A 57,671-nucleotide genomic window follows, 5' to 3' on the forward strand; every position below is an offset into this window, starting at 1 on the left:
CCGACGTTTCCGTCGTTGCGAGCCGCCCATTATAGCCGGCTTTTCCGCTTCGTCAACACCTTTTTCAAGGTCGTTTCGCCGTAGCGATCCGTGGTTGACTCTGCTGCTTCAGCGGTCTGCCCGAAGGCCTTTCCGTTGAAGCGAGCCGCCTATTATGACGGACTTTTCCAGTCCGTCAACACCTTCGTTCGATTGGATCGTCCGGCGGTGTTGGCGTGCTGTTTTCGCGTCGTTTTCCGAAGAAAGCGTTGCGTTGCAGCGAGGGAGCGAATTGTAGAGATCCTGCAGGATTCGTCAACATCTTTTTTCAATTTGATGACATCGATCGTGCAGCAGGTCGCACGTCAGGGCGACAGTCTCCGGCACCCGGCCCTGCGCGCGTTGCGCGCAGGGCCGGGCAACCGTTATGTATGCAGTGTTCAAGCATGGGACAACAACGATGGATGTGGTGGCTCGGCGCGCATGGTGGCGCGATCTTTCTCTCCCGGCCGTGGTGGCCGGTTTCATCACGGTGCTGGTTGGCTTCGCCAGTTCAGCGGTGATCGTGTTCCAGGCCGCGCAGGCGGTGGGTGCGGACCAGCAGCAGATCGCCTCATGGATGTGGGCGCTGGGACTGGGCATGGGCATCACCTGCATAGGCCTGTCCCTGCGTTACCGGGTTCCGGTCGTCACTGCCTGGTCTACGCCAGGTGCGGCCATGCTGGTGGTGGGTGCGGGAGGCGTCAGCCTCCCCGAAGCCATTGGTGCCTTCCTGCTCGCCGCGGTGCTGGGAACGGTGCTTGGCTTTTCCGGCGTCTTCGCCAGGCTGATGCAACGTGTCCCGCTGGCACTGGCCGCCGGCATGCTGGCCGGCGTACTGCTGCGTTTCGGACTGGATGTGTTCGTCTCCATGGGCTCACAGTTCGGCCTTGCCCTGGCGATGTTCGTGACCTGGCTGGTGGGCCGGCGCTGGCTGCCGCGCTATGCGGTGATCGCCACGCTGCTGGTGGGCATCGCAGTGGCATTGGCGCAGGGACAACTGCTCCTGCACGACGTGCACCTGCAACTGGCCATGCCGGTGTGGACCAGTCCGCAGCTGAGCTGGGCGGCAGTGGCCAGCGTGGCGCTGCCCCTGTTCGTGGTCACCATGGCCTCGCAGAACATCCCCGGCGTAGCGGTCATGCGCGCGTCCGGCTACCAGGCGCCGATCTCCCCCATCATCAGCTGGATCGGCGTGGCCAACAGCATGCTTGCACCTTTCGGCGCCTTTGCGCTGAACCTTGCTGCGATCACCGCAGCGATCTGCATGGGGCGCGAGGCGCACGAAGATCCCGCCCGCCGCTATACCGCGGCAATGGCGGCTGGTGGGTTCTATGTACTGGTCGGACTGTTCGGCGCGACCGTTGCCGCGCTGTTTGCCGCCTTCCCCAAGGAGTTGATCGCATGCCTGGCGGGCATCGCGCTGTTCGGCACCATTGGAAACAGCCTGGCCAGTGCACTGGCAGTAGAACGCGACAGGGAGGCGGCGCTGGTGACGTTCCTGGTCACCGCGTCGGGGCTTTCGCTGTGGGGGATCGGCTCTGCGTTCTGGGGGCTGGTCGCCGGTGGGGTGACCTTGCTGGTGCTGCGCCCGCGGGCGGCAGCGTAGCCCGGCAGCGCCGAGCCATGCTCGGCGGCTCCCGGTTGCAGGATCGTGATCCCTGACAGATCCCGGCCCACCTTCGTTACAGGGGTTGCACCGACAGGGTCTGTTGCAGCATGTGGCGACCGCCGGCCGGGATGGTGACCACGTCCGGGCCGGCGTTGGCCGCTTCCAGGCAGACATAGTCACGCCAGCCATCGCCGACATCGGCCATGCCGGCAGCCGCCTCGGCACCCGGATTCCATGCCACCAGTGCACGGCTGCCCTGGGTTTCCAGCGTGATGCGGCGCTTCAGTACGGGATCGCGCAGCACGTAGCGGCCCCCGGCACCGGTATAGATGCGGTCACTGCGGCCCGGGTCGCGGGGATCACGCAGGTTCCAGGGCCCCTGCTGCCGGCGGGACTGGGCGTAGTTCTCATATTTGTCCAGGTACTCCAGTCCATCCACGCCGTCCACATCCACGCGGCCGGCATCACCGACACGGAAGTAGTTGTGCAGCGCCTGGGTGATCGTGGCGGGCACAGTGCCGGTGTTTTCAGTGATGAGCTGCTGCTGCAACGTCGCACCTACCGTGACCACCATCTGCAGGCGCAGCGCCAGGTTGTCCAGCACGGGCGGGGCCAGGGTCAGCTCGATGTTTCCATCAACCAGCTTTCGCGCCTGTTTCAGTTCCCACGGCAGGGTGCGCACGAAGCCATGCGACGGAACGTCATTGCCTTGCCCCTGGCGGCCGAAGTAGGGCCAGCACACCGGACTGCCGCCGCGGATCGGCGTGGGCAGGTCGGCACGCCGCGGCGACAGCCACATCACGTCCTGCCCGCCCCTGGGCACGTAGGACAGCAATTGCCCGCCGAACACGCTGATGGCGGCGGTTGCCTGGGGAGTTTCGACCAGCCAGGCATCAAGTCCCTGGAACTGGCCACTGGTCACGCCTTGGATCTGCTGCACTGTGGACGTACTCCGCACCGCCGGCGACCGGGCCAGCTGTTGATGGTTGGAAGGAAGGGTGAAGCGGGTGCTGGCAGCCGCAGGAACAGGGTCTGCCTGCAGCGCCTGCAGGATGCGGCGTCCGGCTCGCCCGTCCGCCCTGGCCCAGCCCAACCGTTGCTGCTCGGCCTGGATGGCGCGCCGACTGGCAGTACCGATCATGCCGTCGACCTGGCCGATGGCATGGCCACGCGCGACCAGCAGCGATTGCAGTTGGCGGCGCTCGTAGCGGCCGAGGCCGGGATCGTCGGTCGGCCATGCGGTTGCCAGGCCATCGCCTCCGCGCAGCAGGTCGGCCAGCGTGGCGATGGCCAGCGCATAGCTTTCGGCGGCGTTGTAGCTGTAGATCGCGTCGTAATTGCGGAACACCAGCAGTGCCGGGCCCTTGTTGCCAGCCGGCAACAGCAACGCCGCACGTGCATCGGCGGCCACTCCGGCAGGGGTGATGGCGTTGCCCTGCAGCGTGGTCACGCCCAGCGCGCGCCAGTCGGCCAACGGCCTGCGCTGGGTCCGGCCGGCCTTGGCGGGGTTGAAACCTGCGGGCACCCGTACTTCGATGCCCCACGGCTCGCCGCTACGCCAGCCGGCGCGCTTTAGATAGTTCGCCGTCGATGCCAGCGCGTCGGGGATGCTGGCCACCAGGTCACGGCGGCCATCACCGTCTCCATCCACCGCGATGCGTGCATAGGTGCTGGGCATGAACTGGGTGTGCCCGAACGCACCGGCCCAGGATCCGGTCAGGCCTTCGGCACGCAGGTCGCCCTGGTCGATCAGTTTCAGCAGGGCCAGCAGTTCGCTGCGGAAAAACGGCTGCCGCCGCCCGGCACAGGACAAGGTGGCCAGCGACTGCAACAGCGGGCGTTTACCGAATACCCGTCCGTAGTCGCTTTCCACGCCCCAGACCGCGACGATGGTGGCCGGGTCCACGCCATATTCGCTGGAAAGACGATCGAGCAGCGCGCGGTGCCGGGCCAGCATGGCCTGCCCGTCCTCCACCCGCTGCGTATCGACCAGTGCAGCCAGGTAGTCCCAGATGGGCGTGGTGAACTCAGGCTGGGCATCGAGCAGCGGCAACACGCCTGGATCAGGCTGCAGCCCAACGGTGAGGGCAGCAAAGCGATCGGCGGAGATGCCCTGCCTGGCAGCCGCTGCCTGCAGGGTGGCCAGGCAGCCGGCAAATCCAGGATCCGGCGTGGCCTGCGCCATCCCGGGCTGCGCAGGCAATGCAGGACTGGCCAGCAGGGAAGCCAGCAACAACAGGAACCGCTTTGTCATGGACATCCTTCGCCTCGCGCCGCCATGGCCCGATCATAGCGGCAGCATCGCTCAGCGGCGACGCAGCAACCGCAGGCCGAACGCCGGTTCCGGCGCGATCGTGTCCCAGCGCGCCATGACCTGCAGGCCAGCCGCGTCAAGCAATCGCTGGAAACTGGCTTCGGTGTATTTGTGGCTGTATTCAACCTGGATGGCGTCACCCGGCGCGAAGTGGAAACGGTGGTCCTCGATGCTGACGTCCTGCGCGCGATCACTGACCAGTTGGGTTTCGATGCGCAGGTTCGCAACGCTGTAGCGGGCGCGGTGGTGGAAACCCTGCAGGTCGAAATCGCTGCCAATCTCGTTGTTGAGCCGTCGCAGCAGGTTGATGGTGAATGCGGCGGTGATGCCGGCGGCGTCGTTGTACGCCGCTTCAAGGGTGGCCGTGTCCTTGTGCAGGTCGATGCCGACCAGCGCCAGCCCGTGCTCGCCCATCGTCTGGCGCATGGCACGCAGCAGTGCCACGGCTTCGTCATGGTCGAAGTTGCCCAGCGTGGAACCCGGGAAGAACAGCAGGCGGCGTGCGGCTTCGTTCTCCGGCTCCGGCACGTCCACCGGCTGGGTGAAGTCGGCACAGACCGGCAGCATCTCCACGTCAGGCAACGCCGGAGCAAGGTGGTCGATGCTGGCCAGCAGCGCCGCCCGTGAAATTTCTATCGGGGTATAGGCCACCGGCTCGTCCAGGGCATCCAGCAGCAACGCGGTCTTGCGTCCGCTGCCGCTGCCGAGTTCCACCACGTGTACCTGCGCACCCACCGCCGTTGCCACCTCTGGCAGGCAGCGATCCAGCAGGGCCAGCTCGGTGCGCGTGGGGTAGTACTCGGGCGTGCGGGTGATCTGTTCGAACAACGCCGACCCCGCACCATCGTAGAAGTACTTCGAAGGCAACCGGCGTGGCTGGCTGGACAAGCCGGCGACGGCGTCGGCCAGCACGCGCGCGCGGCTGGGCGTCAGGTCGGTCAGCGCCTGTCGCGCTGCATGAACGGTACTCACGGAACGATGCTCATTGGATATCCCGGGCCAGGCGCACGCCGGAAAACTGCCAGCGCGCGGAGGGGTCGAAGAAGTTGCGGTAGCTGGCACGCACGTGGCCACGCGGTGTCGCGCAACTGCCACCACGCAATATCCACTGCCCGCACATGAACTTTCCGTTGTACTCGCCGAGGCTGCCCGGAAAGGTCCTGAAGCCCGGATACGGGCCGTAGGCACTGCTGGTCCATTCCCATACTTCGCCATGCAATCGCGGGGAACCGCTGCTGCCCTGCCCCGCCTGCGGGTGCAGCCGGCCATCATCGGCAGGACTGCCATCCTCGGCATCGGCACTGGCCGCAGCCTCCCATTCGAACTCGGTGGGCAGTCGCGCACCTGCCCAACGGGCGTACGCATCGGCTTCGAAATAGCTGATGTGGCATACCGGCGCATGCGGGTCCAGCACGCGCCAGCCGCCGAGCGTGTATTCGCGTTGCAGGGCGTCATCCCAGTACAGCGGATGCTGCCACTGCCCTGCCTGGCACAGTGCCCAGCCTTCGCTCATCCACAGCTGGACCTGCCGGTAACCCCCATCCGCGATGAAGGCAGCGTACTCCGCATTGCTCACCGGCCGGCTGGCCAACGCGTGGGCTGGCACCAGCACGCGATGGCGCGGCGATTCGTTGTCATAGGCGAAGCCGGCATCATCGGGCCACGCGGGGGCGCCGATCCAGGCGATGTGTTCACCGCTCTCGATCCACTGCAACGGCCCGGCAGTGCCGGTCGCAGGTATCGGCAGGTCATCCCGGTAGGCCGGCTGCAGCGGGTTGCTCCACAGCGCGTGCTTGATGTCGGTCAACAGCAGTTCCTGATGCTGTTGTTCATGCTGCAGGCCAAGCTGCAGATGGTCCAGGATCGCATCATCCAGCGCGCCGCCCCGCAGCAGGGCCAGTACGCTGCTGTCGATGCGCCTGCGGTAGGCCTGCACCTGGTCCAGGCTCGGACGGGAAAGCAGGCCGCGCTGCGGGCGCGCATGGGCGGGCCCGATGGTCTCGTAGTAGCTGTTGAACAGGAAGTGCCAGTCGGGCTGAACCGGTTGGTAGGCCGCATCCGCGCCCAGCACGAAGCGCTCGAAGAACCAGGTGGTATGGGCGAGATGCCATTTGGCCGGACTGGCATCGGGCATGCTCTGCACCATCGCATCTTCGGCACTGAGCGGCGCGGCCAACGCCACGCTGCGCTGGCGCACCTCGGCGTACTGGTCAGCCAGCGCGGACTGGCGGGAGACGGCAGCGGTAATGGCAAGCATGCGATTCACCTACGTTAGCTTCGGGCAGCGGCGGTGAGGGCGGTGTCACGAGGTGGCGACGCCCCGAGCGCGTCGAGGTAGAACCATTGGCCTCCGATGCGCTGGAAGCGGCTGTGTTCGGTCATTTTTACTGCACTCCCGCCGCCGATGCGGTAACGGGCGGTGAACCGGACGTCGGCCTTGTCACCCTCTTCGCGGTGCGAGTGGACGGTCAGTCCGAGCCATTGCGTGCGTTGTCCCGGCACATCGTCCAGCGAGAGTTCCACCGGGCGTGTTTCCGGGTGCCAGCTGGCCAACAGATAGTCGGTCCGCTGCAGGACATAGGCACTGTAGCGCGACCGCATCAGGCTGGCAGCGTCAGGGGCGGCGGCGCCTGCATGGTAACGGCCACAGCAATCGGCATAGGGCCTGCCGGGATCGCAGGGACAGGGCGTTGGCGAGTTCTTGCTCATGCACGCATTTTTGCACGGGTGGGCAGGGGCCGCAGGCTGGGCGGCAGCCATGGCGTGGCGCTGCCGGAGTATCCTGTCGCCCCCCATGCAGGTGCGTCTCCGTGCTTGAACTGGTTCCCCCCGAACTCTGGTGGCTGGTCGCCATCGCCTTCATCGCAGGCCTGGTCGACGCGGCCGTGGGCGGCGGCGGCCTGGTGCAGTTGCCCGGCCTGTTCACGGTACTGCCGCAGCACACGCCCGCCCTGCTGTTCGGCACCAACAAATTCAGCTCGGCCTTCGGCACCGCAGCATCGGCATGGCGCTACGCACGCAATGTCCGCTTCCCATGGCGGCCCGTGCTGTTCGCCGCCGCGACTGCCTTCGTGTTTTCATTCCTGGGGGCGACGGCGGTCAGCCTGCTGCCGAAGGATGCGGTGCGCCCGCTGGTGCTGGTGCTGCTGGTGGCGATGCTCGGCTATACGTTGTGGAAGAAGGATTTCGGTGCGTTGCATCGGCCGCGCGAGGTGGGGCGGCGCGAACTGCTGATCGCACTGGCCATCGGTGCGGCAATCGGCTTCTACGACGGCTTCTTCGGGCCGGGCACCGGCAGCTTCCTGATCTTCCTGTTCGTGCGCTTCTTCGGCCTGGACTTCCTGCGCGCCTCGGCCGCATCGAAGGTGGTCAACCTGTCGACGAACGTAGCGGCGCTGTCCTTCTTCGTGCCGACCGGGAATGTGCTGCTGGTCTTCGCGGTGCCGATGGCGGTGGCCAACATCGTGGGGTCGGTGGTAGGCACGCGGCTGGCGTTGCGTGGCGGCACCCCACTCATCCGCAAGCTGTTCGTGGCGCTGGTGGTGGTGCTGATCGCACGGATGGGGTGGGATACGTTCGCGTGATGCCCCGCGCACGGCGCACACGGCTTCGGTAGCGCCGGGCCATGCTCGGCGGATTTTCGCGACCTGCCCTGGTCCGCCGGGCATGGCCCGGCGCTACCGGTGCCACGGCGCGGTCAGGCCTCGGCTTCTTCCGGTTTGACGGCCTGCTGGCGGCTGCGTTCGGGCAGCTTGAGGCGCCGGCCTTCCTCGTCGTACTCGATCAGCAGCACGCCGGAATCGTGGCGGCCGCTGATCTCGACGAAGCAGGCGCCGCCGATGAACGGCTCCAGCGTCATCACCGACTTCAGCGGCGTGGCGACCACCATCTGGAAGCCGAAGTTGTCGAAAATGTTCATCGCCAACGCAGTGAACTCGTTGTCGGCCTTGTCGAACGCTTCGTCCAGCACCACCGCGGCGTAACTGGGCAGCTGCCCGTCGGCGCCGCCAAGCTGGTAGCGCAACGCGGCGGCCAGGCAGGTCGTCGCCAGCTTCTGCCGCTGCCCACCGGACTTGCCCGCACCACTGCGGTAGATCTCCACCTGCTGGCGCGTGGCCGCGTCCAGTTCCACGCCAATGAATTCCACGTGCATCCGCACATCGAGGACCAGCTCACGCCAACGCTTGTCCTCGCCTTCCGGTGAACCCAGCCGGGTGACCAGCTGGCGCAGGACGGCGAACTGGGCTTCGGCCAGCTCGCGCTGCTCGGTTTGCTGTTGCGACAGCACGTCGCGCAGCTGCTGGTGGAACTCCAGCACTTCAGGCAGGCGGCGGTCGCTGAGTTCGATGGTCAGCAGGGTGCCGCGGTTGAACGGCACCTGTTCCAGGCTGGCGTTGACCTCGTCCAGGCGCTGGCCTATCGACTTGCGCGCTTCGGCGCTGTGCCGCTGCAATGCAAGCAGGTTGTTCTTGCTCTGGTTCTGCAGCAGGTCGAAGAAGCGTTCTTCGTGCTGCGGCAGGCCGTCGCGCTCCAGCCGCTCCAGCCGTGCGAGGAAATCCTCGGCCGATGCCACCGACACGGTGAAGTCGCCCGATTCCTCCGGCCAGGCCTGCACGAAGCGACGGAAGCAGCCCAGCAGTTGGTTCTCGACGCGGTTGACGTCCTGTTGCGACGACGACAGCGATTCGTTGAGTGCATTGCTGACCTGGCGCATGTGCGCCTCCAGCGTTTCCAGGCTCAGCGTGCCGAACGCATCCAGGCGCTCCTGCAAGCCGGCTTCCTGGGTGGTCCCGAGTGCCGGAAGCACCAGGGCACGGCTTTGCTGGCGGGCGCGATCAAGGCGGTCGCGCTCCTTCACCAACTGCCCTCGCTCTACGCGCGTGTCTTCATAGGTGCGCCGTGCCTGCTCGATATCCGCCCGTGCAGCGTCGATCTGCTGCGCCAGCTTTTCCAGGTCGGCATTGCCTTCGCGCAGGTCGCGCAGGCTGGCTTCGATGTCGGCCAGCCGTTGCTGCGGCGTGGCCAGGTCGATTTCATTCCAGCTGATGCCAGCCAGCTGGTGGCAGGCCAGTCGGCGGTCGTTGTCATGGTCGCGCTGCGCGCGCAGGCGGGCGACGTCTTCATCACAGCTGGCGATACGCTGGGCCAGCTGCTGTGCTTCTTTCTCGTACACCGCCAGCTTGTCGCGGTTGTTGAAGCCCAGGAGCCAGCGACGACGGTCGGTGACCGCGGTGCGGTCATCCTTCTCGAAACGATCGCCGGGATGCTTGACCTGGCCTTCGCGGGTGATGCCGCGGTCCACGTTGCGCAGCTGCCGCGCATCGACGCATTCGTAATCAAAGCGCTTGCCGAGTTCGCGCCGCAGCCAGCCCTCGAACGCGTGGTCGCGCAGTTCCAGCTTGTGCAGCAGCGAACGTGGCGATGGATCGCGGGCGAATGCCTCATCATTGCGGCGCACGCGGTAATAAGTGAACCGCATGCCCAGGTGGGTGCGGTTCACCCAGTCGGCGACTTCGTTGTAGTGCCTGTCATCGACCAGCAGCGATTGTGCGAAGCCGGACAGCACGCGTTCGATGGAGCCCTGCCAGGCGATCTCGTCCTGGCGGACCTGGATCAGCTCGCCGACGAAGGGCAGCGCGGCTTCAGGCAGTCCGGTTTCTTCGACCAGCCGCGCGCGCAGTTTCTGCAGCGGCGCGGGGATGCTGGAGGTATTGCGCTGCATCGCATCCAGTTCGGCCCGTACGTCGCCGAAACGGCGCTCGTCATCGCGCCTTCCCCCCAGCCGCTCGCTGATCGCATCGTCCAGGGCCGAGGAGGCCCGCTTGCGGTCCAGCAGCTCGGTCGACGCGCGCTCCACCAGCTCGGCGAAGCCCTGCGCGTCATCCGGCAACACCTGCTGCAGCTGCTGGGCGGCATCATGTGCCTGCCCACGCTTGGCCTGGCGGCGGTCGCGCTCGGCCTCGGCACGGCCCTGTTCGCGCTCCAGTTCCTCGATGCGCTCTCCGCCCTGCTGCCGCCGCAGCAGTTCCAGCTCGCCCAGCCGCGCCTGGTGGTTGTCCAGCGTGGCCCGCCGCTGCGATTCTTCGCCCAGCAAGCCGCGGTCCCGCGTATCCAGTTCGCGCAGGCGTGCGTCGATCAGCTGTTGCCGACGCGACTCGCGGAAGCTGTCGAGGCCGAGCTTGAGCGTTTCGTCATCGCCACGGCGGCGGTTCATGCCCTTCAGTTCGTTGTAGTGGCCGCGTGCGGGCAGCAGCGTTTCCACCTGCCTGCGCGCGGTGACCACGGCCTGGTGCGCACCATCCAGTTCGGCGAAATCATTGACCAGGCGCTCGGCTGCGTCGAAGGTCTTCGGCGTATCAAGCATGAAGTCGCGCAGGAAGACATTGAGGTCGCCCAGGTTCTTCGCCGACTGGGTCTTGTGCAGCAGCCGCAGCGCCATCTCGTTGTCGATGCCGAGCAGGTGCCGGAAGCGTTCGGCATAGCCGGCGAAGCTGTCGAAATGATGGACGTCGGCCAGCTTCTGCTTCAGCTTGCGCAGGTCCAGGTCAAAGCCGCCGAGGTCCTTGACGATGTCGAAGGGCCGTTCGGCAACCATGTAGTGCTTGCGCACGTCACCGGCGGTGGCGCCATTGCCGGCGATCCAGAACAGCCGCACCAGGCTGACCACGCGACCGTCGCCATTGCGGTACTCCAGCACCAGCGCGGTCCACGTGGCACCCTTGCGCAGGTACTGCGTAGCGATCTCTCCGGTGCCGCGGTCCTGCTGGTCGGCCCAGGCGCCGCGCACATACGACACCAGGTTGCGGTCGCGTCCGCTTCGCTCGGCTTCACGTGCCGCCGCATTGAAGTCGACGATGGCCGGCGGTACCAGCAGCGCGGACATGGCATCGAGCAGGGTGGACTTGCCCGAGCCGGACCGGCCCACGAACAGGAAGCCCTTCTCGGCGATCGGCACCTCGGTCAGGCCATTGAACGTGCCCCAGTTATGCACCTGCAGGCGACGCATGCGGAACTGCTGCAGGCGCGGGTCCGGCAGGCCTTCGGTGAACAGGGCGGGGGTATGCTTGGAGAGGGCCATGCGGGGGTTCCGTTCGATCAGGCTTCGGCGGCCGGGGTTTCGCGCAGCTGGCGGTAGACCGCCGACAGCGCCGATACGTCCTCGGCCGAGAACAGCAGCTTCAACGCCGGGGAGACTTCGTGGCGATCTTCCTGCCCGGCCAGGCGGGTCAGGATGTGGTTGTCCTTCATCTTCTGCACTGCCGAGGCAACACGGCGATTGAAGCCGGCGCGGTCGGTGGACAGGTTCTTCTCATACACCGCCAGCGCCTCGGCCATCTCGGCATCGGCCACCACCGCGCGGTTGCCGCGCGCATCGGCCTCGCCCAGCTGCTGGCGCAGGTACAGCAGCAGCACCGAGTCGATGAAGGTCAGCGGGGAGGTCCGCAGCAGCACCGGCGTATCCAGGTCCTCGGTGTCGGCCTGGCGGGTGAACGCCACGCCACTTTCCCGGTCCAGCACCAGCTCAAGGAACAGGTCGGACAGTGCCGAGCGCAGGGTCGCCTCGTTGCGCAGCAGCGCCGGCCACAGCCTGGCATGGCGCTGCTGGTCGATGCTGGGGCCGATCAGCAGCTGGCACAGCGCGCGGCGTGCATCTGCCGACAGGCGGCCGGTGTCGCCGAGGTACAGCACATCGTTGTTACGGCGCGGCAGCGGCGTGACCACCACCGGCTCGGCGTCATGCACCTCGTCGCCATCATCCAGGCGGGACGACTCGATGGGATCTTCATGCCAGCTCATGGCGTTTCTCCTGGGTGAACCAAACCATCGGAATGCGCGCGCGGCGCCATTGCCCATCGCCGCCACGCCAATGCGCCAGCTCCTGTTCGCCTTCCACTACCGTGCCGAAGCGCGTGCCCAGCGACAGGTAGCCGATCACGCTGCCCAGCCCCTGCGGTGCATCGCGTTGCGACAGCGCCTGGGCGATGCTCAGCTTCGGCTGCATGCCCAGCAGGTCATGCAGGTCACGGCGCAGGCTGCGGAAGTCGATCTCCGAGGACGCTACCAGGTCACCGACGCTTTCCAGGCTGATCGCCGCCGCATCATTGCGCAGCACGCTGCCATCGACCTGCGCGCTGCGCGGGTCGTGCAGCTTCCATTGCGACCACGAGCGCAGCCGGCTGGTGGTCAATTGCAGGTCGCGGCCAATCGAACGCTGGGCGGGGAAATCATCGCGCAGGGCCAGTGCCTCGGCCTGTGCCTGCTTGAGCAGCTGGTTGAGGCGGCGTTGTTCCAGGTAGCCGCGGCTCTGCACGAAGCCGCGCAGGCTGCGCGCGAAGTGCTGCAGGACATCGTGTACCTGGCCGCCACGCTCCAGCATGGTGCCGGTGAAGCCGCGCAGGAAGGCGCGTTCGTTGCGATCCAGCCGGCGTGCGAAGCCCCGTGCCAGCACCGTTTCCAGCGCCGCATCCAGCTGGGCGCTCTGCTCGGCGTCGTTCAACAGGCGCCAGAAGGCCTGGAAGCTGCGGCCGGCGTCGCTGTCACCGATGACATCCACCCCTTCGAACAGCTTGGACAGCACGTCGCCACGTTCGCCCTCGTCGTCGATGATGCGTTCGCGGAATTCACGGTTGAGCTTCTCGAAGTCGTCGCGGACGCGGCGGAAGTCCTCGGTCAGCTCGTCGGCCAGGCCGATGATCTGGCGGGCACGCTCCAGCGCGCGCTTGCCATCCAGCGCGGCCACCCTGCCCTCGCCGACGCGGGCGATCTCCGCATCGATGCGGTCGCGCTCGTCGCGCAACGCCGACAGGCGCGCGTCCGGATCGGCTTCGGTCTGCGCGGCCAGCTGCGACAACTGGTTGATGACCAGTGCCAGGCGGCTCTCGGTGGCGGCAACGCGGCTCTGCTCCAGGCTGTCGGCAAAGCGGATCGCCTGCAGCGCCTGGGTGGACAGTTCGTATTGTTCCTGGTCGGCGCCCTCGGGCAGGCGCCGCTCCAGCCAGCCCTGCGCCAGCCAGTGGGCGACATAGGCCTGGGCGGTACGCGGCAGCTCGCGCGACAGTTCCTCGCCATTGAGCTGGTCCAACGCGCGTTGCAGGCGCTCATGCAGGACGGCGGCGGCCAGGGTGCGCTCGCCATCCATCAACAGGCCCTGCAGCAGGCCGATGATCTCCGGCGCGTGGTCGGCGGCGAGCAGCTTCCATTGCGGTTGCTCGCGCAGATGGCGGTAACGGGTGATGCGTTCGCGGTGCTTCATGCAGCGACGGAATCCGGAATGAAGCGGCGTGGCGCGCGGCCACGCGGCAGGAAACGCGCCGGCCACCAGGACCGGCACCGGGCGTACGAGGCGATCAGCGCTTGCCGCCGACTTCGATGAAGCGCAGGAACTCGGCGCGGGTGCGGGCATCTTCGCGGAAGCTGCCGAGCATCTTCGAGGTGACCATGCTGACACCGCGCTTGTGGATGCCACGGGTGGTCATGCACTCATGCGCACCTTCCACCACCACGCCGACGCCAATCGGCTGCAGCACGTCCTGGATGCACTGGGCAATCTGCGCGGTCATCTTTTCCTGCACCTGGAAGCGGCGCGCATAGGCTTCCACCACGCGGGCCAGCTTGCTGATGCCCACCACCTTGCCAGCCGGCAGGTAGCCGACGTGGACGCGGCCGATGATCGGCGCCATGTGGTGCTCACAGTGGCTTTCATACTCGATGTCGCGCAGCACGATCAGTTCGTCGTAGCCGGCAACCTCTTCGAAGGTGCGCTCCATGTAGGCGCGCGGGTCATCGCGGTAGCCGCTGAACCAGTCGCCATAAGCCTCGGCCACGCGGCGCGGGGTATCCAGCAGGCCTTCGCGGGCGGGGTCTTCGCCGGCCCAGCGCAGCAGCGTGCGCACGGCCTCTTCGGCCTGCGTCTGGGTGACATCGCCCTGCGGCGCATTGGAATTCTTGTCGTGCTTGCTCATTGCGTGCTGCATCCCGGGTGGGCCGAGCATGGTAGCCGACCGGAGGGGGGATCGTCCCCCTGCCGGGTCCGTGGTGTTCATGGCGCGGTCCAGGCACCGGCCGCGCGTGGCCCGGTGCCATCGGGCAGGGGGTATTGATAGGAGACAAATTAGTAGTATCCTATCTATCTGCCATGAATGACTCCCTCGACGAACGTACCCGGCTGCAGATGCAGCTCAGCTCCGGCCTGCTCTATGCAGGACGGCAATGGCAGCGCCTGGCCGATACCACGCTGGGCAGCTACGGCATCTCCACCGCCTGCACCATGCCGCTGCTGATGATCGGCCGCGCCGGTGGCGGCATCCGCCAGGTCACGCTGGCCCAGCAGCTGGGCATGGAAGGCCCGTCGCTGGTACGCCTGCTGGACAAGTTGTCCGCCAGCGGGCTGGTACGCCGCGAATGCGACGCCAGCGACCGCCGCGCCAACCTGTTGTGGCTGACCGATGAGGGCCAGGCCCTGGTCAGTGAGCTGGAACAGCGTTTGATCGGCCTGCGCCAGGACGTCTTCGGCGAACTTTCGCTGGACGAACTGCGCGCCGTGTTGAAGGTGTGGCAGCTGCTGGCGAGCGCCGCCGACCGTATTACGTAAGTGCATTGCCCCGTGGGCATTGCCGCTGTCGTGCAGACGCCAGCGGCCTTCGCCCGTTGATGTCGTTCCCGGTTCCGCCCTCCCCCGCCCTGAAACCAGATACCTGCCAATGCCCGGTGAATTCAGTCTCCATGGTGTGTTCATCCCGACCCTGCTCGGGCTGATGCTGCTGGCCTACGTGGTCAACACCGGCGTGCGCGTGCTGCTGCAACGCACCGGCGCCTATCGGCTGGTGTGGCATCCGGCCCTCTTCAACCTGGCCCTGTACGGAATCGTGCTCGGCCTGTTGTTCCACCTCCTGCGTTGGATGCAATCGTGAACAAACTGGTCAAGAAAGCCCTTCCGCCCGTGTTGACCGTGCTGGCGGTGATCGTCGCGCTGCTGGTATTGCGCCAGCTGTGGGTCTATTACATGGACGAGCCGTGGACGCGCGATGCGCATGTCGGCGCCGACGTGGTGCAGGTCGCGCCGGATGTATCCGGCCTGGTGGAAGCGGTGGAAGTCACTGACAACCAGGCAGTGAAGAAAGGCGCACTGCTGTTCGTCGTCGACCGGGCGCGCTACCGCATCGCGCTGGAACAGGCGCAGGCCGCGCTGGCCGAGCGCCAGGCGACGGTGGCCCAGCTGCGCCGCGAGATCAGCCGCGACCGCAGCCTGCAGGACCTGGTCGCCGCCGAGGATGCCGAGGTGCGCCGTGCCCGGCTGCAGGCCGCGCAGGCCACGGTGGCGACCGCGCAGGCGGCGGTGGACCTTGCCGCACTCAACCTGGCGCGTACCGAAGTGCGTGCGCCGGCCGATGGCCAGATCAACGATCGCACCGTGCGCGTGGGCGACTACGTGGTCGCTGGCAAGGCGGTACTGGCGCTGCTGGACACCGCCTCGTTCCGCGTGGACGGCTACTTCGAGGAAACCCGCCTGCGTGGCGTGGCGCCCGGCCAACGCGTGGACATCCGCCTGATGGGCGAGGACGTGGCACTGCAGGGCCATGTGGAAAGCATCGCCGCCGGCATCGAGGACCGCTACCGCACCGATGGCAGCAGCCTGCTGCCGAACGTGACCCCGGCCTTCGACTGGGTACGGCTGGCACAGCGCATCCCGGTGCGCATCGCCATCGACGAAATCCCTCCGGGCGTGCAGCTGATTTCCGGGCGCACCGCCACGGTGACGGTGGACGTGGCCGGACATGCGCAGGAACAGGCCGGCACCACGCCGGCACGGGCGGGACTGTGAACGCCCTGCGCCCTGCCACCCGGCTGCCCCGGCTCGGCCTGGTGATCGCCCTGGCCAGCCTGGCCGCGTGCCGCACGGTCGGCCCGGACTATGCACTGCCCGACAGCTCGGCCTTCAAGCGACCCGAAGCCAACGCCGCGTTCCTCGACACCGGCAGCAGCGCGCTGGCTGCGGACACTGGACTGCCCGCGCGCTGGTGGTCGCTGTACCGGGATCCGACGTTGGATGGACTGGTGGAGCAGGCGCTGCGCGACAACGTGGAACTGAAGGCCGCAGACGCACACCTGCGACGCGCCGCCGCGATGTATGAACAGGCCATGGACGCCGGTGGCTTCGAGTACGAGGCCGACGCCGGCGTCAGCCGCGCCCAGCTGTCGGCGGAATCGTTCCTGCTGGAACACGAGCTGCCGCCGATCAACCTGGCCGACGGCAAGTTCGCGGTGAGTTACCAGTTCGATCTGTTCGGCAAGCTCAGGCGTGGCGCCGAAGCGGCGCGCGCGGACGAGCAGTCCGTCGCTGCCGCGCGCGACCTGGCGCGCATCACCGTGGTGGCCGAGGTCGCCGACAACTATCTGGAAATATGCCACGCCAACCATGAGCTGCACGTGGCCACGCATTCACTGCAACTGCAGCAGCGGGGGCGTGAAGTGACCCAGCGTTTGATCGCCGCCGGCCGTGGCACCGCACCGGAACTGGCACGCGCCAACGCGCAGGTGGCAATCCTGGAAGCGGCATTGCCGCCTTTGCAGGCCAAGCGACAGGCGGCTGCGTACTCACTGGCAGCGCTGCTGGGACAGACGCCGGGCCAGCTGCCAGCCGGCGTGGTCGACTGCGCGCACGCGCCAGTGCTGGCCCAGCCGCTGCCGATCGGCGATGGGCGTGCACTGCTGGCCCGGCGCCCGGATATCCGCCAGTCCGAGCGCAAGCTCGCCGCCGCCACCGCGCGGATCGGCGTGGCCACCGCCGAACTGTATCCGGATATCCACTTCGGCGCGTCGATCGGCGCGGCCGGCCTGCTGGCCGACTTCGGTGAACCGCTGACCCGGCAGTGGTCGTTCGGCCCGCTGATTTCCTGGACGCTGCCTTCGTCAGGCACGCGGGCGCGCATCAGTGCCACCGAGGCCGGCGCCGATGCGGCGCTGGCCGAGTTCGACCACACCGTGCTGCAGGCGCTGCGCGAAACCCAGACGGCACTGGACCGTTATGCGCAGGACCTGCGCCGGCTGCAGTCGTTGCAGGTGGCGCAGCAGCAGGCCGCGCTGGCTGCCGAGCAGAACCGCCGCCTGTACCAGGGCGGGCGCACGCCCTACCTGTCCAGCCTGGACGCCGACCGCAGCCTGGCCAGTGCCGATGCCACCCTGGCCGAGGCACAGGCACAGGTGTCCCGCGACCAGATCCATCTGTTCCTGGCGCTGGGTGGTGGCTGGGATGCCGAAGCCCCCCGCGCTGCCCCCACGGCAGCGAGGTAGGTTCCGATGCGCGTGCTGCTGGACCGCCAAGGCTGGATGTTTTCGATCAAGACCTACCTGGCCTCGATCACCGCGCTGTACATCGGACTGGCGGGCAACCTGTCGCGGCCATACTGGGCCATGGCCACGGTATACATCGTCAGCCAACCGCTGCTCGGGCCAACGCGGGCCAAGGGCGTGTATCGCATAGTGGGCACGCTGCTGGCGGGCGCGGCGACGCTGGTGATGCTGCCGCACCTGGTCGGAACCCCGCTGCTGCTCAGCGCCGCGATGTCGCTGTGGCTCTCCGGCTGCCTGTTCCTCGCGCTGCTCAACCGGGGCCCACGCGGTTATGCGTTCCTGCTCGCCGGTTACACCACGGCCTTCATCGGCTTCCCTGCGGTGACCTCGCCGGAGGTGATCTTCGACACCGTGGTGGCGCGCAGCGAAGAGATCATCCTCGGAACGGTGGTGGCAGTGCTGTTCGCCGCGCTGGTGTTCCCGGCGTCGGTGCGACCGATGCTGACCGGCCGCATCGGCAACTGGATGGGCGATGCCGCACAGTGGTGCCGGCAGATCCTGGACGGTGGCCGCGCGGTGGCGCCGCGAAACCGGCTTGCGGCCGATCTGGTGCAGTTCGACGCGCTGATCGAATTCCTGCGTCGCGACGACCCGCGCCACGCCGGCTCGGCCGTGTCGATGGAGCGCCTGCGCGAACGCATGCTGCTGTTGCTGCCGGTACTGTCCTCGATCGCCGATCGACTGGGTGCACTGCGCAGCCACGACGATGGCCTGCCGGCAGGCCTGCAGCCGCTGGTGGACGACATCCGCCACTGGCTGGAAGCACCCGACGCCCTGCCCGACGCCAATGCGTACAGCCAGCTCCGCTCCCGCATCAGCGCGCTCAAGCCCCGGATGGACGAGGACCTGCAGCGCCTGCAGCTGGCCACCCTGTTGCTGCGCCTGGAAGAGCTGGTGGACCTGTGGCAGGACTGCCGCACCCTGCACCACGCCATTGAACAGGGCACCGCTCCCCTGGACACGGCGCACTACCGCATCACCGCGCGTGCCGTCGCCGAAGCCCGCCATGTGGACTACGGCATGGCGCTGTTCTCCGCGCTGAGCGCGGGAATCGCGTTGATGAGCTATTGCGTGCTGTGGATCGGCCTGGGCTGGGAAGGGGGTGGCAACGGCGCGATGATGGCGGCCGTGGCCGCGGCGTTCTTCGCCGCGCAGGACGATCCCGCGCCCAGCATGATGTCCTTCCTGTTCTGGGCGGTGGTGGCCAGCTTCGTCGCCGGCATCTACCTGTTCGGCATCTTCCCGGCGGTGCATGACTTCGGCCTGCTGGTGCTGCTGCTGGCGGTGGTGTTCCTGCCATTGGGTGTACTGCTGCACAACCCGAAGACGATGTTGTTCGCGCTGCCATTGACGGTGAACCTGGTCGCGCTGCTGAGCGTGCAGAACACCTACAGCGCCAACATCCAGAACTTCGTCAATTCAGCCGTGGCGATGTTCATCGGAATCGGATTCGCGGTGGTGATGACCCGGTTGTTCCGCTCGGTGGGTGCCGAATGGACCGCGCGACGGCTGGTACGGCAGGGCTGGAACACGCTGGCCGAAGCCGCAGAAGGCCGCGGCCAGCAGGACCGCGAGCGCTTCGCCGCGCGCATGCTGGACCTGCTCGGGCTGCTGGCGCCACGGTTGGCGGCAACGCCGGAAGGCAGCGATATCGCTTCGGTCGACATGCTGACCGAAGCGCGCGTGGGCCTGAACATCCTGCAGTTGCGGCGCGCCCGGCTGGGACTGCCGGAGCGCAGCCGCGAGGCGGTGGAGCGCATCCTGGCCGACGTATCGGCGCATTACCGCCGGCAGGTGGCCGCACGCCACCCGTTGCCCGGTGAAGACGCACTGCGTGAGCGCCTGGATGCTTCACTGGCACGGGTAGGCGGGGTGGCGGCCTGCAAGGCACGCGATGAAGCCCTGATGGGGCTGGTCGGCCTGCGCTTCGCCCTGTTCCCGGACGCGGACATCGAACCCGGGTGGTAGCGTTGATCGGCCCGTTGCCCGGCCAGTCATCCCGCCGAAAGCACCGACGCGCTACCCTGCGCGTCCGCGCTTGCTGCGCACCTTCAACAGGACCGCTCCAATGAGCTACGACATGATGGTTTTCGATCCCGGCGTGGCACCGCGCGATGCTGCCGCTTTCATTGCCTGGTATGAAAAACAGACGGATTGGAACGAGGATCACGACCACGATGACCCGAAGGTCAGCACGCCCGCCCTGCAGGCCTGGTTCGCCGACATCGCCGAGCACTTCCCGCCGATGGACGGCCCGCTGTCCGACGACGAGGACGACCGCGCGGAAGTGACCGACTACAGCATTGCCCAGCACGTCATCTACGGCTCGTTCGACGATGCGGTGGCCGAACGTGCCCATGAAATGTTCCAGGTGCTGGCGCACCAGCATGGCCTGGGCTTCTTCGATGCCAGCAGCGACGAAGCGGCCATCGTGTACCCGGACGGCACGGTGCTGGTGCTGGAGTAAGGCGCCCGGTAGAGCGGGTCCATGACCCGCTGCTTCTGGAGTGCCATCGGCATGCGGGTGACGGGCATGGCCCGTCACTACCTGCTGTCGATGGAGCGGGGCAATCAGCCGCTGGAAGGGGTGAAAGGCAGTTCCCCCTGCACCGGCTGTGCGCCCAGCCGCCAGGCCAGCCCGGACAATCGGCTGGCGTGGCGCTGCAATGCCAGCCCCAGGACCTCGGCACTGCCGGCCACGTGCAGCCGCTGCCGTGCGCGGGTCAGCCCGGTGTAGACCAGTTCCCGCGACAACACGCGCGTGTCGTGCCGCGGGAGCTGCAACCAGACTTCGTCGAACTCCGAACCCTGCGCCCTGTGCACGGTCATCGCGAACGCACTCTCATGGGCGGGCAGCGCGGCGGGATGGAACGCCCGCGGCTGCGTCGGCACATCGCCCGGGAACCAGGCTGCGGTTGCTCCGCTTCCATCACGCAGGCAGATGCCGATGTCTCCGTTGAACAGCCGGTGGCGGTAGCTGTTTTCGGTGACCAGCAGCAGCCGGCCATGGAAGTAACCGGGATTGGCACCGGCCAGCAGGGCTTCGATGCGGCTGTTGAGGCCGCGCGCACCCTGCGCTCCTTCGCGCAATGCAGTCAATATCCGCAGCCGCCCGGCCTGCGCCAGTGCCTGGGCAGGATCGGCAGCGTCACCCAGGGCGCGCCATCGTGCCAGCAGGTGCTCCCGCTGTTCCTGCAGCGGATCCAGCAACCCTTCGTGGAAACTGACACCGGCCAGCTCGCCCTGCCGCAGCAGGGCCATGGCGGCAGCGCCGTCCCCATTGCGGACCGCCGTTGCCAGTGGTGCCAGGTCCAGCGCCTGGCCTTGCCGGTAGCCGCGCTGCAGCTGCACGCGACGGCCGGCGAAAGCGGTGGGCGGCGCATCCGGGCGCAGCGTCGCCGGGGCAAGCAACGACTGCAGCGCGCGCGCATCGTCGCTGCGCGTGCCTTCACCATCGCCGCTGGCGCGCAGGATCGCGCTGAGCACGTCGCCGGCCTCCACGGAGGGCAGCTGGTCCGGGTCACCGAGCAGGATCAGGCGCGTTCCACTGGCCGTCGCCTCCACCAGCTTGGCCATCATCGGCAGGTCGATCATTGATGCCTCGTCGACCACCACGACATCGAACGGCAACGGGTTGTCGGCATGGTGGCGGAAGCGCGGCGAGTCCGGGATCACGCCCAGCAACCGGTGCAGGGTCGTGCCACTGCCAGGCAACGCCTCGCACAATGCAGGATCGACCCCGTCGGCCTGCAGGCGCTGCGTGGCCAGGCGCAGGCTTTCGGCCATGCGTTCGGCGGCGCGGCCGGTGGGTGCGGCCAAGGCAACACGTGGCGCCGGCCGGCCCGCCTGCATGGCCTGGGCCACCAGCAACAGCAGCAGGCGCGCGATGGTCGTGGTCTTGCCGGTACCCGGGCCACCGGTCACCAGCGAGAGGGGATGGCGCAACGTCACCGCCGCCGCACGCGCCTGGTGGTCAACGCCGCCTGCGGCGTCGGGGAACAACTGCGCGAACAGCGACGCAAGCGACTCCAGCGCCATCGACGGCAAGGCGAACCGGCCGATCCGCTGCAGGCCTTCCGCCAGCTGGCGCTCATATTCGCGGTAACGGCGCAGGTACAGCAGCCCGTTTTCCAGCACCAGGGGGGCATCGGCGCTGGCAACGCCAGGCTGCTCCGGCAGCGCGACCCACTCTGATTCACGCAGTTGCTCCAGCCACTGCGTTGGGCTGGGCCAATCAAACCCGCCCTCCACCAGCCGCTGCGGCTGCGCCGGATCAAACCCGGCGTGGCCCTGCGACACCGCCAGTGATGCAAGCGCCGCCGCCACCAGCACCGACGGCGCGGTCTCCGGCCGCAGCCGTCCCAGGCTGATCGCCAGTGCATGGTCCAGCGTGCGCAGTTGGCCGGTGTTCCTCAGCTCGGACAACAGGGTCATGGCTGGCCTCCCAGCACGCGGGCGACCAGCGCGGCCTGTGCCGTTTCACCGCCGGCAAAGAGGGTATCCAGCGCATCCACCAGTTCCCCATCGAAGCGCGCGGCATACAGGCCCTCGCCTTCGATCCCCAGCCCGCGACAGAACAGGTAGCGGATGCCGCCCATGTCACGCGCGTAGTCGTACCGGCTGCCCAGGCGGAAGCGCAGCCACCGGTGCAGGGCCACCGTGTAGATCAACGCCTGCAGGTCGTATTCGCTGTGGTGCATCGCCGTGCGCAACAGGTCCGGCGCGTAGCCGGGCAGGCGGTTGGATTTGTAGTCCAGCACATACCAGCGTCCATCGCGCACGTAGGTCAGGTCGATCTTGCCGGTCATCAGGCCTTCCAGCTGGCGGCGCAGGCCGAAGCCGCGCCGCGCCGGCACGATGTCGAAGCGGTGCAGCAACCGCAGCAACGCCGGCACCGCGGTCGGCTGCATGGCGAAGTGGAATTCGATTTCCGCGCGACGCTCGCCCGGCGGCAGGCTGTGCAGCGCGCCGCCTTCCGGCAACGCGACCGTCAGCGTGTGGCCGACCAGCGGCACCAACACCGCCACGCCATCGTCCAGGTCCGCATCGGCGTAACCCTCGTCGCGCAGCGCCTTGCGCAGCACCTGCGCCTGGCCTGGCGGTGCCTGCTGGCCTTCCTGCCAGCCACCCCAGGCGGCGAAATCGGTGTTCTCCAAGGCATCGTGCAGCACGTTGCCGAAGCGGCTGCCCATGAAACGCGGATCCACCGGCATGCTGTCCGGCTCGGCACCGGCTGGCAGTGCCGGTTCCAGCGGCAGCTCCGCGCCCGCCGGTTCGTCGGCCGCCGGGGCCGGCACTTCCGTCGCCGCCGCATCGATGTCGTTGCCGGCATCGGCATTGGCCAACTGGGTAAAACTGTAGACCCACCAGTCATGCGGCACGCGCCGTTCGATCGCCCGGACCGGCGGCAGCGCCCCCTCGATCTCGATCGCCAGCTGCGGCGGCCGCGGCGCCGGCGCCGCGTCATCGATGGCGATGTCCGCGTGCGCGGCCAGCGCCTGCAGGTCGCCCAGCATCGGCGCCAGCCGTGTCCTGGCCAGCCCGGCCATGTCGCCTGCCGCGATCCAGAGGGCGTGCTCGGCGCGGGTCAGCCCGACGTACAGCAGTCGCGCATCCTCGGCGCGCTGCTCCTGGTCGCGCAGCGCAGTGGCAGCGTCCCAGGCGGCATCCTTGTCCAGTTTCCAGTGCAGCTCACGGCGTGCGTTGGCGTGCACCGTGCAGTGGCTGGCGGTGTTCGGCGCGCCACCGTCGACACCGACGAACGGCAGGTAGACCAGCGGGTATTCCAGCCCCTTGCTCTTGTGCAGGGTGATGATCTGCACGCGGCGTGCGTCCGACTCCAGCCGCAGCAGCTGCTGTTCGTCGTCCTGGTCGGCGTGGACCATCTGTCCCTGCAGCCAGTCCAGCAGGCCGTGCATGCCCAGCGCCTGCGCGGAAGCCTCCTGCAGCAGCTCCCCCAGCTGCAGGTAATTGGTCAACCGCCGTTCGCCGTCGACCAGCGCCAGCAGCCGCTCGGCCTCGCCGGCACAGGCATCGGCGATGACGGCGAATGGCCCGCCACGGTTCCAGCGTTCGCGCCACTGCAGCAGTTGCGCCTGGTAGCCACGCTGCACGTCGCCGTCGCGCTCCATGCCGGCGATCGCTGCCGCGTCCTGGCCCAGCAGCACGGTGGCCAGCGCGGCGCGCAGGCGCCCTTCATCGGCCGGTTGCAGCAGGGCCAGCAGCAACGCACGCAGGTCCTGCGCTTCGGAGGTGGCAAACAGGCTCTGCTTGCCGGCGGCCACCGCCGGGATGCCCACGGCGGCCAATCCCCGCTGTACCAGCGTGGCTTCACGATGCGAACGCACCAGCACCGCGATATCACCGGGCTGCACAGCGCGGCCACGCAGCTGCGCGCGCCCCGCACGGGCATCCAGCAGCACCTGGTGGATATCGGCCACGCACGCCGCGCAGGCCAGCTCCCGCGACGGGTCGGCATTGAAGGGGCGTCCGGCCTCGTTGCGCAGCACGCGCACGGTCAGGCCCGGCGCCGGCGTGCCATCGCGCAGGAAATCGTCATCGCGGCGCACGTTGCCAGCGGCCACCGGCTCGAACTGGATGTCGTCGTCGAGGAAAGCCGTGGGACCTGCATTCCCGTACAGGGCCTGCAGGGCACGCAGCACGGCGGGACGCGAGCGGAAATTGCGGTCCAGCGCCGGCGCCACGTCGGCTTCGCGCTTGGCCTCCAAGTAGGTGTGGATGTCACCGCCACGGAAGCCGTAGATCGCCTGCTTGGGATCGCCGATCAGGAAAAGCGCCGGCTCCAGCCCGGCCTCGCGCGTTTCCTGGCTGTCGCCGAACACGCGGTGGAAGATGCCCCATTGGCGGTCATCGGTATCCTGGAATTCGTCCACCAGGGCGATGCGGTACTGCGCACGCAGCTGCCGTACCAGCGCCCCCCCGTGCGGGCCGGACACGGCATCGGCCACCCCGTCGATCAGGTCGTCGTAGGTCTGCACCCGGCGCGCGCGTTTGAGCGCATCCAACCGCTGCCGCGCCTGCCCGCGCAGCGCGTGCAGGAAGTTGATGGCCTGCGTGCGCAGCCAGTCGGCACGCGCCTGCCGCGCCTGCAGGTAATCCTGCAACAGCGCCTGCAACGGCGAAGCCGGCGTGCGCCCGGCATGCGCCTTGTTGGTCCTGGCAACCAGCACGTCGGGAAGCAGCGCAGGCAGCCGTTCGCTGTCCAGCACCGTGGCCGGGGCATCGTGCAGTGCCCAGTCACGCAGTTGCGTGCACAGCGGCTGCAGCCAGCCCAGCTTGTAGGACGCGCCATTGAGCCACTTCTCATCCACCGCGACACACAGCGCCTCGAAGAATGCATCGCCGTGGTCGCGGATGCCCTGCGCCAGTGCTTCGGTTGCTGCCTGCAGCTGCGCCGTGGGATCCGGCCCGACGGCCGCAACGGGCGGCAGCAACGGCAATGGTTTCAACAGCGTGGAAAGATCCCCCGCGAGGTTTTCCGGCGATTTCCACAGCCGGGCCAGCGCATCGATCGCCGTTGCATCGCTGGCATGAACGCGCCACAGGTCGGCGGCCAGTTCTTCCAGCAGGGCGCGGTCACTGGCCAGCAGCTCCGGCGCATCGAAGGTATGGCCGCTCTCCAGCGCATGTTCGCGCAGCACACGGCTGCAGAAACCGTGGATGGTGAAAATCGAGGCGAGGTCGATCTCATCGGCCGCCACCTGCAGGCGACGCTGCAGCGCGCTGGCGCTCTCGATGCCGGTCCCGAGGTGCCGCTGCAGCACCCAGCGGGTCAGGATGACGTCGGGCGTGTCGTCATCGCAGGGGGCGCGATCCACCAGCTGCGCGGCCAGGGCCAGGCGCTCGCGGATGCGCTTGCGCAGCTCCTGGGTGGCGGCGTCGGTGAAGGTCACTGCCAGGACCTGGCCGATGCGCAGGCCCTGTTCCACCACCAGGCGGGTGAACAACGTGGCCAGGGTGAAGGTCTTGCCGGTGCCGGCGCTGGCTTCGATCAGGCGCACGCCATGCAGCGGCAGCGTCAGGTAGGGATCGGCCATCTGGATCCGGTGGTCGTTCATGCCCTGCCCTCGACCGGATCGTGCGGTAGCCCCCGCCCCTCGCGCACCGCGCCGAACACCACGCGGCTGGTATGCAGCAGATCGGCGAAGCTGGCCTCGTCGGTAAAGGGATCATGGCCACGCAGCGCAAGCTGGATGGCTTCGCCATGCGCCTCGCCCCAGCTGCGGTCAGAACCATGCCAGCGCTTGGCACCTTCGCTGAACTGCTTTTCCGCACTGGCGGTGTAGAGCGTCCAACCCGTGTACGGACCGAAGCGCAGCGGTTCACGCAGGCCCCGCGCGCGCAGTTGCAGCAGCGCGCGCAGCGCGTCGATGGCCTGCGCGGCGGGCAATGCCGGCAGCACGTGCGGCCCCACGCCCCGTTCGCCTTCGTCGTGGAACTGCACCAGCGGCAAGGGGTCGCCGGCGGCGTTGGCCAGCAGCCAGTCCAGGCCGTGGCGGATCGCTGCGTTGCCGTTGAGGCTGCCGCTGCGCAGGCGCACCAGCCCCGTCGGATGCCGGTCGCCCACGCGTCCGTGCAGGCGCACGCCGTCGATGACCACCTCATAGCGCCGGCTCTGCAGCGGCACATCATCCAGCCACTCGCGTAGCGCCATGGCGTACGGCCGGGCGTGCGCCTGCAGCGCTTCGAAGCCGCGTTCGCCCAGCGCGCCGGATGGCAGCAGCGCGCGTGCACGCAGCCGCGGGTACAGCGGCGCGTCATCATCGGCCAGCGTGGCCTGCACCACCGCCAGCTGCACGCTGCGTGCTTCCGGACTGCGTTCGGATAGCACCAGTGGCTCCACGTCATCGGTTTCCTCCATCTCACCCGGCAGGCGCAGGCCGAGTGAAAGCGCGAGGAACTGTCCGGCAGGATCGACCAGGAAGCGCCGCAGCTCATCCAGTGACAGGCTGTCGGCGGCCTCCACGGTCGGCGGCACGGGCAGCGCACCGTGGATCCACGCGGGAAGCTGGCCACGGGCACCGCCGCTGCTGGCGGCGGCCGGGTGCCATTGCCGCCGGTAACTGAAGCGCCGTGGATCGCCGCCGCCGAAGGCGGCTGGCGAGAAGGGCTGCAGCGCATGCCGGACGACGAACTGCCTGGCCGCTGCATGCGGATCGGCGTGGTACTGCAGGGCGGCATCGATGAGTTCGCTGACCAGCACCGACGGCTCGCGCGTACTGCCATCGCGCGGGTCCGCGCCGAGGTAACTCAGGTAGAACGCATCCTGCGCGGCGGCAAACAGCTGCAGGAACAGGAAACGATCGTCTTCGCGCAGCGAGCGGTCGCCATGGCGGCGGCGCGGTGAGTCCAGTTCAGCGGTGAGCTGGTTGAGGCCGGCGGCAGGATCGCGGCGCGGGAAGTCGCCATCGTTCAGGCCCAGCACGCAGATCACGCGGAACGGCAGCAAGCGCATCGGCACCATGCGGCCGAAGCTGATGCCGCCGGTGAGCAGGGGCGCACGTGTATCGGCCTCGGCCAGCGCGGTGGCGAAGTGCGAACGGACCACGTCCGCCGGCACGCCGCCGTCGAAGCCTGCTTTTTCGGCATCCTCGGCGAACTGGTTGACCAGGCGGCGCAGACGTTCCAGCGCACGCTGGCTGTTGGGCGAGGTCGGCGGCGTCGGCAACAGGGCATCCAGCAGGCCCAGCAGGCGCTGCCGCCACTGCGCCGGTGCAAGCGTTTCGCCCAGCCGTTGCTGGTATACCGCCAGCACCCGCAACAGGCGCAGCAACCGGTCCAGCGCATCCAGCGCACTGCCTTCCAGCTCTGGCCACGGGGCCACCCCGGCGATGTCGGCATCGCTGCCGCTGGCATGGCCCAGCAGCAGCCGGTCCAGCGCGAACTGCCAGGTAAAGGCGTCGTCGGCCGGTGCCAGGTGCTGTCGCCGGTGATCGGCGTTCAGCCCCCAGCGCACGCCTGCTGCCTGCAACCAGTCGTGCAGGCGATCAAAGGCGGCTGCGTCCAGTCCGGCCGCTTCGGCCAGCGGTGCGCTGGCCAGCAGGTCCAGCACTTCGTTCAGGCCGAAGCGTGATATCGGCAGGCCCAGCAGATGGACGAACACGTCGGCCAACGGTTCGCCCGCCAGCGGGCTGGTGTCGGCCAGGGCGTACGGAATATGGTCATCGCCGCCACTGCGGCCGCCGAACACCGCTTCCAGGTAGGGCACGTAGGGATCGATGTCCGGCGCCAGCACCGCGATATCGCGGGCCTGCAGCGGCGGATCGAAGCGCGGGTCCTGCAGCAGGCTGCGCAGTTGGTCGTGCAGTACCTGCAGTTCGCGCAGGCGGGTATGGCAGGCGTGCACCTGCAGGCTGGGGTCATCCAGCCGCAACGTGGGGAGCAGCGTGCCCGATGGCGTGCCACGGCGATGGAAAAGATCGCGCTGCAGGCGATGCAGCAGGCTGTCCGACAACCCCCCGTCATCCAGGGTCGGCCCCGCGCCCTCTTCGGGATCGACATAGGCGGCGATTTCGCCGGCCGGATGCACCACTTCATAGCTGCCGAGCACGGCCATGAAATCGCGCCCGGCGGCACCCCAGGCTTCCAGCAGGCGGTTTTCCCCGGCAGCTTCACCGAACGGATCCGGCGCGCCACTGCGCAGGCGCTCGGCCAGGGTCTGCAGGTCGCCCCAGTACGACTGCACCGGCGTGGGCAGGTAGAAATGCAGCTCTCCCACGCGCGCCTGGGTGGCCATGACCCGCAGCACGTCCGGGGAGATGTTCAGGGTGGCGAACGCCGACAGCCGCGACGGCAAGCCGTGCGGGAGCGGCTTGCCAGCCCCTTCGAACCGGTCCAGGTAGGCCTGGATGCGGCGTGCGCGATAGCTCCGGCCCTGCACGAGGGCCCGCCATAGGATGGCCTGGGGATCCTGCGGATCGGCACCCGCCTCCCAGCGCAGCAGCCAGTCGCGGCGCCAGGCCTGGTACTTCTCGAACACGCTGGCCAGTTCGCCGGCCAATGCCCATGGCTTGATCGGATCGCTGCCGGAAAGATAGGACTGCAGCGCGCGCATTGGCGCCTGCGCCATCAACTGCGCATCGCCCAGGGCGGCATACAAGCGCCAACGCAGCGCGGCTGCATCCAGATCGTCGTCCTCGCCGGGCACGTTCGCATTCAGTGCCCGGGCCACGAATTCGCCCGGGGTCAGGAACTCGAGGTTCGCCGCCACCCCGTATTCGGCAGCCAGCGTGGACTGCAACCAGCGCCGCATGGCCACCTGCGGTATCAGCACGGTCTCCGGGGCCAACAACGGTTGCCCGGCCATCGGTACGCGCACATGCCGTGCCAGCAGCGTGGCCAGCAGGTCCAGTGAATTGGAATGGTAGAGGCGGAAGTCGCCGGCCGGGTCATTCATCCCGCACAGTGTGCCGCAGCAATGCGGGAAATGAATGCCCGACGTCCGGCACAGCGTCCGGCGGTGACGCAACCGCCATGGACGCGGCCTTGCGCGCCGTCATCCCGCGGCCGCAGTGCATTGTCCCGCCGGGCCCGCGGGCAGGCGGGGCCGGCCCATGCGACAATAGTGGACGGGTCAGTACGCTTATGTTCAGCGGCAGGTCCCGATTCTTCAATGTCGGAAAATCGTTAATGGTGCCCATGCAGGCTTCAGCGACCCCTTTGGTGCAGTTGTCCAACGTCCGCATTGATCGCGGCGGGCGGACCATCCTGCGCGACGTATCGCTGCAGGTTCCCCAAGGCAGCATCACCGCCGTGCTGGGTCCTTCGGGAAGCGGCAAATCGACCCTGCTGGCGGCACTGACCGGCGAGCTGCGCCCTGTACAGGGCCAGGTGACGCTGTTCGGCAAGCCGATCCCCACCGGCAACCGCGACCTGCTGGAAATGCGCAAGGGCGTGGGCGTGCTGTTGCAGGGCAATGGCCTGCTTACCGACCTGACGGTGGCGGAGAACGTCGCCCTGCCGCTGCGCACGCATACCAGGCTGCCCGCTGCCGTCCGCAAACGCCTGGTGCAGATGAAGCTGCACGCGGTGGGCCTGCTGGCCGCCGGCGATGCCTGGCCACGCGAGCTTTCCGGCGGCATGGCCCGGCGCGTGGCGCTGGCGCGCGCGCTGGCGCTGGATCCGCCCCTGATGATCTACGATGAGCCGCTGACCGGGCTGGACCCGATCGCCTCCGGGGTGATCATGAGCCTGATCCAGCGCCTCAACCACAGCCTGGGCCTGACCAGCATCATCGTCAGCCATCATGTGCACGAGACCCTGCCGATCTGCGACCAGGTCATCGCCATCGCCAATGGCGGGGTGGTGTTCCAGGGCAGCCCCGCCGCGCTGGAATCCAGCCAGGACCCGCTGCTGCGCCAGTTCCTGCATGGACAGCCGGATGGTCCGATTCCGTTCGACGCCGAACCGCGTGCGAGGGTTGCCTGATGCCGTTCATTGAAGCGACCCGCTCACTGGGCCGTGCCGGGCTGTTCTCGCTGACAGTGCTGCGCGGCTCGCTGCCCACCGCTGATTTCCTGGCCGAACTGACCCGCGAAATCTACAAGATCGGTGCGCGTTCCTTGCCGATCATCGCCGTCGGCGGTGCCTTCGTCGGCCTGGTGCTGACCCTGCAGGGCTATCGCACGCTGACCACCTTCGGTGCCGCCGATGCGTTGTCCACCCTGCTCGGCCTGTCGCTGTACCGCGAGCTGGCGCCTGTGCTGACCGCGCTGCTGTTCATCGGTCGCGCTGGCAGCTCCATTGCCGCCGAGCTGGGCCTGATGCGCGCCACCGACCAGATCAAGGCACTGGAACTGATGGCCATCGACCCGGTCGCCAAGGCCGTTGCCCCCCGCTTCTGGGCCGCCGTGCTGACCGTGCCGCTGCTGACCGGCGTGTTCTGCTCGCTGGCCATCAGCGCCAGTTATTTCGAGGCGGTGCACGTGCTGGGCCTGGACAACGGGGTGTTCTGGTCCGCGCTGCGCAACAGCGTGGATTTCTGGGACGACTTCGGCGTGGCGATGCTGAAGTCGGCGATCTTCGGCGGTACCGCCGCGCTGGTCGCGTCCTACGTGGGTTTCCATGCCGAGCCGACCATCGAAGGTACGTCGGTTGCCACCACCCGCGCGGTGGTCAATGCCTCGCTGCTGGTGTTGATGTTCAATTTCGTACTGTCGGCAATGATGTTCCAGTAACTGCGTGATTTACTGCTTCCTGCGCTTTGCAGCGCGGAAGCGACCTGAAAACCCCGCTTCGGAACCATCCGGGGCACCTGTCAAAAATGGTGAGATGAACATGGCCATCCGCGGTCCCAGACTGGAATTCTCCGTCGGCGCTTTCCTGCTGCTGGCGCTGGCCTCGCTGCTGGTGCTGGCCGTCGCCTCGACCAACCAACGCTGGGGCCTGGGCGGCGACGGCTACGAGTTGAAGGCACGCTTTTCCCAGATCGGCCAGCTGCGCAAGCAGGCTCCGGTGAAGATCGGCGGTGTCACCGTCGGCCAGGTGGCCGCCATCGACCTGGACCCGGTCAAGTTCGATTCCATCGTGACCCTGCGCATGGAAGGCAAGTTCAAGGACCTGCCGGCCGACACCTCCGCGGGCATCCTGACCAGCGGCCTGCTCGGCGAAAGCTACATCAGCCTGCAACCGGGCGGCGATCCGGACGTGCTGAAGGCCGGTGATGAAATCGTGTTCACCCAGCCTGCCGTTGACCTGATCCAACTGGTCGGCAAGTACATGTTCGGTGGTGGCGCCGGTGGCGACGCAGCCGAATCCAATGAACCCCACGACGGCGCCGCGGCGCCTGCAACGGAACCGCAACCATGAAGATGAAATTCCTTCCGCTCCTGCTGGCCTCCAGCCTGCTTGCCGCCACCCCGCTGCTGGCTTCGGCACAGTCCGCACCTGCCGCCGCCAGCGCCCAGCAGGGCCAGGCCGGCAAGACGGTGATCGATGCCAGCACCCGCATCATGAGCACGCTGCAGCAGCGCAAGGCCGAGTTCAGCCAGAACCCGACCGTGCTGCGTGATTTCATCAACAGCGAGCTCAACCGCACCTTCGATCGCGACTATGCCGCGCGCCTGGTGCTGGGCCAGCATTCCCGCGGTGCCTCCGATGCCGACATCAAGCTGTTCGCCGATGCCATGGCCGACAACCTGATGCAGCGCTACGGTTCGGCGCTGCTGAACATCCAGGGCAAGCCCACCTTCCGCCTGAAGGGTGAAAGCCCGCTGCCGGGCAACCGCGGCGTGCGCGTGGCCACCGAACTGGTGCGCGCAGGCGACCAGCCGACCCCCGTGGAATACCTGATGCGCAACAACGGGGGGCAGTGGAAGATCTTCGACGTGAACATCGAAGGTATCTCCTACGTGCAGACCTTCCGCAACCAGTTCGATGCCCCCTTGCGCCAGAAGGGCATCAAGCAGGTGGCTACCGAGCTGCGCAGCGGCTCCCTGCAGGCCGGAACACCGGGCAATGGCAAGTAACACCAGCGCCCAGGCCCGGCTGGACCAGGGCACGCTGCGCCTGTCCGGCACGCTGGACCGCGGCGCGGTGATCGCACTGTGGCCGCAGCTGCAGGCAATGGCCAACAGCGTACAGGTACTGGACCTGGCCGACGTGCCGCAGGTGGACAGTGCCGGCGTGGCCTTGCTGGCCGAACTTGCCGCGCGCGTGCGGTTGCAGGGGCGCACGCTGGCCATTACCGGCTCGCCTGCCGGCCTGACCGAACTGGAGGCGGCCTACCGGCTGTCTGCAGACCTTGATTTCAATGCACCTTCTGCCGCGAGCTGACATGAACGTCGTACGCATATTCCCCCTCTTCCTGCTGGCCGCCGTGCTCAGCGCCTGTGCCGCCAAGCCGGCACGCGATGCCGGTCCGGTAGCGTCCACCACGGTACCCGCATCGGATGCGGCCGCCCCCGACGTCCCGGCGGCATCGGAGGTCTCCGGCACCGCGCCGGCCACGGCCGATCCAGCCGTCGATTCCACCGATTCCGATGCTGATGGCGTGCCGGACGCCACCGAGGACGATTTCGCCGCGCTTTATGGCACCGATGGTGTCAGTGGTGGTTCGTCCGCCTCCTACGATCCGTGGGAAAAGATGAATCGTCGCGTGCACCGTTTCAACGTGGTGGTGGACAACGCCGTGGCCCGTCCGCTGGCGACTGCCTACACCAACGTGGTGCCGCGCTTCGCCCGTACCGGGGTCAGCAATTTCTTCAGCAACCTCCGTTCGCCGGTGACCGTGGTCAACCAGCTGCTGCAGGGCCGTCCGGATGATGCCTGGGACACGCTGGGTCGCTTCCTGATGAACAGCACGCTGGGCATTGGTGGCCTGTTTGATCCGGCCAGCAAGGCGATGGTCGCCAACCGCAAGGAAGACTTCGGCCAGACGCTGGGTGCGTGGGGCTGGCGCCGTTCGCGTTACGTGGAGCTGCCGTTCTTCGGCCCACGCACGGTGCGCGATGTGTTCGGGCTGGCCGGCGATATTCCGCTGTCGCCGATACGCCAGGTCGAGGAAGACAAGGTGCGCATCGGACTGCAGGGCCTGCAGCTGGTGGACGCGCGTTCGCAGCTGCTGGCAGCCGATGACATCCGTTCCAGTGCAGTGGATGAGTACGCGCTGGTGCGCGATGCCTGGCTGCAGCGCCGCACTTACCAGATCGAGAACGATCTGCGTGGCAAGCATGCGCGCGGCAATGACGACCTGGATTCGCCGATCCCGGTGGACGCCATGCCGATGCCGGACTGGGGCAACTGATCCCGCGGCCTCGATGAAAAAACCCGCTTCGGCGGGTTTTTTTTGCTTTCCGGTAGCGCCGGGCCACGCTCGGCGGACACGGCCGGGCACGTCTGCAAACAGCCGCCGAGCATGGCTCGGCGCTACCGATCTCCCTGGATCCCCGCATTGTGTCGGATGCAGGGAGCCCCTGGGTCAGGCGGCCAGCGCCGCGTCGATGGCTTCGCGCAGGCGCGGATCATCGGCGGTGACATCCGGGGCAAAGCGTGCGACGACCTGGCCGTCGCGGCCGACCAGGAACTTTTCGAAGTTCCACAGGATGCCTGGTGCCGGCTGCGCAAGGTCCTTGGCGGCCAGGCGCTCGCGCATCGGGCCTTCGCCGATGGCCTGCGGCTGCGCGGCGATCAGCTGCTGGTACAGCGGATGCACGTCATCGCCGGCCACGCTGATCTTGGCGAACATCGGGAAGCTGACATCGTAGGTAAGCTGGCAGAACTGCTGGATATCCGCCTCGCTGCCCGGTTCCTGGCCAAGGAAGTTGTTGGCCGGGAAACCCAGCACTTCCAGCCCATGGGCATTCTTCTCCAGATACAGCTTCTGCAGGCCTTCGTACTGCGGGGTCAGCCCGCACTTGGAGGCGACATTGACCAGCAGCAGCACCTTGCCGCGATGGTCGGCCAGCGACGAGGGCTGGTTGTCGATGGTGGTGAGGGCAATGTCCTGGATCGGTTGGGTCACGATGGGCTCCAATGGGGAAAGTGGATGTACACAGGATACTGGCGCGGCGCCGCAGCAGCAGCGCGCGGTCAATCGACGCAGATGGTGCCCTGCGCAAGGCCGCCATCGATGCGCTGGCGGCAGCCGAAGTTCTCGCTGGCATCGCGCTGGCAGACACCAGAGGCCGGCGAACCGGCGGCGACTTCACCCGTGGCCAGGCATTGGCCGCTGCAATCGGCCTTGGCCGTGCAGGCCTTGCCTGCATCTGCGTAGGGCACCACGCACTGCACGCGTTGCAGGCGGCCCAGCGGACGCAGCTCGCCCCCCTGTGCAGTGCAGGCCGCCGCATCCGTCGTAGCCGATGGCGTGGCCGCCGCCGCCGTGGCATCCGGCCGGGTGCCGCCAGCACAACCGGCGAGGGAGAATGCCAGCAGCAGGCTGGCCAGCAGGGGAACACGCATTGTCGGTATCCGCGATTGTCCGGGTGGATGCCGAGGATACCGAAGCAGCACGTCTACTCTTCGTCAGGCCCCACCAGTTGCTGGACGGCATCCGGTTGCAGTTCAGGCGGCAAGGCTTTCCTGGCCTTGCTGCCCAGCTCGGCCAGTCGTCGGGCCCGGCTGATGGCGGAGTTGCGCGAATCCTGCAGCCGGTTGCGCGCATTGGAGAACGCGGTGGTAGCGTCTTCCAGCTTCTTGCCGACATTGTTGAAGTCCGCCAGGAAGGCCATCAGCGCGTCCAGCACCAGGCCACCGGCATCGCTGATCTGCAGCGCCTGCTTCTGCACCTTGTCGCGTGTCCACAGGCGCTCGGCCACGCGCAACAGGGCCATCAAGGTATTCGGCGATGCGAATACCACCTTGTTGTCGAAGGCATAGGTCTGCAGCGAGGGATCGGTAGACAGCGCCGCCGACAGCGCCCCTTCTATCGGGACGAAGGCGATGGTGACGTCCAGCGTCTCCTCATAGCCCATCGCCTTGGGGTAGTTGCGCACACCGAGATCGCGCACATGCGCGCGCAGCGCGGTGGCATGGCGCAACAGTGCATCGCTGCCGAGCTCGGGGTTAACGGCATTCATCGCTTCCTGCCAGGCCACCAGGTTGACCTTGCTGTCGACCACGATGCTGCGCTGGTCCGGGAAGTTCACCACCACGTCCGGGCGCAGGCGCTCTCCGTCGTCATCCACCACATGCTGCTGGCGCTTGTAGTGCACCCCCTCTTCCAGGCCGGAACTGCGCAGCACGGTTTCCAGCATCAGCTCGCCCCAGTCGCCGCGCACCTTCGCATTGCCCTTCAGCGCATTGGTCAGTGCCGCCGCCTGCGAGGCCATGTCCTGGTTCAGCGTCTTCAATTCCCCCACCGCACCGAGCAGGCTGGCGCGCTCGCGCGCCTCTTCGGCATACAGCACGTCCACCCGGCCGCGGAACTCCTGCAGGCGTTCGGTAAAGGGCTTGAGCAGGTTCTCGATGTCCAGCCGCGACTGGCCGGTGGCCTGGCGCACGTTCTTCTCGAACTGCTGGCCACGTTCCTCGAATACCTTGCCCGCCAGTTCGGCGAAGGCACCACTGAGCTTTTCCTTGGCGCTGTCCAGGTAGGCACGCAGTTCCACGCTGGCCTGCTGCGAATGCTGCAGGTTGGCCTGCACGCGGGTGTGTTCGCCATGCAGTTGCTGATAGTTTTCACGCTGGGCCTGCAACTGCTGCTGCACGTCGCGCAGCTGCGCCTGCGCCTGCTGCAACGCCTGTTCGCGTTCGACCAGGCGGGTATCCCGTTCGCTGGCCAGGGCTGCGTCGCGTTCAATCCGGGCCTGCGCCGCAACCAGCGCCTGCGCGCGTTCCTGCCCGCGGCGGCGTTCGCCGTCGATGTCTTCCTGCAATGCCTGCAGGCGCCCACGCAGCTGGCCGGCATCGACCTGCGAGGCCAGGCTGCGCTCACGCTCTTCGGACAGCACGCCCTGCAGCGCTTCCAGTTCGGAGGAAGCGACGCCGGCAGTGGAGCGGCGCAGCACCACCACCAGCAGGACGAGGATCACGGCCAGCAGCAGCACCGCGACTAGGGCAAGGGTCTGGGTTTCCATGCCGCTAGTTTAGGCGGCCCCAGTCTCATGCGCTGCGCCTGTCAGGAACCGGTAGCGCCGGGCCATGCCCGGCGGCGCTCTCCGGACCGCAACGGGCGGCTTCCGCCGGGCATGGCCCGGCGCTACCGATCCTTGCTTACCAGCCTTCCAGCACGATCTTGCCTTTCGCCTTCTGGCTCTCGATCAGCGCATGCGCCTTGCGCAGGTTGGCGGCATTGATGCGGCCCAGGTTCTCACCCAGCGTGGTGCGCAGCACGCCGGCGTCGATCAGCCCGGCCACGCGGTTCAGCAGCGCGTGCTGCTGCTGCATGTCCGCAGTCTGGTGCAGCGGACGGGCGAACATGAACTCCCAATGCAGCGAGAGGCACTTGCGCTTGAGCGCCATCACGTCCAGCTGGCCGGGATCATCGATCAGGCCCAGCTGGCCCTGCGGCGCCAGCACCTCGATGATCTGCGCGTAATGCTGGTCGGTATGGGTCAGGCTGGCCACGTGCTGCACCTGCTTGATGCCCAGCCGGCCCAGGCCTTCGCTGAGGGGCTGGCTGTGGTCGATGACGTGGTGCGCGCCCAGGGCATGGACCCAATCCTGGGTCTCCGGCCGTGACGCGGTGCCAACCACGGTCAGCCGGGTCAGCTGCCGCGCCAGCTGCACCAGGATGGAACCGACGCCACCTGCGGCGCCGATCACCAGCAAGGTCTGCCCCTCGCCACCGCCTTCTGCGATGCGCAGGCGGTCGAACAGCAGTTCCCAGGCCGTGATGGCGGTCAACGGCAACGCGGCGGCGCTGGCGTCGTCCAGGCTGGTCGGCTTGCGGCCGACGATGCGTTCGTCCACCAACTGGTATTCGGCATTGCTGCCGGCACGGTCGATGGCACCGGCGTAGTAGACCTCGTCGCCGACCTGGAACAGGGTCACCTCGCTGCCGACCGCATCAACCACGCCCACCGCGTCGAAGCCGAGCACGCGTGGCGTTTCGGTGGCGGCACTGCGGCGCACCTTGGCGTCGACCGGATTGACCGCCACCGCCTTCACCGCCACGCGCAGGTCGCGCGGACCAGGCGCAGGCACGTCCAGGTCGATGTCGACCAGCGCCTTCGGATCGTCAATGGGCAAACCGGCGCGGGTATAGGCAACAGCACGCATGGGGGGAACTCCGCAGCAATAGAAGGGGGTTGCTGCAGGATGCGCGCTGCGCTCGCGGCTGGAAAGGCGCAGAATCGGACATCACTTTCTCTTCCATGGTGAAAATGGTCCGCTTCGATGACCTGCAGCTGTTCGTGCGTACCGCCGCGCTGGGCAGTTTCAGCAGCGCCGCGCGCGAGGCCGACCTGTTGCCGGGACAGGTGGCCGCCGCCGTGGCCCGGCTGGAACGGGAACTGGACCTGCGCCTGTTCGTGCGCACCACCCGCAGCCTGCGGCTGACCGCCGAAGGCGCGCTGTACCTGCCCTATGCACAGGAGGTGCTGGCCGCGCTGCGCGAGGGGCAGGCGCGGGTGCAGGGTGAAGCCGCGGAGCTGGGCGGCACCCTGCAGGTCGCCGCGCCCTCCGACCTGGGCCGCAACGTGCTGCTGCCCTGGCTGACCGCCTTCCGCCATGAACACCCGCGGCTGCAACTGCACCTGCAGTTGTCCGACCAGGTCGCCGATGTGTTCCGCGATCCGGTGGACATCGCGTTCCGCCTTGGCCGCTTCGACAATGCCAGCTACGTCGCGCTGCCGCTGCTGGCGGCCAATCGCCGGGTGCTGGTGGCATCGCCGGTCTACCTGCAGCGGCGTGGCACGCCGGACGACCTGGATGCGCTGAAGGACCACGCTTGCCTGCTTTACCAGCTGGGCGGGCGCACGCACGACCGCTGGAGTTTCGAACTGGACGGTCGACGCAGCGTGGTGCCGGTGCGCGGCGCCTTGCTGTGCGACGACGCCGACGTGGTGCGGCGCTGGGCAGTGGCCGGCGAGGGCATTGCCTACAAATCCTGGCTGGACGTGGGCGAGGACGTACGCGCCGGGCGCCTGCAGGTGCTGCTGGGCGGCAGCGGCGAGGGCCTGCCGCTGAACCTGGTGTGCCCGCACCGCAAGCAGTTCTCGCCGGCCGTGCGGCAACTGCATGGGTTCCTGGCCGAGCGCCTGGTGCCGCTGCTGGCGGGACTGCCCGTGCCCGCAGGGCATGCGGCGGCGCCATCGGTACGGCGCGTCGATCCATGAAGCGGGTCCATGGCCCGCTGATCGGCCATGGCTCGACATCACGAAGACGCCGCCGGGCGCGCGGTGCGGCACTACAATGACGGCCCCCTGTGTTGAACGAGCAAGCCGCCATGCCGTGGATGGGCATCCAGGACCTGTGGACCTTCCTGGGCGCCGTGCTGGTGTTCCTGGCGCTGCCGGGCCCAGGCACCTTCACCCTGCTCACCGCTACCGGTCGCGGTGGCGTGCGCGGCGGCTATACGGCGCTGGCCGGCCTGCTGGTCGGCGACCAGATCCTGATGTGGCTGGCACTGGCCGGTGTCGCCGCGCTGCTGAAGGCCAACCCGACGGTGTTCCATGCCGTGCAGTACCTGGGCGCGGCTTACCTGGTCTGGGTCGGCATCAACCTGCTGCGGACACCGAAAGACGCTGGCGCTGACGCGCCTGGCACGATCCGCCTCGCGCCGGGCCACTACTTCCGCCAGGCCATCCTGGTGAGCCTGCTCAATCCCAAGGCGATCCTGTTCTACATGGCGTTCCTGCCGCTGTTCATCGACCGGCGCCAGCACCAGGGCATGGCCACCTTTGCCGCACTGGCCGCCATCGTCTTCGTGGTCAGCGTGGCGTACTGCTCGCTGCTGATCGGTGCGGGCAACCTGGCCCGGCGCCGGTTGATCCAGCATCCCCGGGTGAGCGACCTGCTGCGGCGCGTGGCCGGCGTGTTCCTGCTGGGGTTCGGCGTCCGGCTGGGCTTGAACGGCTGACGCCGCCGCAGCCGCTTTTCGCCATCGTCCACCGATTGTGCCGTTTCCGGCAATCCTCGCCGCGGACAGCATCTAGCACTCGGCGGTAAGCGCTTGGCAGTAGTAATGTTGCGCCGTGTTCGGTAACACTCGGCCTCTTGTCGTTTCATGTCACGAGGCCCGAATGTCCCTGCTCCGGCGAAAATCCCTGGATACCGTCACCGTCCACGAAGCCGGAAGGCAGCTGGTCCGCACGCTGAGTTGGCCGCACCTTATCGCGCTCGGGATCGGCGCGATCGTCGGCACCGGCATCTATACGTTGATCGGCGTCGGCGCGAACCTGGCCGGCCCGGCGGTACTGATCTCCTTTGCCATCGCCGGCGCGGTGTGCGCCTGCGCTGCGCTGTCCTATGCCGAACTGGCGACGATGATGCCGGCGTCCGGCAGCGCCTATACCTACAGCTACAGCGCACTGGGCGAGATCTTCGCCTGGGTGGTGGGCTGGAGCCTGATCCTGGAGTACTCACTGGTGGTGAGTACCGTGGCGGTCGGCTGGTCCGGCTACTTCGTCGGCTTCCTGGATTGGGTGCATACCCAGTTGGGCATCGACATCCGCCTGCCGCTGGCGTTGTCGGCCGGGCCGCACGTGGAAGGTGGCGTGTTCAACCTTCCCGCGGTGATCATCACCTGGGTGGTGGCCGGCGGCCTGATGCTGGGCACCAAGGAAAGCGCCACGCTCAACGCCGTGCTGGTGGTGCTGAAGATCATCGCGCTTGCCGTGTTCGTCGCTGTCGCGTTGCCCGCTTTCGACAGCGCCAACCTGCAGCCGTTCATGCCCTATGGCTTCGCCAAGTCACTGGGCCCGGATGGCGTGGAGCGCGGCGTAATGGCGGCGGCGGCGATCATCTTCTTCGCCTTCTACGGCTTCGACGCGATCGCCACCGCCGCTGAAGAAACCAAGAACCCGGGACGCGATCTGTCGATCGGCATCATCGGTTCGATGGTCGGCTGCACCATCGTCTACATGCTGGTGGCGCTGGCCGCCATCGGTGCGATGAGCTACGCCGTGTTCGGCCACAGTGCCGAGCCGCTGGCATTGATCATGCGGCAGATGGGCCATCCGACCGCCGCATTGGCGATCGGCGTGGTGGCGATCATCGCCCTGCCGACGGTGCTGCTGGCCTTCATGTTCGGGCAAAGCCGCGTGTTCTTCGTCATGGGCCGCGACGGCCTGCTGCCGCGCGGCCTGTCCAACGTCAGCGCGCGCGGAACCCCGGTAGCCACCACGCTGTTCAGCGCGCTGCTGGTATCGGCACTGGCCGGCGTGGCGCGGCTGGACGAGATCGCCGCGTTGGCCAACGCCGGTACGCTGGCGGCATTCACCGCCGTGGGCGTCTGCCTGGTGGTACTGCGCAGGCGCGAGCCGGACCGCGAGCGCAAATTCCGCACGCCGTTGGCCTACATCGTCGGCCCGGCCGCTGCGCTGGGCTGCATCTATCTGTTCATCAGCCTGCCGCACAGCACCCAGCTGTATTTCCTGGTCTGGAACGTGATCGGGCTGGCCGTGTATTTCCTCTACAGCCGCCGGCATGCGCTGATCGACAGGTAAGAGGCGGGGGGCGCCGGGCATGGTCCGGCGCTACGTGCCCTGCTTGTCCGCATGGGCCTGCGCCTGCTGCATCACCCGCAGCAGGTTGCCGCCCCAGATACCGGCGATCTGCTTGTCGTCGTAGCCCCGGCGCAGCAGCCACGCGGTGATCTTCGGCAGCTCGCTGACGTCACGCAGGTCGGTCAATCCGCCGCCGCCATCCCAGTCCAGGCCGATGCCGACGTGCTCCGGCCCGACCACGTCCAGGATGTGGCCCATGTGGGCGAAGAAATCGTCCAGGCTGGCGTGGCGGACCGGAAACTGCCTGTCCAGTTCTTCCTCGCCCCGCTGCAGCTCCACGCCCTGCGCGATGTCCATCTTTCCCCAGCCGCCGAGCCGCTTGCTCAATGCCTCCTCGGCCTGCTTGCGGGCTTCGCTCTTGCCGGGATCGACCAGGTAGCCGCCATAGGCGTTCACCTGGATGACGCCGCCGGCCTTGGCCAGCCTGCGCAGGCGCGCATCGTCCAGGTTGCGTGGATGGTCATGCACGGCCTTGGCCGAACTGTGCGACAGCACGAACGGCACCGGCATCATCTCAACCAGGTCATCGAACACGGCATCGGAGGCATGCGACTGGTCGATGACGATGCCCAGCCGCACCGCTTCACGCACCAGGGCCTTGCCGGCATCGCTGAGCCCGTCCCATTCCGGTCCCTTCGGGTTGGTCGCCGAGTCGGCGAACTCGTTGTTGGCGAAGTGCACCGTGCTGAGCATGCGCAGGCCAGCCTGGTGGTAGAAGGACAGCAGCGACGGGTCGGCCACCAGCGGGCTGGCGTTCTCCATGCTGATGAACACCACGCGCTTGCCGTCGGCCTTGATCCGCACCGCGTCGGCTGGCGTCAAGGCCAGTGCGAAGCGCTCGCGGTTGGCGGCCAGCATGGTGCGGATTTCCAGCAGGCGCTGCAGGCCGGCGTCGCGGTCACGCAGGTGGGCGGCCGGGCTGCGGTCGCCCTGGCCGGTATAGATGGCCCAGAAGCCACCGTCCAATGCGCCTTCCACCATGCGCGGGTAGTCCACCTGGGACAGCGCGTTGTGGTCGTGGCGGTTGTCGATGTCGAACCCGTCGCGGCCAAAGTTGGCCGGCGTGTCCAGATGGCTGTCGAGGGTGAGCAGGCGTTGCTGCAGGGCCTTGGCCCGCTGCAGTTCGTCAGCGCTGAATTCGATGGCGTGGGCGGAAAGCGGAATGCTGAGCGCCAGGGCAAGCAGCAACGGCAGGCGACGCAGGCTCATGCAGGATCTCACCGGGGGGGAAAGACCTGACCATAGCGCTGCTGCCGGCCGATGGGTAGCGCCGGGCCATGCCCGGCGAGCGCAGGTAGAGTCCGTCAGTCCACCACGCGGCAGAACACCGCTTTCAGGTAACGCGATTCCTGCACGTGGGCCATGAACGGATGATCCGGGCCGGCACCGGACACCTTCAGTATCTGGATGGTGCGGCCGGAATAGAACGCGGCCCGACGCAGCATGTCCAGGAACTGGTCCTCGGCCACCAGGCCGGTGCACGAGAAGGTGGCGAACAGGCCGCCGGGCTTGACCACGCCAAGCGCCAGCTTGTTCATGTCCAGGTACTTCTTCAGCGCGGTAATGACCTGGTCGCGGTCGCGGGTCATCTTGGCCGGATCCAGGATCACCACGTCGTACTGCTCGCCGCGGTTGGCCGCATCGCGCAGCCACGGGAAGATATCCGACTGCACGAACTTCGGCCGCACGTTGTTGAGCCGGGCGTTGCCCTTGGCGATCTGGATCACATCCTCATCGATGTCGATGCCCACCACTTCGCTGGCACCGCGCGCCGCGGCGTACACCGCAAAGCCACCGGTGTTGCAGCACAGGTCCAGCACGCTCCTGCCGTCCACCTGCTGGCTGAGCCATTCGCGGTTTTCGCGCTGGTCGGCAAAGAAGCCGGTCTTGTGCGCGCCAGCCGGGTCGGCACGGAACTTGATGCCGTACTCGGTGATCACCGACGCTTCGGTGGTGGTGTTGCCGTGGAAATCGAAGCTTTCCTGCTTCTGCACGTGCTCGTCGGCAAAGCTGTGGAAGCGGCAGCCCGGGAACTGCTCGCGCAGCGCTTCATAGATCCATTCGCGATGGCGGAACATGCCGGCGGCGAAGAATTCCACCACCACCAGGTCGCCGTAGCGGTCCACCACCAGGCCGGACAGGCCATCGCCTTCGCTGTGCACCACGCGCCAGGCGTCGGAAACCGTATCCAGCTTCAGCACGTCGCGACGCAGCGACACCGCCTGGGCGATCCTGCGCGAGAACCAGCCGGCATCCACCGGCACGCGCTGGTCGGTTTCAAGGATGCGCAGGGCGATGCGCGAATGGCCGTTGTAGAAGCCACGTCCGATGAAGTCCCCGTCCACCCCGATGACATCGACGATGGTGCCGGGCTTGGGCCGGACGGTCGGCTTTTCGACCAGTTTCTGGAAGATCCACGGGTGGCTGGAGCGCCAGGCGTTCTTGAGGCGGACTGAGGGGACAGGGGTATTCATGCGCATATTGTAGACGCCCGGCGCCCCAGGCCTGGAGTCGGCCGCCACATTTGACGCAGCGCCACACAGGCCGCAGAATCGGCCCCAGAAGGGGAGTAGCTCCCGACGTTGTCGCCGTCAATTCGAGCCAGCAGGCTCCGGTGCAACGGCAGTCCCGCCCTTTGGGACTGTGAGCGAGACCTTCGCCGTACCGGCGAAGCTCTGTCCCTGGATCCCCTGATCCTCCGTTGCAGATCCTCGCCGTCCCGGCTTGAGGCTTTTTTCTTTTCCAACGGACACTCCCATGCAGACGATTGGCAATATCTGGTTGTGGGGCGGCTTCGGCGCGGTGGTCATCATCGCGCTGCTGGTCGACCTCGTACTGATGCGACACGGCGGCCCGCACAAGGTCACGTTCAAGGAAGCCCTGTGGTGGTCCATCGGCTGGGTGCTGCTGGCCCTGGCCTTCAATGGTGGCCTCTGGTACTACCTGAACGAGACGGCGGGCCAGGTGGTCGCCAACAAGGTCGGGCTGGAGTTCCTGACCGGTTACCTGGTCGAGAAGGCCCTGGCGGTCGACAACATCTTCGTGTTCCTGATGATCATGGGTTACTTCGCGGTGCCTGAGGAACAGCGGCAGAAAGTGCTCATCATCGGCATTCTGGGCGCGATCGTGCTGCGTACGATCATGATCTTCGCAGGCAGCGTGCTGATCACCCAGTTCCACTGGCTGCTTTACGTATTCGGCGCGTTCCTGCTGTTCACTGGCTGGAAGATGTGGTTCTCCGCCGGCCAGGAGCCGGACCTGGAGACCAACCCCGCGTTGCGCTGGATGCGCCGGCACCTGCGCCTGCTGCCGGACTATGCCGGCAACGCCATGAGCGTGATGCGCGACGGCAAGCGCTGGTATACCCCGCTGTTCGCGGTGCTGATCCTGATTGCCGTGACCGACGTGATCTTCGCCGTGGACAGCATCCCGGCAATCTTCGCCATCACCACCGACCCGTTCATCGTGCTGACCTCCAACGTATTCGCGGTGCTGGGCCTGCGCGCGATGTTCTTCCTGCTGGCCGGCATGGCCGATCGCTTCCACCTGCTGCCCTACGGCCTGGCACTGGTGCTGGCCTTCATCGGCATCAAGATGATGATCATCGACATCTTCAAGATCCCGACGCCGATTTCGCTGGGCGTGGTTGCCCTGATCATTGCCACCACGGTGGTATTGAGCCTGAAGATCCCGCCGAAGGAAGGCGACAACCAGGCCTGACGGGCCTGGGCCGGTCGCGCCGGTCTGGCATTGTCCGGTGACCGGCCGATGGGATTGTCCCGCCGGCCGGCCCTATTTTCCCACGCTGGCGGGGTTGGTTTCGTGCCCGCCACCGCCATTGCTTTGGATATGAACGCCAACGCACCCGTGCCAGCTGGCAAGACGCCAGCCACGCCCACCGATCGACTGCGCATCCTCCGTGCCTTCAACCTCAGCCTGGGCGCCGTGGTGGTGCTGGTGGCGGTATTCGCGCTGCAGGGCCACTTCGACTGGCGCCCCTGGGCGGTGGCACCACTGGAATGGCCAGGCCTGTTGGGGTTGATCGGGGCGCCGTTGCTGCATGCTTCGGTGGAACACATCGCGGCCAACAGCATCGCGCTGATCATCCTCGGTACCCTGGCCGGCAGCGTGTACCCGAAGGCAACCCTGCGCGCGCTGCCGCTGCTGTGGATCGGATCGGGCATCGGCGCATGGCTGCTGGGTGATCCGGGCAGCCGCCACCTGGGGGCCAGCGGCGTCACCCATGGCCTGATGTTCCTGCTGGCCAGCCTGGGCCTGCTGCGTCGCGACCGCGCGGCCATCGCCACTGGATTGATCGGCATGCTGTTCTACGGCGGCATGCTGATGACGGTGCTGCCGCATACGCCTGGCGTGTCGTGGCAATCGCACATGGGCGGCGCGTTCGCCGGCATCATCGCCGCGCTGCTGTTCCGCCAGAGCGACCCGATGACACCGCGCCAGCGCTACAGCTGGGAAGACGAAGAAGAGTCGGCAGAGGCCTTGCCCGATGACGAGCTGGAGCCGCCGTCGCCACGGCGCGTGCCGGTGCTGTGGCAGCCGCGCGAAGGCAAGGATTACGTCGTGCTGCCGTTCCGGCGGCCGGGGCAGCGCGACGGCGAATGAGCCCGCCGGGCGATGCTCGGCGACGCGGAAATCCGCATGCAGGCGGAGCACTTTCCATATTTGCCCATGGACGCCTCTGGCCCGCCTTGGCCACGATGCATGTGCTGGAACCAACAGGCCCAGCCGGGATTGGCGTCCCGTTTTGCTTTAGCTGATCGTCTCTGTACTTGCCCTTCGGGCACGGCGGAGAATGCATCGTCCTGCCATTCTGCGGCGGACGGTGCGTGGGGATTTCCCAATCCGCCGGTTTCATTGATCAGCTAAAGCGCCGGTACGCCAACCCGCACCGTCCGCCACCTCGCATCCGCAGGTGGCCCGCTGCGAGGAAGCGACATGGGAATCTTTTCACCACCGGGTGCCCGGCTGAACGCCCTGATTGGCGACGCCGTGCTGGAACTGCCCTCCCACATCGTCGAACGGCTTGAGCAGAAACTGGCCGAGCTTGGCATGGAGGACCCCACGCCGGCGCTGGTCGCCCATCTCACCCTGATGCATCACGACGCGGGCGCTGACAGCCTACCGTGGCAGGAAGCGGGCCTGTGGCCCGGCCACCCGGACGATCTGGCGACGCTCGGCCACAGCGTCCAGGGGCTGGACGCCCTGCTGCAGATCCTGCATGCCGCACACCTGACCCGGCGCCATGCTGGGCCCGAGCAACAGCTGGGCGATCATCTGGAGGGTCTGCTGTTCCTGGCCGCCAGCGAGCTGGTCGAAGATGCCATGGGTGCGCTGCATGGCCGGCGTTGACGGCGCCATGCTGGAACTGGGGATCATCGCGCTGCTGATGATCGTGGTGCTGCTGCTGCTGTGCTTCATCGCCCACCGCGGGCAGCCAGTCCGGCGTTGCTGCCGCTGCGGTGATCCACGTCACTGCCCGTTGCACCAGGGTATCGGTTCCAGCCTGTCTGCCGGAAAATGAGCAGGGCCGTGTACGGACATCCGCAGGCGTCGCATGGTCGCCAGCCAGTGCGGTGCGGGCCCCGCTCAGGGGCCGTCAACGGCCTTGCGTCCCAGCGCGGGGTCGTCGGTAAAGAAAGCATCGATACCGGTGGCCAGGTAAGTGCGGATTTCGGCAATGGAGCCGTCGTTGTTGCGGGCGTTGGCCTCGCCACTGCGCAGGTTCGCCGCCAGGAACGGATTCTCCGGGCGGAAGGTGTAGGGGATCACCATCAAGCCGGCGGCGTGCGCATCACGCACCAGCGTGGTCGGCTCGCCCAGCGAACCGTCGGCATCCAGTGGAATGATCGAGCGCAGCTCCGGCCCGATGCCGTCGGCGTAGCCCGCGATCTCTTTCAACCCAGCCGGGGTCAGCATCTGGCCGTAGGTCAGCGTGCCACCGGCCCTGGCTACGTCGGCCGGTTGGGTATCGCCCTTCCAGGTCAGCTGCAGCAGGCGGATGTTGCTGTTGCGGCCGATCTTGCTGCGCAGGTAACGCAGGTTGGCCGTCTCGAAGGATTGCAGGGTGACCGGGCCAACCTTGGTGTACGGATTGCCGCGCAGCGCCTTGAGCACCTTGTCCTCCATCGGCAGGCCGATGGACTGGAAGTAACCCGGATGCTTGATCTCCGGCACCAGGCCGATGCCCTTGTCGGCGCGGCCCGCCTGCTGCACCAGGAAGTCGAGGATCTCATCGAAGCTGGCGATGCGGAACTGGCCATCGAAGGCGGTGCCGCGCAGTTCCGGCAGGCGCTCGCGGGCATACAGGGTCTTCAGCTCGGCCAGGGTGAAGTCTTCGGTGAACCAGCCCTCGACGGTCTCGCCATCGATGGTCCTGGTGGTCTTGCGATCGGCGAACTCCGCACGTGAAGCGACATCGGTGGTGCCACCGATCTCGTTCTCGTGGCGAGCCACCAGCACGCCGTCCTTGGTCATCACCAGGTCGGGCTCGATATAGTCGGCGCCGTCGGCAATCGCCTGCGCATAGGCCGCCAGGGTGTGCTCGGGCAACAGCGCGCTGGCCCCGCGATGGGCATAGACCGAAGCCTTGGCGGGTGCCGGGGGTGGAGGTTCAGCACTCATGGCCACCGATGGTGCCATGGCCAACGACAACAGCAATGCACAACCCCACGATTTCACGACGACGTCCCTCGGCTTGGCGAATGCAGCGAGTATGCGTCTGCAATATGACACCCATGTAGCGCCGAGCCATGCTCGGCGGCTTCAAAGCGACCGCACTGTAGGCTCGCCGAGCATGGCTCGGCGCTACCCCCGCAGTCCGCGGTACCACCCCGACGGTTTCCGGCGGCAAGCGGCAGCCGGGCTTACTTGCCGATGCAGAAACTGGAGAAGATCCGCCCCAGCAGGTCATCGGCGCTCATCTGTCCGGTGATCTCGCCCAGCGCGTCATGTGCCAGCCGCAGCTCTTCGGCTGCCAGCTCCAGATGCTCATGCGCCAGCTCGCCATCTGCCTGCCGCGCATGGTCCTGCGCGCGTTCGATGGCATCCACGTGGCGCGTGCGCGCGGAGAACTCACCTTCCACCTGTTCGCCAGCACCGGCCGAGGCAATCGAACGCAGCCGCGCATGCAGGTCATCCAGCCCCGCGCCCGTGGCAGCGGACACGAACACCCGGTCCGGGTCGGTGCTGCCCTGCCCTGCATCGGCCAGCAGGTCGCTCTTGTTGTGGATCCACAGCTTGTGCGGCACGGCGAGCATCGATTCGCCGATGGCCGCTTCGCCTGCCGCCGGCTCGCGCGCGTCCAGCACGATCAACGCCAGGTCGGTGCGTTCGATCTCCGCGCGCGCGCGGCGCATGCCTTCGCGTTCGATGGCATCGCCGCCGTCACGCAGGCCCGCGGTATCGACCAGGGTCAGTTCCAGTCCGTCCAGGCGGATGGTCTCGCGCAGGGTATCGCGGGTGGTGCCCGCAATGTCGGTGACGATGGCGCGGTCGCTGCCAGCCAGCGCGTTGAGCAGCGAGCTCTTGCCAGCGTTCGGCGGGCCGATCAGCACCGCGTGCAGGCCATCGCGCAGGCGCCGGCCGCGTTCGGCATCGCGACGCAGCAGCGCCAGGGTTTCGCGGGCGGCGGCCAGGCCGCGTCGTACCTGCGCACCGCCCAGCGTATCCAGCGGTTCATCGGCGAAGTCGATGGCCGCCTCTACGTGGATCCGCAGCAGCACCAACTGCTCGATCACCTGCTCCACGCGGCGCGAGAACACCCCATCCAGCGAGCGGCGCGCTGCCCGCGCGGCACGATGGTCGCCGGCAGCGATCAGGTCGGCGATGGCCTCGGCCTGGGCCAGGTCCAGCTTGCCGTTGAGGAAGGCCCGTTCGCTGAATTCACCGGCCCGTGCCTGGCGTGCGCCGAGGGCGATGCAACGGGCCACCAGTTGCTGCAGCACGACCGGGCTGCCATGGCCCTGCAGTTCCACCACCTCTTCGCCGGTGAAACTGTTGGGTGCCGGAAACCAGAGCACGATGGCATCGTCGATCACCTCATCGTCGGCACCGCGCAGCCGCGCGTAGTGCGCGTGGCGCGGGCGCAGCGTCGGCGCGCCGAGCAGGTGGGCGATGCTGGCCGCGCGCGGACCGGACAGGCGCAGCACGCCCACGCCGCCGGCGCCGGCAGCGGTGGCAATGGCAACGATGGTGTCGGTGGCAATGGTGTCCATGGCATGCATTGTGCGGTGTCGGTGTGCGGGGGACCAGAAGCAGGAAACCCGCCTTGCGGCGGGTTCCTGTGTGTCTTACTTCTTCGCGGCCGGGGCGGGTATCGGCTCGCCACCGTGACGCTTGGTCATCCACCACTGCTGCAGCAGGCCCAGGCCACCGTTGACCACCCAGTACAGGACCAGGCCGGACGGCATGAAGGCCATCATGACGCCGAACACGATCGGCATCATCTGCATCATCTTCTGCTGCATCGGATCCATGCCCGGTGCCGGCGTCAGCTTCTGCGTGGCCCACATCACCGCCACGTTGATCACCGGCAGGATGAAGTACGGATCACGCGCGGTCAGGTCCTGGATCCAGCCCAGCCACGGCGCCTGGCGCAGTTCCACCGATTCCACCAGCACCCAGTACAGGGCAAAGAAGATCGGCATCTGGATGAGGATCGGCAGGCAGCCGCCCATCGGATTGATCTTTTCCTTCTTGTACAGCTCCATCATCGCGGTCTGGAACTTCTGGCGGTCATCGCCATAACGTTCCTTCAACTGCGCGATGCGCGGCTGGAAGCGCCGCATCTTGGCGCCACTCTTGTACTGCACGGCCGACAGTGGATACAGCACCATCTTCAGCAGCACCACCAGGCCGACAATGGCCCAGCCCCAGTTGCCCACCAGCTTGTGCACCTGGTTCAGCACCCAGAACAGGCCCTGGCCGATCACCGCCATCATCGAGAAGCGGCTGTAGTCGACCACGCGGTCCAGGCCCGGCACGTCTTCCTTGGCAATCTGGTTGACCAGTTTCGGTCCTACCCACAGACGCGCTTCGGTGCTGACCTGCTGGCCGGGGCCGACGTTGAACGCCGGGCCGCGTGCTTCGATCTGGTCACGGCCTTCGCTCTGCGACAGCACGTAGTGGGCGACCTGGTCGGCCTGCGGAACCCAGGCGGTGAAGAAGTGATGCTGCAGCATCGCCAGCCAGCCGCCGGTGATGTTCTGGTTCAGTGCGCCATCGTCCAGGTAATCCTTGAACGCACGACGCTGGTACTTCTTGTCGTTGTCGTACCAGGTGGCGCCATTGAAGCTGAAGGAATCCGGGTTGGTCATGCTGCGCGACAGGATCGTCGGCGAACGGTCCAGGGTGCGGTACACGTAGCCATTCCATGGCGCGGCGCCGCCATTGCGGACCACGTCCTTCACCTGCACCGCGTAATGGTTGCGCGACACGGTGAGGGTGCGTTCGATCACCACGCCGTTCGGGCCGTTCCAGACGAACGGGATCTGCAGTTCGTCCTGGCCATCGGCCAGCACGAACTCACGCTGTTCGCTGGCGAGCTTGAAGCCATCCGCGCCGGGCACCGGCACGCTCTTGTCTTCGCTGGCCCAACCGCTGACGGCGCTGTAGGGGTGCGCGGGGTCTTCGGTCAGCAGGCGCACCGGCGGGCTGTTGTCGTCCTTGGTCTGCGGGAACTGCAGCAGTTCGGCATCCAGCACGCGGCCACCGTCCAGCACCAGGCGCAGCACGTCGGTGGTGATGGTCACGCGTTGGGCGGCAGCAGGAGCTGCGCTGGCCTCGGTGGTAGTAGCCGCTGGCGCGGCGCCGGCGCCGGCGCCGGGTACCTGCGCACCGGGAACGCCGCCCGGGGTAGCGCCGGGAACCGCCTGCTGGGCCGCCGGCGCCGAGGTGGTCGCCGCCGCGGTGGGCGGGGCCGAGGTCTCGCGGCTCCACTCCATCCATAGCAGCACGGCCACCATCAGCCAGGCAAAAATCAGGAAAACACGGGTCTGGTTCATCAGCGGACAGGCTCTGCGGGGCCGGGACGTGATGCCGGCGCGTTCAAAGAAGGCGATGCGACGCCATCGGGAGGCGGCATTGTGCCGTCCGCGACCGGTGCGGGCAATGCGCGGTGGCGCCGCAACAGGCGCAGGAAGGCCTGGCGGACGTCGTCGTTGCTGGCCGAGCGCGCAGCAGCACGCACCACGACGACATAGTCGCCTGGCTGGAGATCGGCGCGACAATGTCGCATGGCGTCACGCAGTACGCGCTTGATCCGGTTACGCCCTACGGCGTGCGGATCCACCTTGCGGGAGACGGCCAGACCCAACCTGGCCGGCCGGTCTCCTGGCAGCCAGTGAAGGGTCATCAGCGGTTCGGACACCCGAAGGGCGCCGTTGAAGACCGTAGAATATTCGGCACGCGTGCGAACCCGCGCTGAGCGAGGGAATCGCTTGCGCGGGTCGGCAGTACTCACTATCGGAAGGATTGCGTCTGCCGCGGGAAGCGGCATGGCAATCAGGCGCTCAGGACTTTGCGGCCCTTGGCGCGGCGACGCGACAGGATCTTGCGGCCGTCTGCGGTCTTCATACGGGCACGGAAGCCGTGGTCGCGCTTACGCTTGAGGTTGCTGGGCTGGAAAGTGCGCTTGGTGGCCATGTGGGCCTCTCGTATGAAATGGACGGAAAGAACCGGAAATTCTAGAGGTGGCACCCCCCATAAGTCAAGCCCTTGTGACTACGTCATTTCACGTGGCTGTGCAATAGCTGTGGATGATTTTGTGAATAACTGTGGGACAAGCATTCCAGAGCCTGCGGCGCGGTGGTAGTCTGAGCCATCCTTTTCCCCCATTCCGGCCAGTCGGGACGGCGCTTTCCGGCGCCTGCCCGCCAGCCCAGGTTGATTATTGCCGATGGATGCATGGTCCCGTTGTCTCGAACGCCTTGAAGCGGAGTTTCCGCCGGAAGACGTTCACACCTGGTTGAAGCCGCTGCAGGCTGATCTGCGCGCTGACGCCTTGATCCTGTTTGCCCCGAACGCGTTCATCGTCGACCAGGTGCGCGCGCTGTACCTGCCGCGGATCCGCGAGCTGTTGACCCACTTCGCGGGTTTTGGCGACGTTTTTCTTGAAATCGGTTCGCGTCCTCGCCCCGTGGAAGCGCAGATCGCGCCGATTCCGGGGCTTGCCCAGCCGGTGCAGGCCAGTGGGCCGGTGGTGCCGTTCGCCGGCAACATGGATTCACATTACACCTTCGCCAACTTCGTCGAAGGCCGCAGCAACCAGCTTGGACTGGCGGCGGCGTTCCAGGCCGCGCAGAAGCCCGGCGACCGCGCACACAATCCGCTGCTGCTGTACGGAGGCACCGGACTGGGCAAGACCCACCTGATGTTTGCTGCCGGCAACGCCATGCGTGAGGCCAACCCTGGCGCCAAAGTGCTCTACCTGCGTTCGGAACAGTTCTTCAGCGCGATGATCCGGGCCTTGCAGGAAAAGACCATGGATCAGTTCAAGCGCCAGTTCCAGCAGGTGGACGCGCTGTTGATCGACGACATCCAGTTCTTCGCCGGCAAGGATCGCACCCAGGAAGAGTTTTTCCATACCTTCAATGCGCTTTTCGACGGCAAGCAGCAGATCATCCTGACCTGCGACCGGTATCCACGCGAAGTCGAGGGGTTGGAGGCGCGGCTCAAGTCGCGGTTGGCCTGGGGCCTGTCGGTCGCCATCGAACCACCGGACTTCGAAACCCGCGCTGCCATCGTGCTGGCCAAGGCGCGGGAGCGCGGCACGGATATTCCCGACGATGTTGCGTTCCTGATTGCCAAGAAAATGCGCTCCAATGTGCGCGACCTCGAGGGCGCGCTGAATACCCTGACCGCCCGTGCCAATTTCACCGGCCGTGCGATCACCACCGAGTTCGCCCAGGAAACCCTGCGCGACCTGCTGCGGGCCCAGCAGCAGGCCATCAGCATTCCCAACATCCAGAAAACCGTTGCCGACTACTACGGACTGCAGATCAAGGATTTGCTGTCCAAGCGCCGGACCCGTTCGCTGGCCAGGCCGCGCCAGGTCGCGATGGCCCTGACCAAGGAGCTGACCGAGCACAGCCTGCCCGAGATCGGCGACGCCTTCGCCGGACGTGACCACACGACGGTGCTGCATGGTTGCCGTCAGATCCGGACGTTGATGGAGACGGACGGCAAGTTGCGGGAAGACTGGGACAAGCTCATCCGCAAGTTGAGCGAATGATGCACGCACGCCGTTGAGGCGTCATCGCACAAAACGGTGCAGAATCCGGGGGCAAGCACGGGACAGGTTGTGGATAAAAAGGCCGTCGATGACCGACTGAATTCTATCCACAGCTTTCCCTCCCCCTTGAGGGGCAGTATTCCAGAGGGTTTCGATGATGAAATACCCTTTAGTTACAAATACTTAGATGTGTTTTCCCTGAATTCTGGCTCTACCAGCACCACCAAGCTTTTGATTTATTCCACATTTTTTAAAGCATAGGGGCACGGAACCACATGCGTTTCACACTGCAGCGCGAAGCTTTTCTCAAGCCGTTGGCACAGGTCGTCAACGTGGTCGAACGCCGCCAGACCCTGCCGGTCCTGGCCAATTTCCTGGTTCAGGTGAAGGACGGCCAGCTATCGCTGACCGGCACCGACCTGGAAGTGGAGATGGTGTCGCGGATCGCGGTTGAGGACGCCCAGGACGGCGAAACCACCATTCCTGCCCGCAAGCTGTTCGAGATCATCCGTGCCCTGCCCGATGGCAGCCGGATCACGGTCTCGCAGACCGGCGACAAAATCACCGTCCAGGCCGGACGCAGCCGCTTCACGCTGGCAACGTTGCCGGCCAACGACTTCCCGTCCGTAGACGAAGTGGAGGCCACCGAGCGCGTTGCGATCGGCGAGGCGACCCTGAAGGAGCTGATCGAGCGCACGGCGTTCGCGATGGCCCAGCAGGATGTCCGCTATTACCTCAACGGACTGTTGTTCGATCTTCGCGGCGATACGCTGCGTACGGTGGCTACCGACGGTCATCGCCTGGCGCTGTGCGAAACCGACCTGGCCAAGCCGAGTGGTTCCAAGCGGCAGATCATCGTGCCGCGCAAGGGCGTGACCGAATTGCAGCGCCTGCTGGAGAGCGGTGATCGCGAGATCGAGCTGGAAGTCGGCCGCAGCCACGTGCGCGTGAAGCGCGACGATGTGACGTTCACCTCGAAGCTGATCGATGGCCGTTTCCCGGATTACGAAGCGGTCATTCCGATTGGCGCGGATCGTGAAGTGAAGGTGGATCGCGAGGCGCTTCGTGCTTCGCTGCAGCGTGCGGCGATCCTGTCCAACGAGAAGTACAGGGGGATCCGCGTGGAAGTCTCGCCGGGCAACCTGAAGATCAGCGCGCATAACCCGGAGCAGGAAGAGGCCCAGGAGGAGATCGAGGCAGAAACCACGGTCAGCGACCTGGCGATCGGTTTCAACGTCAACTACGTGCTGGACGCGTTGTCAGCATTGCGCGACGAACACGTCATCGTGCAGTTGCGTGATTCGAACTCTTCGGCGCTGGTCCGCGAGGCCAGCAGCGAGAAGTCGCGTCATGTCGTAATGCCGCTGCGTCTCTGATTGGCCGGTTCCACGTGGAACAGCAAAAACGCCTGGATCTTTCCGGGCGTTTTTTTTTGTTCCACGTGGAGCATCTTCCGTTTGCAGGGGGAGAGGCCCGCTGCTTGTTCCGACGCGTAGGACCTTGCGCATTCGTTGCGTGGGCAAGGCGAGTTTTACGTTCTTCCCGTGTGTTCCAGAAAGATGCAGGTGCCCTGCCCTGGCGACTATCCACAATGCGGATCCTGCGAATATCTGGATCTGCCATGCTTTAAATACTGGGTATAAATCTAAAGCATGGTGGTGATGGTAGGGCCAGAATTCATGTAGAACTACCCTAAGTGTTTGATATAAATAGAGTTTATGGTGCTGAAACCCCTTGTGTAACCGTGCTTGGGGGTGGGGGCTTACCTGTGGATAGAATTCAAGGGTCAGTTGCGAGCGCTATTTATCCACAGCTTGCCCCATGCCTGTGCATAGGTCATGCAGAGGTTTTGCGGCTGAGCCATTGCAGGAGCGGAAATTCCTTGAATTCTGGGAGGTCGCCAGGGGTATAGCCCTGCAGATTTCAAGGAAACAGGCGCTCTGCGGGTGCAGGTACGGAGCATCTGCAGACCCCGAGCGCGTTCGCGGACCTGGAATTCTTCAGATCCGAGCGCTTCGGCGCTTGCCATCTCCCCGGAATCGAAGATTCTGGGGACGCTTTTGCGAACGAATGCCCCGTGGAACTGATCTGCTCGCTGGTGGGTCCAGGCCTGCTGTCCGGTGTCGACCGGCGGCGCTTGACTGATGCAGTAAGCTGGTGGATTGCACTCCTCCTCTCTCTGGATCCGTTTTCCTTCCCATGCAGATCCGCCGTCTTTCCCTGACCCAGGTGCGCCGCTTCGATGCGGTCGAATTGTTGCCGCAGCCGGGATTGAACCTGCTGACCGGCGATAACGGGGCCGGCAAGACCAGCGTGCTTGAAGCGCTGCATCTGATGGCTTACGGGCGGAGTTTTCGCGGACGCGTGCGGGATGGGTTGATCCGCCAGGGCCGGGATGCGTTGGAGGTGTTCGTTGAATGGGACGAGCTGCAGGCCAACCGGCAACACCACACGCGCCGGGCTGGCCTTCGACATTCCGGGCAGGACTGGAGCGGCCGGTTGGACGGCCAGGACGTGGCGCAGTTGGGAAATCTTTGCGCGGCGCTTGCCGTGGTGACATTCGAGCCCGGAAGCCACGCACTCGTCTGCGGTGGCGGCGAGCCGAGGCGTCGATTCCTGGATTGGGGACTGTTCCACGTGGAACCAGACTTTCTTCCGTTGTGGCGACGCTATTCCCGGGCCCTGAAGCAGCGCAATGCCTTGCTCAAGCAAGGTGGGTCTGCACGGTTGCTGGACACGTGGGACCATGAGCTTGCCGAGGCGGGCGAACCGCTGACGGGGCGGCGCCAACAGTATCTGGAACGGCTGCAGGAGCGCGCGGTGCAGGTGGCTGCCGATCTGGCGCCACAGCTCGCCATCCAAAGCATGAATCTGAGCCCAGGCTGGCGCAGGCAGGACCTTTCGCTGGCGGATGCGCTGCTGTTGGCACGCGATCGTGACCGCCAGGCGGGTTACACGTCGGTCGGGCCCCACCGCGCGGACTGGTCGGTGGCCTTTGCGGCCATTCCCGGCCGGGATGCCCTGTCGCGGGGACAGGCCAAGCTGACCGCACTGGCCTGCCTGCTTGCGCAGGCGGAAGACTATGCCGAGCAGCGCGGGCATTGGCCGGTGATTGCGCTGGATGACCTGGCATCAGAGCTGGACAGGACGCACCAGGCCCGGGTGCTGGAGCGCCTGCTGTCCGGCCCGGCGCAGATATTCGTCACCGCCACCGAGGCGCCGGCTGCGCTGGCCGACAACCAGGATATCGCGCGGTTCCACGTGGAACATGGACAGATCATGGCTGTGCCATAGTGGTCCAGACGGGAGAGACCTGCCCGGCTGGTATAATTCAGGTTGCTATCCCCCCTTTCTCGGCGCGCCGCCCCAAACGGCGCCCGACCTGCGGAGCCTACGGCAAGCGCAATGACCGACGAACAGAATATCCCGTCCCCCAACGGCAACTACGATTCCAGCAAGATCACCGTCCTGCGCGGCCTGGAGGCCGTCCGCAAGCGGCCCGGCATGTATATCGGCGATGTGCACGATGGCACCGGCCTGCATCACATGGTGTTCGAGGTCGTCGATAACTCGGTGGACGAGGCGCTGGCTGGCCACGCGGACGATATCGTGGTCAGGATCAACACCGATGGCTCGGTCTCTGTCTCGGACAATGGCCGCGGCATTCCCGTGGACATCCACAAGGAAGAGAATGTTTCCGCTGCGGAAGTGATCCTTACCGTGCTGCATGCCGGCGGCAAGTTCGACGACAACAGCTACAAGGTTTCCGGTGGCCTGCACGGTGTCGGTGTGTCGGTGGTCAACGCCCTTTCCGAGCACCTGTGGCTGGATGTCTGGCGCGACGGGCACCATTACCAGCAGGAATATTCGCTGGGTGAGCCGTTGTACCCGCTCAAGCAGCTGGAGGCTTCGGAAAAGCGCGGCACCACCTTGCGCTTCAAGCCGGCGGTCGCGATCTTCAGCGACGTCGAGTTCCACTACGACATCCTGGCGCGCAGGCTGCGCGAACTGTCCTTCCTCAACTCTGGCGTCAAGATCACCCTGATCGATGAGCGTGGCGAAGGTCGGCGCGACGATTTCCATTACGAGGGCGGCATCCGCAGTTTCGTCGAGCATCTGGCGCAGCTGAAGACGCCGTTGCATCCGAATGTGATCTCGGTGACCGGCGAATCCAACGGCATCGTCGTCGACGTGGCCATGCAGTGGACCGATTCCTACCAGGAAACGATGTACTGCTTCACCAACAACATCCCGCAGAAGGATGGCGGTACCCACCTGGCCGGTTTCCGTGCCGCACTGACCCGCACGCTCAGCAACTACATCGAGCAGAGCGGCATCGCCAAGCAGGCCAAGATCAGCTTCACCGGCGATGACATGCGCGAAGGCATGATCGCGGTGTTGTCGGTGAAGGTGCCCGATCCCAGCTTCTCCAGCCAGACCAAGGAAAAGCTGGTCAGCTCGGACGTCAAGCCAGCGGTGGAAAGTACGTTCGGCGCGAAGCTCGAAGAGTTCCTGCAGGAAAATCCGAACGAAGCCAAGGCGATCGCCGGCAAGATCGTCGACGCCGCGCGCGCGCGCGAAGCCGCCCGCAAGGCCCGCGACCTGACCCGCCGCAAGGGCGCGCTGGATATCGCCGGCCTGCCCGGCAAGCTGGCCGATTGCCAGGAAAAGGATCCCGCGCTGTCCGAACTGTTCATCGTCGAGGGTGACTCTGCAGGCGGTTCGGCCAAGCAGGGCCGCAACCGCAAGAACCAGGCCGTGCTGCCATTGCGCGGCAAGATCCTCAACGTGGAACGTGCGCGTTTCGACCGCATGCTGGCTTCCGACCAGGTCGGTACGCTGATCACGGCGCTCGGAACCGGTATTGGCCGCGACGAGTACAACCCGGACAAGCTGCGGTACCACAAGATCATCATCATGACCGACGCCGACGTCGACGGCGCGCACATCCGCACGCTGCTGTTGACGTTCTTCTACCGCCAGATGCCGGAGCTGATC

The 57,671-nt window shown here is 66.7% G+C and carries 47 protein-coding genes (1 of these 47 running past the window's edge); 25 read left to right on the forward strand and 22 right to left on the reverse strand.

All coding sequences use genetic code 11. The features are described from left to right. Nucleotides 1–439 precede the first annotated feature (439 nt). Entirely contained in the window at nt 440–1,627 is a 1,188-nt protein-coding gene (locus tag H4O11_RS17635; RefSeq protein ID WP_182341660.1) for a benzoate/H(+) symporter BenE family transporter, read from the forward strand. Nucleotides 1,628–1,703: 76 nt separating this feature from the next. On the opposite strand, the gene H4O11_RS17640 is transcribed toward H4O11_RS17635, so the two are convergent. Genes H4O11_RS17640 through H4O11_RS17655 form a run of 4 tightly spaced genes read right to left on the reverse strand, consistent with a single transcriptional unit; the run spans nt 1,704 to nt 6,653 of the window. Further along, nucleotides 1,704–3,884, reverse strand: coding sequence for a lytic murein transglycosylase (locus H4O11_RS17640; protein ID WP_425506086.1), 2,181 nt, complete (start codon nt 3,882–3,884; stop codon nt 1,704–1,706). A gap of 51 nt (nt 3,885–3,935) precedes the next feature. Continuing rightward, complete coding sequence (gene egtD, locus H4O11_RS17645) at nt 3,936–4,916, reverse strand: L-histidine N(alpha)-methyltransferase (protein WP_182341666.1); 981 nt, start codon at nt 4,914–4,916, stop codon at nt 3,936–3,938. A gap of 10 nt (nt 4,917–4,926) precedes the next feature. Continuing rightward, nucleotides 4,927–6,201: an ergothioneine biosynthesis protein EgtB gene (gene egtB, locus H4O11_RS19395; RefSeq protein ID WP_182341669.1), complete on the reverse strand. Its 1,275-nt coding sequence runs from the start codon at nt 6,199–6,201 to the stop codon at nt 4,927–4,929. 14 nt (nt 6,202–6,215) lie between these two features. After that, complete coding sequence (locus H4O11_RS17655) at nt 6,216–6,653, reverse strand: YchJ family metal-binding protein (RefSeq protein ID WP_182341672.1); 438 nt, start codon at nt 6,651–6,653, stop codon at nt 6,216–6,218. A 101-nt stretch (nt 6,654–6,754) separates the two neighbouring features. Between H4O11_RS17655 and H4O11_RS17660 the strand changes: the two genes are divergently transcribed. Next, nucleotides 6,755–7,528 (forward strand): TSUP family transporter, encoded by a 774-nt coding sequence (locus H4O11_RS17660; protein WP_182341675.1) that lies wholly within the window; start codon nt 6,755–6,757, stop codon nt 7,526–7,528. Between the two features lie 113 nt (nt 7,529–7,641). Here the strand turns inward: H4O11_RS17660 and H4O11_RS17665 are convergent, their stop codons facing one another. The 4 genes from H4O11_RS17665 to folE all read right to left on the reverse strand — a co-directional run bounded on the left by H4O11_RS17665 (nt 7,642) and on the right by folE (nt 13,906). Next, nucleotides 7,642–11,022: an ATP-binding protein gene (locus tag H4O11_RS17665; protein WP_182341678.1), complete on the reverse strand. Its 3,381-nt coding sequence runs from the start codon at nt 11,020–11,022 to the stop codon at nt 7,642–7,644. Between the two features lie 17 nt (nt 11,023–11,039). Next, entirely contained in the window at nt 11,040–11,741 is a 702-nt protein-coding gene (locus H4O11_RS17670; RefSeq protein ID WP_182341681.1) for a DUF4194 domain-containing protein, read from the reverse strand. Continuing rightward, on the reverse strand, nt 11,728–13,197 hold the full coding sequence (locus H4O11_RS17675; protein ID WP_182341684.1) for a DUF3375 domain-containing protein: 1,470 nt from the start codon (nt 13,195–13,197) through the stop codon (nt 11,728–11,730). The genes H4O11_RS17670 and H4O11_RS17675 overlap by 14 nt, the downstream gene beginning before the upstream one ends. Nucleotides 13,198–13,291: 94 nt before the next feature. Then, nucleotides 13,292–13,906, reverse strand: a complete 615-nt coding sequence (folE, locus tag H4O11_RS17680; RefSeq protein WP_182341687.1) for a GTP cyclohydrolase I FolE — start codon at nt 13,904–13,906, stop codon at nt 13,292–13,294. A 173-nt stretch (nt 13,907–14,079) separates the two neighbouring features. On the opposite strand from folE, the gene H4O11_RS17685 reads away from it, so the two are divergent. The 6 genes from H4O11_RS17685 to H4O11_RS17710 all read left to right on the forward strand — a co-directional run bounded on the left by H4O11_RS17685 (nt 14,080) and on the right by H4O11_RS17710 (nt 19,761). Further along, complete coding sequence (locus tag H4O11_RS17685; protein ID WP_182341690.1) at nt 14,080–14,535, forward strand: MarR family winged helix-turn-helix transcriptional regulator; 456 nt, start codon at nt 14,080–14,082, stop codon at nt 14,533–14,535. A gap of 109 nt (nt 14,536–14,644) precedes the next feature. Continuing rightward, nucleotides 14,645–14,854 (forward strand): DUF1656 domain-containing protein, encoded by a 210-nt coding sequence (locus H4O11_RS17690; RefSeq protein ID WP_182341693.1) that lies wholly within the window; start codon nt 14,645–14,647, stop codon nt 14,852–14,854. Further along, a complete protein-coding gene (locus H4O11_RS17695) occupies nt 14,851–15,765 on the forward strand; it encodes an efflux RND transporter periplasmic adaptor subunit (protein ID WP_182341696.1) in 915 nt (304 codons plus the stop codon). Before H4O11_RS17690 ends, H4O11_RS17695 begins: the two co-directional genes overlap by 4 nt. A 5-nt stretch (nt 15,766–15,770) precedes the next feature. After that, entirely contained in the window at nt 15,771–17,234 is a 1,464-nt protein-coding gene (locus H4O11_RS17700; protein ID WP_246333600.1) for an efflux transporter outer membrane subunit, read from the forward strand. A 6-nt stretch (nt 17,235–17,240) separates the two neighbouring features. Then, nucleotides 17,241–19,262 carry an FUSC family protein gene (locus tag H4O11_RS17705; protein WP_182341699.1) on the forward strand — a complete coding sequence of 674 codons (2,022 nt, stop codon included), beginning with the start codon at nt 17,241–17,243 and terminating at the stop codon, nt 19,260–19,262. Nucleotides 19,263–19,362: 100 nt separating this feature from the next. Next, nucleotides 19,363–19,761, forward strand: coding sequence for a hypothetical protein (locus H4O11_RS17710; protein WP_182341702.1), 399 nt, complete (start codon nt 19,363–19,365; stop codon nt 19,759–19,761). Nucleotides 19,762–19,865: 104 nt separating this feature from the next. Here H4O11_RS17710 and recD read toward each other — a convergent pair whose 3' ends face one another. From recD to recC, 3 genes are read right to left on the reverse strand one after another with little or no spacing between them, the layout of a single operon-like run. Continuing rightward, the gene (gene recD, locus H4O11_RS17715; protein WP_182341705.1) at nt 19,866–21,728 is read right to left on the reverse strand and encodes an exodeoxyribonuclease V subunit alpha; all 1,863 of its coding nucleotides are present in this window, start codon (nt 21,726–21,728) and stop codon (nt 19,866–19,868) included. Beyond that, a complete protein-coding gene (locus H4O11_RS17720; RefSeq protein ID WP_182341708.1) occupies nt 21,725–25,372 on the reverse strand; it encodes a UvrD-helicase domain-containing protein in 3,648 nt (1,215 codons plus the stop codon). Before H4O11_RS17720 ends, recD begins: the two co-directional genes overlap by 4 nt. Further along, nucleotides 25,369–28,710: an exodeoxyribonuclease V subunit gamma gene (gene recC / locus H4O11_RS17725; RefSeq protein WP_182341711.1), complete on the reverse strand. Its 3,342-nt coding sequence runs from the start codon at nt 28,708–28,710 to the stop codon at nt 25,369–25,371. The genes H4O11_RS17720 and recC overlap by 4 nt, the downstream gene beginning before the upstream one ends. A 242-nt stretch (nt 28,711–28,952) precedes the next feature. Between recC and H4O11_RS17730 the strand changes: the two genes are divergently transcribed. From H4O11_RS17730 to H4O11_RS17755, 6 genes are all read left to right on the forward strand, one after another. Next, nucleotides 28,953–29,741, forward strand: a complete 789-nt coding sequence (locus tag H4O11_RS17730) for an ABC transporter ATP-binding protein (protein ID WP_182341727.1) — start codon at nt 28,953–28,955, stop codon at nt 29,739–29,741. Next, entirely contained in the window at nt 29,741–30,490 is a 750-nt protein-coding gene (locus tag H4O11_RS17735) for an MlaE family lipid ABC transporter permease subunit (RefSeq protein WP_182341730.1), read from the forward strand. Before H4O11_RS17730 ends, H4O11_RS17735 begins: the two co-directional genes overlap by 1 nt. 100 nt (nt 30,491–30,590) lie before the next feature. Beyond that, nucleotides 30,591–31,121 carry an outer membrane lipid asymmetry maintenance protein MlaD gene (gene mlaD, locus H4O11_RS17740; RefSeq protein WP_182341733.1) on the forward strand — a complete coding sequence of 177 codons (531 nt, stop codon included), beginning with the start codon at nt 30,591–30,593 and terminating at the stop codon, nt 31,119–31,121. Continuing rightward, entirely contained in the window at nt 31,118–31,780 is a 663-nt protein-coding gene (locus tag H4O11_RS17745) for an MlaC/ttg2D family ABC transporter substrate-binding protein (protein ID WP_182341736.1), read from the forward strand. Before mlaD ends, H4O11_RS17745 begins: the two co-directional genes overlap by 4 nt. Next, nucleotides 31,770–32,087, forward strand: coding sequence for an STAS domain-containing protein (locus tag H4O11_RS17750; protein WP_182341739.1), 318 nt, complete (start codon nt 31,770–31,772; stop codon nt 32,085–32,087). The genes H4O11_RS17745 and H4O11_RS17750 overlap by 11 nt, the downstream gene beginning before the upstream one ends. A gap of 1 nt (nt 32,088) precedes the next feature. Next, entirely contained in the window at nt 32,089–33,057 is a 969-nt protein-coding gene (locus H4O11_RS17755; protein ID WP_182341742.1) for an MlaA family lipoprotein, read from the forward strand. A 174-nt stretch (nt 33,058–33,231) separates the two neighbouring features. On the opposite strand, the gene H4O11_RS17760 is transcribed toward H4O11_RS17755, so the two are convergent. From H4O11_RS17760 to H4O11_RS17775, 4 genes are all read right to left on the reverse strand, one after another. Then, nucleotides 33,232–33,774 carry a glutathione peroxidase gene (locus tag H4O11_RS17760; RefSeq protein WP_182341744.1) on the reverse strand — a complete coding sequence of 181 codons (543 nt, stop codon included), beginning with the start codon at nt 33,772–33,774 and terminating at the stop codon, nt 33,232–33,234. 68 nt (nt 33,775–33,842) lie between these two features. Further along, nucleotides 33,843–34,214, reverse strand: coding sequence for a hypothetical protein (locus H4O11_RS17765; RefSeq protein ID WP_182341747.1), 372 nt, complete (start codon nt 34,212–34,214; stop codon nt 33,843–33,845). A gap of 53 nt (nt 34,215–34,267) precedes the next feature. Beyond that, nucleotides 34,268–35,830 (reverse strand): DNA recombination protein RmuC, encoded by a 1,563-nt coding sequence (locus H4O11_RS17770; RefSeq protein WP_182341750.1) that lies wholly within the window; start codon nt 35,828–35,830, stop codon nt 34,268–34,270. Nucleotides 35,831–35,966: 136 nt separating this feature from the next. After that, entirely contained in the window at nt 35,967–36,974 is a 1,008-nt protein-coding gene (locus tag H4O11_RS17775; protein ID WP_182341752.1) for a zinc-binding alcohol dehydrogenase family protein, read from the reverse strand. A gap of 98 nt (nt 36,975–37,072) precedes the next feature. Between H4O11_RS17775 and H4O11_RS17780 the strand changes: the two genes are divergently transcribed. The 3 genes from H4O11_RS17780 to H4O11_RS17790 all read left to right on the forward strand — a co-directional run bounded on the left by H4O11_RS17780 (nt 37,073) and on the right by H4O11_RS17790 (nt 40,363). Next, nucleotides 37,073–38,032, forward strand: a complete 960-nt coding sequence (locus H4O11_RS17780) for a LysR substrate-binding domain-containing protein (RefSeq protein WP_182341892.1) — start codon at nt 37,073–37,075, stop codon at nt 38,030–38,032. A 110-nt stretch (nt 38,033–38,142) separates the two neighbouring features. Next, complete coding sequence (gene leuE / locus H4O11_RS17785; RefSeq protein ID WP_182341896.1) at nt 38,143–38,775, forward strand: leucine efflux protein LeuE; 633 nt, start codon at nt 38,143–38,145, stop codon at nt 38,773–38,775. A gap of 163 nt (nt 38,776–38,938) precedes the next feature. Further along, nucleotides 38,939–40,363, forward strand: a complete 1,425-nt coding sequence (locus tag H4O11_RS17790) for an amino acid permease (RefSeq protein ID WP_182341755.1) — start codon at nt 38,939–38,941, stop codon at nt 40,361–40,363. 30 nt (nt 40,364–40,393) lie between these two features. On the opposite strand, the gene H4O11_RS17795 is transcribed toward H4O11_RS17790, so the two are convergent. Next, on the reverse strand, nt 40,394–41,632 hold the full coding sequence (locus H4O11_RS17795; protein ID WP_182341758.1) for a dipeptidase: 1,239 nt from the start codon (nt 41,630–41,632) through the stop codon (nt 40,394–40,396). A 95-nt stretch (nt 41,633–41,727) separates the two neighbouring features. Next, on the reverse strand, nt 41,728–42,897 hold the full coding sequence (locus tag H4O11_RS17800) for a class I SAM-dependent rRNA methyltransferase (protein ID WP_182341761.1): 1,170 nt from the start codon (nt 42,895–42,897) through the stop codon (nt 41,728–41,730). A 283-nt stretch (nt 42,898–43,180) separates the two neighbouring features. Here H4O11_RS17800 and H4O11_RS17805 point away from each other — a divergent pair, with 283 nt between their 5' ends. The 4 genes from H4O11_RS17805 (at nt 43,181) to H4O11_RS17820 (ending at nt 45,965) form a co-directional block, all read left to right on the forward strand. Then, nucleotides 43,181–44,143 (forward strand): TerC family protein, encoded by a 963-nt coding sequence (locus H4O11_RS17805; protein WP_182341764.1) that lies wholly within the window; start codon nt 43,181–43,183, stop codon nt 44,141–44,143. Nucleotides 44,144–44,272: 129 nt separating this feature from the next. Next, nucleotides 44,273–45,046, forward strand: a complete 774-nt coding sequence (locus H4O11_RS17810) for a rhomboid family intramembrane serine protease (RefSeq protein ID WP_182341780.1) — start codon at nt 44,273–44,275, stop codon at nt 45,044–45,046. A gap of 333 nt (nt 45,047–45,379) precedes the next feature. Beyond that, nucleotides 45,380–45,793, forward strand: coding sequence for a hypothetical protein (locus H4O11_RS17815; RefSeq protein ID WP_182341784.1), 414 nt, complete (start codon nt 45,380–45,382; stop codon nt 45,791–45,793). Beyond that, nucleotides 45,780–45,965 (forward strand): hypothetical protein, encoded by a 186-nt coding sequence (locus tag H4O11_RS17820; protein WP_182341785.1) that lies wholly within the window; start codon nt 45,780–45,782, stop codon nt 45,963–45,965. Before H4O11_RS17815 ends, H4O11_RS17820 begins: the two co-directional genes overlap by 14 nt. A 65-nt stretch (nt 45,966–46,030) precedes the next feature. Here the strand turns inward: H4O11_RS17820 and H4O11_RS17825 are convergent, their stop codons facing one another. From H4O11_RS17825 to rpmH, 5 genes are all read right to left on the reverse strand, one after another. Further along, on the reverse strand, nt 46,031–47,122 hold the full coding sequence (locus H4O11_RS17825; RefSeq protein WP_182341788.1) for a glycerophosphodiester phosphodiesterase family protein: 1,092 nt from the start codon (nt 47,120–47,122) through the stop codon (nt 46,031–46,033). A gap of 185 nt (nt 47,123–47,307) precedes the next feature. Then, nucleotides 47,308–48,666 (reverse strand): tRNA uridine-5-carboxymethylaminomethyl(34) synthesis GTPase MnmE, encoded by a 1,359-nt coding sequence (mnmE, locus tag H4O11_RS17830; RefSeq protein WP_425506087.1) that lies wholly within the window; start codon nt 48,664–48,666, stop codon nt 47,308–47,310. Between the two features lie 66 nt (nt 48,667–48,732). Continuing rightward, entirely contained in the window at nt 48,733–50,445 is a 1,713-nt protein-coding gene (gene yidC / locus H4O11_RS17835) for a membrane protein insertase YidC (protein WP_182341795.1), read from the reverse strand. Then, nucleotides 50,445–50,939: a ribonuclease P protein component gene (rnpA, locus tag H4O11_RS17840; RefSeq protein WP_182341799.1), complete on the reverse strand. Its 495-nt coding sequence runs from the start codon at nt 50,937–50,939 to the stop codon at nt 50,445–50,447. Before rnpA ends, yidC begins: the two co-directional genes overlap by 1 nt. Before the next feature lie 5 nt (nt 50,940–50,944). Then, a complete protein-coding gene (gene rpmH / locus H4O11_RS17845) occupies nt 50,945–51,085 on the reverse strand; it encodes a 50S ribosomal protein L34 (protein ID WP_006404565.1) in 141 nt (46 codons plus the stop codon). Between the two features lie 253 nt (nt 51,086–51,338). Between rpmH and dnaA the strand changes: the two genes are divergently transcribed. From dnaA to gyrB, 4 genes are all read left to right on the forward strand, one after another. Then, nucleotides 51,339–52,673, forward strand: a complete 1,335-nt coding sequence (dnaA, locus tag H4O11_RS17850; RefSeq protein ID WP_182341802.1) for a chromosomal replication initiator protein DnaA — start codon at nt 51,339–51,341, stop codon at nt 52,671–52,673. Between the two features lie 275 nt (nt 52,674–52,948). Further along, nucleotides 52,949–54,049 carry a DNA polymerase III subunit beta gene (gene dnaN, locus H4O11_RS17855; protein WP_182341804.1) on the forward strand — a complete coding sequence of 367 codons (1,101 nt, stop codon included), beginning with the start codon at nt 52,949–52,951 and terminating at the stop codon, nt 54,047–54,049. 823 nt (nt 54,050–54,872) lie between these two features. After that, nucleotides 54,873–55,967 (forward strand): DNA replication/repair protein RecF, encoded by a 1,095-nt coding sequence (gene recF / locus H4O11_RS17860; protein WP_182341807.1) that lies wholly within the window; start codon nt 54,873–54,875, stop codon nt 55,965–55,967. Nucleotides 55,968–56,078: 111 nt separating this feature from the next. Continuing rightward, nucleotides 56,079–57,671, forward strand: the 5' portion of a protein-coding gene (gene gyrB / locus H4O11_RS17865) for a DNA topoisomerase (ATP-hydrolyzing) subunit B (protein ID WP_182341810.1). The gene runs 846 nt beyond the window's last position; 1,593 of the gene's 2,439 nt are visible here — the first part of the coding sequence; its start codon is at nt 56,079–56,081; its stop codon lies beyond the right edge, outside the window.

The organism is Stenotrophomonas tumulicola (assembly GCF_014117215.1).
Classification (GTDB): Bacteria; Pseudomonadota; Gammaproteobacteria; order Xanthomonadales; family Xanthomonadaceae; genus Stenotrophomonas; species Stenotrophomonas tumulicola.

Bases quoted from the DNA above. Each gene is read 5' to 3' on its own strand.
- H4O11_RS17730 (WP_182341727.1), top strand. From the start codon at position 28,953: ATGCAGGCTTCAGCGACCCCTTTGGTGCAGTTGTCCAACGTCCGCATT.
- recD (WP_182341705.1), bottom strand. From the start codon at position 21,728: ATGACCCTGTTGTCCGAGCTGAGGAACACCGGCCAACTGCGCACGCTG.
- recC (WP_182341711.1), bottom strand. From the start codon at position 28,710: ATGAATGACCCGGCCGGCGACTTCCGCCTCTACCATTCCAATTCACTG.
- folE (WP_182341687.1), bottom strand. From the start codon at position 13,906: ATGAGCAAGCACGACAAGAATTCCAATGCGCCGCAGGGCGATGTCACC.
- dnaA (WP_182341802.1), top strand. From the start codon at position 51,339: ATGGATGCATGGTCCCGTTGTCTCGAACGCCTTGAAGCGGAGTTTCCG.
- H4O11_RS17735 (WP_182341730.1), top strand. From the start codon at position 29,741: ATGCCGTTCATTGAAGCGACCCGCTCACTGGGCCGTGCCGGGCTGTTC.
- yidC (WP_182341795.1), bottom strand. From the start codon at position 50,445: ATGAACCAGACCCGTGTTTTCCTGATTTTTGCCTGGCTGATGGTGGCC.
- H4O11_RS17745 (WP_182341736.1), top strand. From the start codon at position 31,118: ATGAAGATGAAATTCCTTCCGCTCCTGCTGGCCTCCAGCCTGCTTGCC.
- H4O11_RS17710 (WP_182341702.1), top strand. From the start codon at position 19,363: ATGAGCTACGACATGATGGTTTTCGATCCCGGCGTGGCACCGCGCGAT.
- H4O11_RS17790 (WP_182341755.1), top strand. From the start codon at position 38,939: ATGTCCCTGCTCCGGCGAAAATCCCTGGATACCGTCACCGTCCACGAA.
- mnmE (WP_425506087.1), bottom strand. From the start codon at position 48,666: ATGCATGCCATGGACACCATTGCCACCGACACCATCGTTGCCATTGCC.
- H4O11_RS17720 (WP_182341708.1), bottom strand. From the start codon at position 25,372: ATGAACGACCACCGGATCCAGATGGCCGATCCCTACCTGACGCTGCCG.
- H4O11_RS17640 (WP_425506086.1), bottom strand. From the start codon at position 3,884: ATGACAAAGCGGTTCCTGTTGTTGCTGGCTTCCCTGCTGGCCAGTCCT.
- dnaN (WP_182341804.1), top strand. From the start codon at position 52,949: ATGCGTTTCACACTGCAGCGCGAAGCTTTTCTCAAGCCGTTGGCACAG.
- H4O11_RS17775 (WP_182341752.1), bottom strand. From the start codon at position 36,974: ATGCGTGCTGTTGCCTATACCCGCGCCGGTTTGCCCATTGACGATCCG.
- H4O11_RS17685 (WP_182341690.1), top strand. From the start codon at position 14,080: ATGAATGACTCCCTCGACGAACGTACCCGGCTGCAGATGCAGCTCAGC.
- leuE (WP_182341896.1), top strand. From the start codon at position 38,143: ATGCCGTGGATGGGCATCCAGGACCTGTGGACCTTCCTGGGCGCCGTG.
- H4O11_RS17795 (WP_182341758.1), bottom strand. From the start codon at position 41,632: ATGAGCCTGCGTCGCCTGCCGTTGCTGCTTGCCCTGGCGCTCAGCATT.
- H4O11_RS17665 (WP_182341678.1), bottom strand. From the start codon at position 11,022: ATGGCCCTCTCCAAGCATACCCCCGCCCTGTTCACCGAAGGCCTGCCG.
- H4O11_RS17635 (WP_182341660.1), top strand. From the start codon at position 440: ATGGATGTGGTGGCTCGGCGCGCATGGTGGCGCGATCTTTCTCTCCCG.
- H4O11_RS17755 (WP_182341742.1), top strand. From the start codon at position 32,089: ATGAACGTCGTACGCATATTCCCCCTCTTCCTGCTGGCCGCCGTGCTC.
- H4O11_RS17655 (WP_182341672.1), bottom strand. From the start codon at position 6,653: ATGAGCAAGAACTCGCCAACGCCCTGTCCCTGCGATCCCGGCAGGCCC.
- H4O11_RS17820 (WP_182341785.1), top strand. From the start codon at position 45,780: ATGGCCGGCGTTGACGGCGCCATGCTGGAACTGGGGATCATCGCGCTG.
- H4O11_RS17670 (WP_182341681.1), bottom strand. From the start codon at position 11,741: ATGAGCTGGCATGAAGATCCCATCGAGTCGTCCCGCCTGGATGATGGC.
- rnpA (WP_182341799.1), bottom strand. From the start codon at position 50,939: ATGCCGCTTCCCGCGGCAGACGCAATCCTTCCGATAGTGAGTACTGCC.
- H4O11_RS17750 (WP_182341739.1), top strand. From the start codon at position 31,770: ATGGCAAGTAACACCAGCGCCCAGGCCCGGCTGGACCAGGGCACGCTG.
- H4O11_RS17805 (WP_182341764.1), top strand. From the start codon at position 43,181: ATGCAGACGATTGGCAATATCTGGTTGTGGGGCGGCTTCGGCGCGGTG.
- rpmH (WP_006404565.1), bottom strand. From the start codon at position 51,085: ATGGCCACCAAGCGCACTTTCCAGCCCAGCAACCTCAAGCGTAAGCGC.
- H4O11_RS17815 (WP_182341784.1), top strand. From the start codon at position 45,380: ATGGGAATCTTTTCACCACCGGGTGCCCGGCTGAACGCCCTGATTGGC.
- H4O11_RS17810 (WP_182341780.1), top strand. From the start codon at position 44,273: ATGAACGCCAACGCACCCGTGCCAGCTGGCAAGACGCCAGCCACGCCC.
- recF (WP_182341807.1), top strand. From the start codon at position 54,873: ATGCAGATCCGCCGTCTTTCCCTGACCCAGGTGCGCCGCTTCGATGCG.
- H4O11_RS17690 (WP_182341693.1), top strand. From the start codon at position 14,645: ATGCCCGGTGAATTCAGTCTCCATGGTGTGTTCATCCCGACCCTGCTC.
- H4O11_RS17800 (WP_182341761.1), bottom strand. From the start codon at position 42,897: ATGAATACCCCTGTCCCCTCAGTCCGCCTCAAGAACGCCTGGCGCTCC.
- mlaD (WP_182341733.1), top strand. From the start codon at position 30,591: ATGGCCATCCGCGGTCCCAGACTGGAATTCTCCGTCGGCGCTTTCCTG.
- H4O11_RS17675 (WP_182341684.1), bottom strand. From the start codon at position 13,197: ATGAAGCACCGCGAACGCATCACCCGTTACCGCCATCTGCGCGAGCAA.
- H4O11_RS17765 (WP_182341747.1), bottom strand. From the start codon at position 34,214: ATGCGTGTTCCCCTGCTGGCCAGCCTGCTGCTGGCATTCTCCCTCGCC.
- H4O11_RS17770 (WP_182341750.1), bottom strand. From the start codon at position 35,830: ATGGAAACCCAGACCCTTGCCCTAGTCGCGGTGCTGCTGCTGGCCGTG.
- egtB (WP_182341669.1), bottom strand. From the start codon at position 6,201: ATGCTTGCCATTACCGCTGCCGTCTCCCGCCAGTCCGCGCTGGCTGAC.
- H4O11_RS17705 (WP_182341699.1), top strand. From the start codon at position 17,241: ATGCGCGTGCTGCTGGACCGCCAAGGCTGGATGTTTTCGATCAAGACC.